The 57,671-nt window shown below is 41.8% G+C and carries 51 protein-coding genes (2 of these 51 running past the window's edge); 25 read left to right on the top strand and 26 right to left on the bottom strand.

The annotated features are described in order from the left end of the window. The 3 genes from DI077_RS19055 to speD form a co-directional block, all read right to left on the bottom strand. A protein-coding gene (locus DI077_RS19055) for a metal-sensitive transcriptional regulator (RefSeq protein ID WP_109022353.1) crosses the window boundary here: on the bottom strand, positions 1 to 46 show its 5' end (the start). 236 nt of this gene lie to the left of the window's left edge; 46 of the gene's 282 nt are visible here — the first part of the coding sequence; it begins with the start codon at positions 44 to 46; its stop codon lies beyond the left edge, outside the window. A gap of 122 nt (positions 47 to 168) precedes the next feature. Next, positions 169 to 1,053 carry an S-adenosylmethionine decarboxylase gene (locus DI077_RS19050; protein ID WP_109022354.1) on the bottom strand — a complete coding sequence of 295 codons (885 nt, stop codon included), beginning with the start codon at positions 1,051 to 1,053 and terminating at the stop codon, positions 169 to 171. 279 nt (positions 1,054 to 1,332) lie between these two features. Further along, positions 1,333 to 1,722 (bottom strand): adenosylmethionine decarboxylase, encoded by a 390-nt coding sequence (gene speD, locus DI077_RS19045; RefSeq protein ID WP_109022356.1) that lies wholly within the window; start codon positions 1,720 to 1,722, stop codon positions 1,333 to 1,335. Positions 1,723 to 1,891: 169 nt separating this feature from the next. Here speD and DI077_RS19040 point away from each other — a divergent pair, with 169 nt between their 5' ends. Together DI077_RS19040 and DI077_RS19035 are read left to right on the top strand one after the other, a co-directional pair. Beyond that, entirely contained in the window at positions 1,892 to 2,329 is a 438-nt protein-coding gene (locus DI077_RS19040; RefSeq protein ID WP_109022357.1) for a hypothetical protein, read from the top strand. A gap of 47 nt (positions 2,330 to 2,376) precedes the next feature. Beyond that, positions 2,377 to 3,063, top strand: coding sequence for a hypothetical protein (locus DI077_RS19035; RefSeq protein WP_109022358.1), 687 nt, complete (start codon positions 2,377 to 2,379; stop codon positions 3,061 to 3,063). On the opposite strand, the gene DI077_RS19030 is transcribed toward DI077_RS19035, so the two are convergent. From DI077_RS19030 to DI077_RS19015, 4 genes are all read right to left on the bottom strand, one after another. Beyond that, on the bottom strand, positions 3,053 to 3,868 hold the full coding sequence (locus DI077_RS19030) for a DMT family transporter (protein ID WP_109022469.1): 816 nt from the start codon (positions 3,866 to 3,868) through the stop codon (positions 3,053 to 3,055). The genes DI077_RS19035 and DI077_RS19030 overlap by 11 nt on opposite strands. 64 nt (positions 3,869 to 3,932) lie before the next feature. Further along, on the bottom strand, positions 3,933 to 4,415 hold the full coding sequence (locus DI077_RS19025) for a DUF2505 family protein (RefSeq protein WP_109022359.1): 483 nt from the start codon (positions 4,413 to 4,415) through the stop codon (positions 3,933 to 3,935). After that, on the bottom strand, positions 4,415 to 5,197 hold the full coding sequence (locus DI077_RS19020) for a ferritin-like domain-containing protein (RefSeq protein ID WP_109022360.1): 783 nt from the start codon (positions 5,195 to 5,197) through the stop codon (positions 4,415 to 4,417). Before DI077_RS19020 ends, DI077_RS19025 begins: the two co-directional genes overlap by 1 nt. 54 nt (positions 5,198 to 5,251) lie before the next feature. Further along, on the bottom strand, positions 5,252 to 5,920 hold the full coding sequence (locus DI077_RS19015; protein WP_109022361.1) for a lysoplasmalogenase: 669 nt from the start codon (positions 5,918 to 5,920) through the stop codon (positions 5,252 to 5,254). 65 nt (positions 5,921 to 5,985) lie between these two features. Here DI077_RS19015 and DI077_RS19010 point away from each other — a divergent pair, with 65 nt between their 5' ends. Both DI077_RS19010 and DI077_RS19005 read left to right on the top strand, forming a co-directional pair. Then, complete coding sequence (locus DI077_RS19010; RefSeq protein ID WP_109022362.1) at positions 5,986 to 6,297, top strand: hypothetical protein; 312 nt, start codon at positions 5,986 to 5,988, stop codon at positions 6,295 to 6,297. 1 nt (position 6,298) lies between these two features. Then, positions 6,299 to 8,143 (top strand): methylmalonyl-CoA mutase family protein, encoded by a 1,845-nt coding sequence (locus tag DI077_RS19005; RefSeq protein WP_109022363.1) that lies wholly within the window; start codon positions 6,299 to 6,301, stop codon positions 8,141 to 8,143. 6 nt (positions 8,144 to 8,149) lie between these two features. Here the strand turns inward: DI077_RS19005 and DI077_RS19000 are convergent, their stop codons facing one another. Next, on the bottom strand, positions 8,150 to 11,302 hold the full coding sequence (locus DI077_RS19000) for a PAS domain S-box protein (RefSeq protein WP_109022364.1): 3,153 nt from the start codon (positions 11,300 to 11,302) through the stop codon (positions 8,150 to 8,152). A 69-nt stretch (positions 11,303 to 11,371) separates the two neighbouring features. Here DI077_RS19000 and scpA point away from each other — a divergent pair, with 69 nt between their 5' ends. Both scpA and meaB read left to right on the top strand, forming a co-directional pair. Beyond that, positions 11,372 to 13,507 (top strand): methylmalonyl-CoA mutase, encoded by a 2,136-nt coding sequence (gene scpA / locus DI077_RS18995; protein WP_109022365.1) that lies wholly within the window; start codon positions 11,372 to 11,374, stop codon positions 13,505 to 13,507. A 49-nt stretch (positions 13,508 to 13,556) separates the two neighbouring features. Continuing rightward, a complete protein-coding gene (meaB, locus tag DI077_RS18990; RefSeq protein WP_217351575.1) occupies positions 13,557 to 14,594 on the top strand; it encodes a methylmalonyl Co-A mutase-associated GTPase MeaB in 1,038 nt (345 codons plus the stop codon). 56 nt (positions 14,595 to 14,650) lie between these two features. Here the strand turns inward: meaB and DI077_RS18985 are convergent, their stop codons facing one another. The 5 genes from DI077_RS18985 to DI077_RS18965 form a co-directional block, all read right to left on the bottom strand. Beyond that, entirely contained in the window at positions 14,651 to 15,661 is a 1,011-nt protein-coding gene (locus tag DI077_RS18985; RefSeq protein WP_109022367.1) for an IPT/TIG domain-containing protein, read from the bottom strand. Between the two features lie 83 nt (positions 15,662 to 15,744). Further along, positions 15,745 to 17,097 (bottom strand): TPM domain-containing protein, encoded by a 1,353-nt coding sequence (locus tag DI077_RS18980; protein WP_109022368.1) that lies wholly within the window; start codon positions 17,095 to 17,097, stop codon positions 15,745 to 15,747. A gap of 209 nt (positions 17,098 to 17,306) precedes the next feature. Continuing rightward, a complete protein-coding gene (locus DI077_RS18975; protein ID WP_109022369.1) occupies positions 17,307 to 17,666 on the bottom strand; it encodes a PilZ domain-containing protein in 360 nt (119 codons plus the stop codon). Between the two features lie 52 nt (positions 17,667 to 17,718). Next, positions 17,719 to 20,919 carry an efflux RND transporter permease subunit gene (locus DI077_RS18970; protein ID WP_109022370.1) on the bottom strand — a complete coding sequence of 1,067 codons (3,201 nt, stop codon included), beginning with the start codon at positions 20,917 to 20,919 and terminating at the stop codon, positions 17,719 to 17,721. A 4-nt stretch (positions 20,920 to 20,923) separates the two neighbouring features. Beyond that, a complete protein-coding gene (locus DI077_RS18965; protein ID WP_109022371.1) occupies positions 20,924 to 22,780 on the bottom strand; it encodes a hypothetical protein in 1,857 nt (618 codons plus the stop codon). A 185-nt stretch (positions 22,781 to 22,965) separates the two neighbouring features. Between DI077_RS18965 and DI077_RS18960 the strand changes: the two genes are divergently transcribed. Genes DI077_RS18960 through DI077_RS18945 form a run of 4 tightly spaced genes read left to right on the top strand, consistent with a single transcriptional unit; the run spans position 22,966 to position 27,088 of the window. Beyond that, positions 22,966 to 23,610, top strand: a complete 645-nt coding sequence (locus tag DI077_RS18960; RefSeq protein ID WP_109022372.1) for a MotA/TolQ/ExbB proton channel family protein — start codon at positions 22,966 to 22,968, stop codon at positions 23,608 to 23,610. 10 nt (positions 23,611 to 23,620) lie between these two features. Beyond that, a complete protein-coding gene (locus DI077_RS18955) occupies positions 23,621 to 24,022 on the top strand; it encodes an ExbD/TolR family protein (RefSeq protein WP_109022373.1) in 402 nt (133 codons plus the stop codon). 1 nt (position 24,023) lies between these two features. Further along, positions 24,024 to 24,671 carry an energy transducer TonB gene (locus tag DI077_RS18950; protein WP_109022374.1) on the top strand — a complete coding sequence of 216 codons (648 nt, stop codon included), beginning with the start codon at positions 24,024 to 24,026 and terminating at the stop codon, positions 24,669 to 24,671. Positions 24,672 to 24,673: 2 nt separating this feature from the next. Beyond that, positions 24,674 to 27,088: a C1 family peptidase gene (locus tag DI077_RS18945; protein WP_109022375.1), complete on the top strand. Its 2,415-nt coding sequence runs from the start codon at positions 24,674 to 24,676 to the stop codon at positions 27,086 to 27,088. Position 27,089: 1 nt separating this feature from the next. Here DI077_RS18945 and DI077_RS18940 read toward each other — a convergent pair whose 3' ends face one another. Then, positions 27,090 to 27,503, bottom strand: coding sequence for an acyl-CoA thioesterase (locus DI077_RS18940; RefSeq protein WP_109022376.1), 414 nt, complete (start codon positions 27,501 to 27,503; stop codon positions 27,090 to 27,092). 99 nt (positions 27,504 to 27,602) lie between these two features. Between DI077_RS18940 and DI077_RS18935 the strand changes: the two genes are divergently transcribed. Continuing rightward, positions 27,603 to 28,220: a TetR/AcrR family transcriptional regulator gene (locus DI077_RS18935; RefSeq protein WP_109022377.1), complete on the top strand. Its 618-nt coding sequence runs from the start codon at positions 27,603 to 27,605 to the stop codon at positions 28,218 to 28,220. Here DI077_RS18935 and DI077_RS18930 read toward each other — a convergent pair. The 5 genes from DI077_RS18930 to DI077_RS18910 all read right to left on the bottom strand — a co-directional run bounded on the left by DI077_RS18930 (position 28,210) and on the right by DI077_RS18910 (position 33,250). Then, positions 28,210 to 28,467 (bottom strand): LA_0364 family Cys-rich lipoprotein, encoded by a 258-nt coding sequence (locus tag DI077_RS18930; RefSeq protein WP_109022378.1) that lies wholly within the window; start codon positions 28,465 to 28,467, stop codon positions 28,210 to 28,212. The two genes, DI077_RS18935 and DI077_RS18930, sit on opposite strands and share 11 nt — an antisense overlap. Then, entirely contained in the window at positions 28,467 to 29,885 is a 1,419-nt protein-coding gene (locus DI077_RS18925) for a UTP--glucose-1-phosphate uridylyltransferase (protein ID WP_167837228.1), read from the bottom strand. The genes DI077_RS18930 and DI077_RS18925 overlap by 1 nt, the downstream gene beginning before the upstream one ends. Positions 29,886 to 29,897: 12 nt before the next feature. Continuing rightward, positions 29,898 to 30,056, bottom strand: a complete 159-nt coding sequence (locus tag DI077_RS18920; RefSeq protein ID WP_242935453.1) for a hypothetical protein — start codon at positions 30,054 to 30,056, stop codon at positions 29,898 to 29,900. A 205-nt stretch (positions 30,057 to 30,261) separates the two neighbouring features. Beyond that, positions 30,262 to 31,713: an OmpP1/FadL family transporter gene (locus DI077_RS18915; RefSeq protein ID WP_109022379.1), complete on the bottom strand. Its 1,452-nt coding sequence runs from the start codon at positions 31,711 to 31,713 to the stop codon at positions 30,262 to 30,264. A 10-nt stretch (positions 31,714 to 31,723) separates the two neighbouring features. Continuing rightward, the gene (locus DI077_RS18910) at positions 31,724 to 33,250 is read right to left on the bottom strand and encodes a hypothetical protein (RefSeq protein WP_135354942.1); all 1,527 of its coding nucleotides are present in this window, start codon (positions 33,248 to 33,250) and stop codon (positions 31,724 to 31,726) included. Positions 33,251 to 33,350: 100 nt separating this feature from the next. Here DI077_RS18910 and DI077_RS18905 point away from each other — a divergent pair, with 100 nt between their 5' ends. From DI077_RS18905 to DI077_RS18895, 3 genes are read left to right on the top strand one after another with little or no spacing between them, the layout of a single operon-like run. Continuing rightward, entirely contained in the window at positions 33,351 to 34,535 is a 1,185-nt protein-coding gene (locus tag DI077_RS18905) for a M48 family metalloprotease (protein WP_109022381.1), read from the top strand. Further along, positions 34,532 to 36,694: a CHASE2 domain-containing protein gene (locus DI077_RS18900; protein WP_109022382.1), complete on the top strand. Its 2,163-nt coding sequence runs from the start codon at positions 34,532 to 34,534 to the stop codon at positions 36,692 to 36,694. Before DI077_RS18905 ends, DI077_RS18900 begins: the two co-directional genes overlap by 4 nt. 47 nt (positions 36,695 to 36,741) lie before the next feature. After that, positions 36,742 to 37,575 carry an esterase/lipase family protein gene (locus tag DI077_RS18895; protein ID WP_109022383.1) on the top strand — a complete coding sequence of 278 codons (834 nt, stop codon included), beginning with the start codon at positions 36,742 to 36,744 and terminating at the stop codon, positions 37,573 to 37,575. Between the two features lie 55 nt (positions 37,576 to 37,630). Here the strand turns inward: DI077_RS18895 and DI077_RS18890 are convergent, their stop codons facing one another. Next, complete coding sequence (locus DI077_RS18890; protein WP_109022384.1) at positions 37,631 to 38,077, bottom strand: four-helix bundle copper-binding protein; 447 nt, start codon at positions 38,075 to 38,077, stop codon at positions 37,631 to 37,633. A gap of 210 nt (positions 38,078 to 38,287) precedes the next feature. Between DI077_RS18890 and DI077_RS18885 the strand changes: the two genes are divergently transcribed. Beyond that, positions 38,288 to 38,461 (top strand): hypothetical protein, encoded by a 174-nt coding sequence (locus DI077_RS18885; RefSeq protein WP_167837229.1) that lies wholly within the window; start codon positions 38,288 to 38,290, stop codon positions 38,459 to 38,461. A gap of 145 nt (positions 38,462 to 38,606) precedes the next feature. On the opposite strand, the gene DI077_RS18880 is transcribed toward DI077_RS18885, so the two are convergent. Beyond that, positions 38,607 to 39,830 (bottom strand): TraB/GumN family protein, encoded by a 1,224-nt coding sequence (locus DI077_RS18880; protein WP_109022386.1) that lies wholly within the window; start codon positions 39,828 to 39,830, stop codon positions 38,607 to 38,609. Between the two features lie 60 nt (positions 39,831 to 39,890). Between DI077_RS18880 and DI077_RS18875 the strand changes: the two genes are divergently transcribed. From DI077_RS18875 to DI077_RS18865, 3 genes are read left to right on the top strand one after another with little or no spacing between them, the layout of a single operon-like run. Beyond that, positions 39,891 to 40,394, top strand: a complete 504-nt coding sequence (locus DI077_RS18875) for a chemotaxis protein CheD (RefSeq protein WP_109022387.1) — start codon at positions 39,891 to 39,893, stop codon at positions 40,392 to 40,394. 7 nt (positions 40,395 to 40,401) lie between these two features. Next, entirely contained in the window at positions 40,402 to 41,256 is an 855-nt protein-coding gene (locus tag DI077_RS18870) for an HDOD domain-containing protein (protein WP_109022388.1), read from the top strand. Positions 41,257 to 41,259: 3 nt separating this feature from the next. Beyond that, positions 41,260 to 41,787, top strand: coding sequence for a shikimate kinase (locus tag DI077_RS18865; RefSeq protein WP_109022389.1), 528 nt, complete (start codon positions 41,260 to 41,262; stop codon positions 41,785 to 41,787). A 9-nt stretch (positions 41,788 to 41,796) separates the two neighbouring features. On the opposite strand, the gene DI077_RS18860 is transcribed toward DI077_RS18865, so the two are convergent. Both DI077_RS18860 and DI077_RS18855 read right to left on the bottom strand, forming a co-directional pair. Further along, a complete protein-coding gene (locus tag DI077_RS18860) occupies positions 41,797 to 44,322 on the bottom strand; it encodes an ATP-binding protein (RefSeq protein ID WP_109022390.1) in 2,526 nt (841 codons plus the stop codon). 12 nt (positions 44,323 to 44,334) lie between these two features. Further along, on the bottom strand, positions 44,335 to 45,273 hold the full coding sequence (locus tag DI077_RS18855; protein WP_109022391.1) for a TPM domain-containing protein: 939 nt from the start codon (positions 45,271 to 45,273) through the stop codon (positions 44,335 to 44,337). Between the two features lie 28 nt (positions 45,274 to 45,301). Here DI077_RS18855 and DI077_RS18850 point away from each other — a divergent pair, with 28 nt between their 5' ends. The 4 genes from DI077_RS18850 to DI077_RS18835 all read left to right on the top strand — a co-directional run bounded on the left by DI077_RS18850 (position 45,302) and on the right by DI077_RS18835 (position 53,916). Then, a complete protein-coding gene (locus DI077_RS18850; RefSeq protein WP_135354943.1) occupies positions 45,302 to 46,480 on the top strand; it encodes a hypothetical protein in 1,179 nt (392 codons plus the stop codon). 184 nt (positions 46,481 to 46,664) lie between these two features. Further along, on the top strand, positions 46,665 to 51,248 hold the full coding sequence (gene gltB / locus DI077_RS18845; protein WP_109022393.1) for a glutamate synthase large subunit: 4,584 nt from the start codon (positions 46,665 to 46,667) through the stop codon (positions 51,246 to 51,248). Beyond that, positions 51,241 to 52,683, top strand: coding sequence for a glutamate synthase subunit beta (locus tag DI077_RS18840; RefSeq protein ID WP_109022394.1), 1,443 nt, complete (start codon positions 51,241 to 51,243; stop codon positions 52,681 to 52,683). Before gltB ends, DI077_RS18840 begins: the two co-directional genes overlap by 8 nt. Positions 52,684 to 52,902: 219 nt before the next feature. After that, positions 52,903 to 53,916, top strand: coding sequence for an LA_0442/LA_0875 N-terminal domain-containing protein (locus DI077_RS18835; RefSeq protein WP_242935465.1), 1,014 nt, complete (start codon positions 52,903 to 52,905; stop codon positions 53,914 to 53,916). 7 nt (positions 53,917 to 53,923) lie between these two features. Here the strand turns inward: DI077_RS18835 and DI077_RS18830 are convergent, their stop codons facing one another. From DI077_RS18830 to DI077_RS18820, 3 genes are read right to left on the bottom strand one after another with little or no spacing between them, the layout of a single operon-like run. After that, positions 53,924 to 54,193, bottom strand: coding sequence for a hypothetical protein (locus tag DI077_RS18830; protein ID WP_109022395.1), 270 nt, complete (start codon positions 54,191 to 54,193; stop codon positions 53,924 to 53,926). Next, complete coding sequence (locus tag DI077_RS18825) at positions 54,183 to 54,722, bottom strand: RNA polymerase sigma factor (RefSeq protein ID WP_109022396.1); 540 nt, start codon at positions 54,720 to 54,722, stop codon at positions 54,183 to 54,185. Before DI077_RS18825 ends, DI077_RS18830 begins: the two co-directional genes overlap by 11 nt. Before the next feature lie 4 nt (positions 54,723 to 54,726). Then, complete coding sequence (locus DI077_RS18820; RefSeq protein WP_109022397.1) at positions 54,727 to 55,179, bottom strand: Spy/CpxP family protein refolding chaperone; 453 nt, start codon at positions 55,177 to 55,179, stop codon at positions 54,727 to 54,729. 270 nt (positions 55,180 to 55,449) lie between these two features. On the opposite strand from DI077_RS18820, the gene DI077_RS18815 reads away from it, so the two are divergent. From DI077_RS18815 to DI077_RS18805, 3 genes are all read left to right on the top strand, one after another. Continuing rightward, on the top strand, positions 55,450 to 56,700 hold the full coding sequence (locus tag DI077_RS18815; RefSeq protein WP_109022398.1) for a C40 family peptidase: 1,251 nt from the start codon (positions 55,450 to 55,452) through the stop codon (positions 56,698 to 56,700). Position 56,701: 1 nt separating this feature from the next. Further along, a complete protein-coding gene (locus DI077_RS18810; protein WP_109022399.1) occupies positions 56,702 to 57,586 on the top strand; it encodes a patatin-like phospholipase family protein in 885 nt (294 codons plus the stop codon). Positions 57,587 to 57,654: 68 nt separating this feature from the next. Next, a protein-coding gene (locus tag DI077_RS18805) for an alpha/beta fold hydrolase (RefSeq protein ID WP_109022400.1) crosses the window boundary here: on the top strand, positions 57,655 to 57,671 show its 5' portion. The gene runs 712 nt beyond the window's last position; 17 of the gene's 729 nt are visible here — the first part of the coding sequence; it begins with the start codon at positions 57,655 to 57,657; the stop codon falls past the right edge of the window.

The following is a 57,671-nucleotide window of genomic DNA, read 5'->3' as shown; positions in this document are numbered from 1 at the left end:
AAAGCCGGTCTTGGATTTTTTTAGAAGATTCTAATTTTTTGTCCATATCTATATCCCTATCCCCCCCTAGGGGATAGGCAAGCAAAAAAGAAACCTTAGGGCATAAAAAAACCCCGAAAGTTTTTGCTTTCGGGGTCCTTTGGTCAAACCTTAGTTTACGACTCTTTCTTAGAAACGGTTACACACGTTGATGCGCATTCCTTTTCCTTCGAAAAACTTGCGAGTGAACTCGGCAGCTACTTTCGGATCGTATCCTTTGCAGGAAAAGATATCGATATAAGCTACGTTTGTATCATTTGCAAAGTGAGCGGAGATACAAGATGTTTCAATCAATTGAAACATGGAGTAACCGGCCACTCTTTCGTCTTCTCCGAAATGAACTACGTGAGTTTCCCCAAATCGTTTCATATCAATGAGCTCACAAAGTTCCACCACGTATCTTTTGATGGCATCTGCATCACGGATCAAAGCACCGCTGCAATCAGTTACATCAAGAGAAGTAAGTAGTCCCCAAGCACCTTCTTGGAACATAGGGAAAACTCTGAGATTGGAGTCTTCGTCAATTTGACGTTGGATGAAGTTCGCAAAATTTCCATTGTATCTTTTACGAATGGATTCTGCAAAATCATCAGCTTGCTTCAATACGGCACCATTTAACATATAGGAGTCGTATGTGACTTCCTCACCGGCTTGGATGTCCCGAAGAGCAATCAATTCGATTTGCCCTTGGAATCCGCAGTTTGGTTCGGAACTATGACGGATGAGATGCACTGCATCCGGACCGTCATCATGAATTGGATTTACGAGAAATAAATTCTCGGAAATGGGAAGTGCGAATACTTCTTGGCCTAGACTAGAAAGTGCAGAGCTTGGTACAACTTTTCCACCAAATACAGCGACTGTTTCGCCTTTTTTGATAGAAGCATTTGTTTGGACAACAGCCTTGCCTGCCTCATCTTCGAATACTTCCAGATCTTTGTGAAGATAGGAAAACCGATTCACAACTTGGTTTCTTGATTTAAGTTTCACTGTGTGAAACCTCCAGTAGCAAATTTGTTAAATTTGAATTCACGCATCCGACGAGGTCGTAGGAAAAAACCCCTAGGTTGGAGGAAGCAGTGAAATCTTGCGCGTTGAAACGCAAATTAGCCCCAGAGAGACCGAGTGAATTGGCCTCCACGAAGGTGTCTGAACTCTTAGATGTTACGAAAGTAACGTCTGCAGAAGTTCCAGAGACGATCTGGTTAGTTTTTTGAGGAAGGGAGCAGAAGAACTCTTTTCCGTAGGCGGATCGCCCTGGAGGTTCCTCTTCGACATTTACCTGGTCTTGCATTACGCTCCGACTGGCTTTACTCGGATTTGTTCAACGGGTAAGTTGAGCAGTCCGCGCTTCATCTCGACCACCGAAATAGATTTCGATGCAAACTTCTCTTTCATGTACAAAAGAGCCTTGTTGTTGTCGATCAGATCACCGCAGGTAAAAACATCGATAGCAGCATATCCGTATTCGGGCCATGTATGTATGGTGAAATGTGATTCACTAATCACAACGCACCCACTAACGCCGTACGGGTTAAATTGGTGGAAAGTGGAGTTCACAACTGTTGCTCCTGAAACTTCTGCTGCTTCTAGCATAATAGTTTCAACGAGTTCGTGGTTGTTGATCATTTCCGGATCGCACTCATAAAGTTCTGCTATTACGTGTTGTCCCAATGCTTTCATCTTTTCTTCGTCTAAAACCTCCTGTGGTATAAATTACGAATGACCTTGACCATAAATTCAGCTTGGCGCAAGGGTAAAGAAAATTTTTTTGTTCTGCACAAAAAATAAATTAATTTTCCCTATCATTATGACTATTCTCTCGGATAATCCCCAACAAAGTTGAAAAAAAATGAAACAATACTCTAAAATTTTTTATCTTGTAGGCTTTCTCTGTATGCCTCTCTTCATCTTACTACTTGTTTACGGTTATGTAAAATTAAACCAAATGACAAGTGAGGAGATCTACTGGGGGCATAATCGTTCTTTTGCGTTCGCGCAAGCCTCCCGGGAAGGAAAAACAATCCTACTTTCCGTTACAAAACACCGCTGCGACGCTCTAAGAGGATTGGAATGCGGAGAAGGAAAATTGGATTTGGCCGGATATGTACTTCTCAACATCAATCCTTCCCATTCCGAATTTCAGAATCTGATCTCGGACGACAGATTTGCAGAATTGAAATCAGGAGAGCTTCCCAGATATTATATTCTCAATACAAACGGAGAAATTCGATTTTCGTCCAAGGAATTGCCCAGTTTGGAAGATATAAGGAAGCTTCGGAAAGAATAAGATTTCAAAATTCTTTCTTTGGATTACACTGAAAAAGGAGGTTTTATATGAAAACTTCATCTAAACTCTTTTTCCTTCTTTTGGTGTTTTGTTTTGTTTCCCTATCCTATTGCAAAACCTCTGCTCTCCGTCTCCCCGACCCCGGATCGGAAGCAGAGGTACAAACTCAGACTGTTTACGGTTTTGCGATCTTCAAAGTCAGAAAAAACCTTATCTCAGAGCACCCTTTTCCGCTTCACGGCAAAGATCTGGTTTTTTCATCCCCCACTAACTTAGTAGATACGAATTTCGCTTTTCCATCCACTGCATTGGATTCCTATCATGTGCTTCTTGGTAAATCGAAACAAAGTTACATACTTTCCGAAATCGGATGGACCGAGGTTTGCGGAAATAACTGTGTTCTTAAGTTTCATGCCAATTTGAACCCAAATGAATCACAATCCGCTTTGCCATTGGAAGGAAAACCGGGAGAGATCCGGTTTTTAGGAGTTTATTACCTCCACCTTTCTCCCCAAGGAAAATTAAAAAACGAATTTCAAGGGAAATTGGAAGAAGGATACTCTCAATTTGCGGATGATTCTCTGGAGAGCTTCAAAGAACATTTGTTTGAAAATCCGCAGGACATCAGTCCCAAATCGGCGGAAATCAAGTTTCTAAAATCATTTATCCGATTGCAAAAAGAAGGTTATTGGAAAGACAAAGCTGAGGAGAAATTGAATTCAATCACGAAGTAGAAGAAGATTGCCTGATCATTTCCATGATGGCGCAAAATAATATGATTCCTCCTGCAAGCCAGATTCTTTCGGGAGGGACTTCTCCCAAAACCAGCCAAGCCGCAAAACTGCCGTACAACGGACTCATGGTTGAAAAAATCCCGGCAGTAGTAACAGGAAGACTTGCAAAGCTACGAATCCACATAGTGTGTGCGAACGCCGTAAAAACACCTGCAAGCAAAACCTGATAGAGTAGATATTTCGGCTCTGAAACCATCTCCCAAAGCCCCGTTGCAAAAGGAAGAAGCAAAAGAGAAGTCGCAACCAATTGTACAAGCAGTAACTGGGAACTGGGGTAATGAGTGTGCATTTGTTTGGTCAGAATGTTTCGAAGAGAATACAAAACGGCGGACACCAAACCCCAAACCACTCCCTGAAAATGATTATCCGCCCAATTGAATTCGGGAACGATAATCGCCAGACCGCAGAACGAAAATAAGGCGAGAAACAAGGAGAATTTATCTATTTTATAACCGAAAAACAAAGGTTCTAAAATCGAAGTGAATACCGGATAAGTAAATAAGGATAACATTCCGACTGCAACCGTAGACACCTGTATGGAATGGAAATAGGTCACCCAGTGAAGACCGAAAAGAATTCCGATTCCAAACACTTTTGCAAAATCGGAAAAACTGGAAAATACAAACCGCTTGCCCCGGATCAAAAGAAAAAGCGCCAAAATCAAAACGGAAAAAGAGGCCCTACCTGTGATAATGGTAGAAGCCGGAAAAGGAAGTAATTTCGCGAAAAGCGTCACGTTTCCCATAATGAAAACGGACAAATTCAATTCGAGGATGTTAGACAGGCGGGAGGAAGAATTCACTACCTCCTTAAGTTTCAACCCCTAAAAATTTGGCTATGGATTTTCGGTCTTTTTCCAAACTATGTTTGTGAATTTCTTCGATCGCCTTCTCTACGATAGGTGAAACAAAGAGCAAACTGGAAAGAACTTCCACATCGTAGCTTCTTTCAGAACCCTCTCCAGCCGTTTGGTAGATACTCTTACCTTTGATGATAAACACGTTGTCTTTGCCGGGAGGGGAAATCTTGAATTCGTGAGTGTTAGTGACGATATCGAAAGTCGACTCCTCCAATAAAGATAAGTCCGTAAGAGCCGCAGAAAGTACCGCAGGCATGGATCCTTCCAAACTCACCTTTCTCTTTTGAGTGATGATGTTCCCTTCTTTTTTTTCTTCGAGTAAAGTTACATTTTTTAAATCCGGAAATTGATCCAAATGTTTGTAACGTTCTTCTCTGGCATGGAGTAATTTTGCGAGTGGTACTGAAAAACTATGAGTAACTTTATATTTCACTATTTCTTTTTTCCTTTCTTTTTAGCGGGTTTGGATTTTTTAGAAGCTGCTTTTTTAACAGGTTTCTTAGCCGATTTTTTAACAGCCTGTTTCACTGACTTTTTAGCCTTGGCCTTAGGAGATGCCTTTTTCGGTTTTGGAGCAGCTTTTTTTGCCTTAGGTGCTTCCGCTTTTTTCTTAAGGCCAGGAGACGGTGATTTGGCAACGGAAGAAGATTTCGGCTTGGCAGTGGGTTTATTTACTTCCGCAAGCAATGCTTCGTCTTCCCAAAAGAATACTTGTTCGCTCGGAGTGGATTGTTCCATTGCACGCGCTTGCGCTTCCAATAGAGAAGTATTGGTTTCGCTGAAATTGGAAAGTTTTTGGAATAACAGATTGATTTTCGGATCTTGAAATTTATTACGAAGAGTTGAATAAAAATTCATCGCATCATCGCCTTCCCTAATGGCAAGTTCGAGGGCCTTTTTCTCATCGTGATTCACTTCCGCAGTTTTGTTCCGATCCAACTTGTCCATTAACTTTTGTATGGTGGAAGAATGAAATTTTTCTATTTCGGAAAGTTGTTTTAAATTCGGCAATTCCTTACCTTCCGCATTTTTATAAACTTCGCGGATGAATTTGATATGTTCATCCCCGTCTAACGCAAGTTGGCTGAAAAGTTCCCGCACGGCACCGTCCGGTAAACTCTCCGAAGTCTTAAGATAGAATTGAAAACACTTAACTTCGTGATCGATTGCAGCGGCTACCGCTTCGATAAATGTAGTTTTTTTTAAAGATTTCATTTGTAAAAATTCCTTAGAGAAAGCGCTTATAGTCTAGCTTAGAGCGATTCAGATTCAAGTACTTTTCGAATCTTTTAAGATCAACTCTTCTACCTTGGCTGATTCATAAAGTAGCGCTTGTGCCAAATAATATGTAATCATGATCAGTATGGAAGCAAGAGTTCTGTCCATAGCTGGATTCAAAAACATGGAATAGGCAATGATGGAATCGGAAACTATAAATGAGATCGCTCCCAAGAGTCCGACTCTGAATGCATGAGTCACTGATTTACGGGCAAGCGCTCTCCAACCCATAAGACAGATCGCGAGTACATACACCGCGACAGGAACGGCGAGTGGTCCCAAATGCGGAAACAAAAGGGAATAAAAGGTAACCCCGTAAGCAAGAAAAGGTAAAAATAGAATCAGCTTCAAAGGAGAACCGAGAGAAAATGCTCCCGAATAAATCAACTGTGCTACAAGAAAAGATCCAAGTCCCGGAACAAAGTATTTGGGATCGGGAAGAGCAAGAAAGGAATCTCCGAAAGAAGAGAACACAAGTGCGACCGCTACCAATTTTCCTCGTAGTTCCAATTCCTTCCAATAACGAAGGAGGGCTACAATCAAAATCAAGATAGGAATGATTTTGGAAGGAAGAAAAAAATAATTCTCTTTTGGGATTGTCAAAATCGCAAGGAGGTGGATGAGGGAATACAAACCAAATAAAACAATTTCTTTTGCCATAATTCTTACTTTACACAGGGACTCGTTTCGTTTTTTATCATAGGAGAACCCGAGTGTTTTATTATATGAAGCAAAATCGTCCTTTGTCCATCCTTTTCTTAATTTCCTTACTTCTATCTTTTTCATCACTCTCCGCGCGTGAAGTTCCAAGCGGAGGAGAAATGCTTTTGGATATTGCTCTCGCAAGACCTTTGGGACTCGCAGGAACTTGTCTTGGGGTTGGTGCCTTCATCATATCATTCCCTTTCTCAGCTTTGTCCGGAACCATCAAACAATCCAGTAAACGACTTGTTCTCTATCCGGCAAAATTCACTTTCACTAGGGGACTAGGCGACTTCCCCGGCTATATGGAACCTTACGAAATCGTAGAGGAATAATTTGGAAGATTTATTATTTTCGGAATTTCCCGGAACGGGAAGTCAAACATGGAAGGACCTGATTTTAAAAGATCTGAAAGGTGCTTCCTATGACAAAGTACAGTGGGAAACAGAAGAAGGCTTTTCCATCGAACCTTATTACAGAGCGGAAGATTTAGAAGCTCTCGACTTACCTACACTCCAACGTAAAGAAAAAGGTTGGCTCATCACAGATCCGATTTACCAAAATCAGTCCATCACTCTTGCCAATGAAGAAGCAAAGTCCTTAGAAAAGAAAGGGGCTGATGCCTTATTATTTTATTCTCATGAAGAAGCGGGGAACCGATTCGGAATTCCACTTCCCGGCCCGGACGATTTGCAAAGATTGTTCTCCGGATTGGATCTGAAAAAGACTCCCGTTATTCTGTCTTTGGCTAATCGTACCCCCGACTTTGCAAAAGAGATCCGTAGTTTTGCAAAAGAAGCCAAACAAATTCTTACAGACTATGATCCGTTAGGTTCTGCACTTCTTTGCGGAGAAATGGGCGGTTCCGAAGAAAAGATAAAATCCAATTTAGCAACTCTTGTTTCTTCCGGTTCGGAAAGATTCATCTGCATTCATTCTTATTACTTGAGAGAATCCGGCAGTACGATCACCCAGGAATTAGCTTATTCCCTGGCTTGGGCCGTCGAATATTTGAATATTCTAATTGAATCAGGGGCAAAACCTTCCGTTGCAGCCGGGTCCGTTTGGTTTTGGACCGGGATTGGATCCGATTATTTTACTGAAATTGCGAAATTTCGATCTTTGCGGGTTCTTTGGGCGAAAATCCTGGATGCATTTGAGCCGGGACTAGGAGAAAAATCTCCTGCACAAATACATGCCAGTACGACTGAGTGGAATTTCACAGCCTATGATCCTTATGTAAATATGTTAAGAGGAACAACTGCAGCGATGTCCGCCGTAATCGGTGGAGCGGATTCGGTTACAGTACATCCATTCGATAAAGTTTACAACGATTCCAACGAGTTCGGAGTAAGGATTGCCCGCAATTCCCAATTGCTTCTCAGACATGAATCCCATCTGGACAAAGTGGATGATCCTTCTTCGGGATCCTATTATTTGGAATCTCTCACTCATAAATTATGCGAAGTTTCCTGGACAGAATTTCAGTCCGTTGAAAAGGATGGAGGATTCTACAAATCTTTGTTAGATGGCAAGATCCAATCGAAGATAGAGTCCTCGGAAAAGAAAAAAAGGGAAGCCGTTTCCAGTCGCAAACAAACTCTATTAGGAACAAACCAGTATCCATTGGCTTCCGAACGCCATTCGGATTTGCAAGATTCCATCGGCAAAAGTAACGACCGCATAAATGCTCCCGTTCAAACAAAGTTCAAACGATTGAATTACTTAAGATTATCTTGGGATTTCGACAGACTCCGATTTGCAACGGATGTTCATTTTGAAAAAACAAAATCGGTTCCGAAAGTATTCCTACTTACGATCGGAAACTTAGGGATGAGAAAAGCACGTGCGGCATTCAGCTCTAATTATATAGGATGTTTGGGTTATACAATCCAGGACAATTTGGGATTTGATTCCATAGAAGAAGGGATTCAAGCCGCCAAAAATTTCAAAGCGGATATGGTCGTACTTTGTTCTTCCGACGAAGAATATATCGAACTTATCCCTGCATTTTGCGAAGGAATGAAAAAAAACCTACCGAATGTTTGGCGGGTTTTGGCGGGTTTTCCGAAAGATCTGATTTCAAAATCGGAGTCGGAAGGTATTGAAGATTTCATTCATCTCAAAAGAAACGTGATAGAGTTTATGGAAAAAGCGCAAAAAAAATTAGGGGTTCTGTAGATCGTTCTACTTTTCCCTTAAGTGTAAATCCATAGGAAGATAAATCCGGAATTCGGTTCTGCCCGGCTCCGAATCTATTTTAATTTCTCCTTTGTGTCTCGCAATCACCCGTTTGACTATATCTAGCCCAAGGCCGCTTCCTTCTCCCGGAGCCTTGGTTGTAAAGAACGGCTCGAAGATTTTTTCCCGATGTTCTTCCGGAATCCCCGGACCGGTATCCATAATCGAAACCACAAGATGATTGTCCGTACAGAAAGTACGGATGACCAAGCTTCCTTTGAAGTTCATCGCCTGAAGTGCGTTAAATATAATATTGGTCCAAACATGAAGTAGGTCATCCGGATAACAATATATGGAAGGAGAGGATTCGAAATTCCGAATCACTTCCACTCCCCTTCTGATTTTATCCTGATAAATCGTTAGTACAGTGTTGATTCCTTCCGTAATATTGCCCGGGATGGGAACTCCTTCCTGATCAAAATGGGAATAATTTTTCAAAGCATAAATGATCTTGGAAGCACGATCCACAGCTACCTGTATCGTCTTACTCATATTAAGCGACTGAATCTGCCTGAATATGATCTCCAAAATCTCCGGGGAATGAGGATGTTGCAGTAATTTAATGTATTTCAAAATCACTTCATGGATTCCCAGATCGATGGCTGAATCCGCGATGGATTCGGCATCTTCTATCGATTTTTCCTTCAAAGCCTGGATTAAAATTTTCTTTTTGTTCCTGGCCTCCAGACCTGAGATAAAATCGGAAGTGTTGTAACTGTCGGAAAGAAGATTCATCATATCGTCTAATGTATCATAGTCGATGACGGAATAAATTTCCTTGAGAGAACGAATCCTTTCCGGAAAACCCATTTGAGCAGTACGAAGGTTTTCATTGCTTGCCTGGATTGCACCGATCGGATTATTGATTTCATGAGCGATACCCGCGATCAAATGTCCCAATGCCGCCATTTTTTCCGATTGAACCAACTGTGCTTGCGCCAGTTGCAATTTCTGCATTGCATCCACCAAGTCCTGTTTTTGTTTTTCAATTAGGTCGTTCTTTCTTAAAATTTCTCCGTTATAAGTTCTAAGTTCATCAATCACTTTATGAAAAGTTAGATCCTGCATGCTGACCGCTGTCCGAACGACTCCTTTATCATAGATGGCGCGGGTCTTTACGCTCACAGGAAACAGGGTTCCGGCTTTTTCACAGGCAAACAAATTAACACTTGTATTCTCCGTAAAACCTTCCTTTAAAATCAAATCCCAGGATTCGCGGGCAAATAAACCGGATATATCAATGGAATCTAGCTCATCTTCCGCATAACCGAACCGACTAAAAAAAGCAGGATTGGCATCCACGATCCTGGAAAAATTAGAATCGGAAATCCAAATGGCTTCGGTCGTGATTTGATAAAATGCCTGAAACCTGGATTCGCTTTCTTTCAGTTCTCTTTCAAAATTCATTCGGGAAGTGATATCGCGGACAACTCCGATCATCCTTCTGGATTGTTTTTCGGATTCGGAGACTTTGACATAACCTTCCATCCAGTGGATTTTTTGCGCCTTATCAACAAAACGATACTGAAGATAAATGGCTCTGTCATTTTCGCTTAATGCCTGCTCAATGATTTCATTAAAGATATTTTTATCTTCGGTATAAACCAAATTCCTGAAACTTTCAAAATTCGGAAGTCTGTCTTTGGGAACAAAGTACAATTCGTAAAGTCTCTCGCTTCCGAGAAAATAATCGTTGGAAATATCCCATTCCCAAATTCCGATTTTTGCGACATCGACTGCAAGCCTAAGTCTTGCTTCCGATTCTTTCAGTTTTTTTTCCTGCAACAGTTTGGATGAAATATCGGAGATAAAAAACACTACCATCTCTATCTCACCGCTTTCTTTTAAAATGGGTGCCCCTGTAACGGAAATGGTTTTTTCACTCCCCCCTTCCCAGCTGATAATTTGAATTATATTTTCAACAGGTTGTTTTGTTTTACAAACAACTGCAAACGGTTGGTTATCTTCCGGGAAAGGATTTCCATCCAGTGTTTTATAACCGAACTTAGGCGAATTGTATCTAGTTACATCTCCTTCCTTTCTTTCCAATCCAAGAATTTTTTCAGAACTTCTATTTGCATAAATAATCCGACCCGTAGGATTGAGTATTGCAATTCCGTCTACGGAGATTGCCATCACCTTATTTAAAAAATCCCTTTCTTCCCTCAACCGACGATCAAATGTAATACGGTCTAATCCGTTCCCGAACAAATCACAATACAAACGAAGAGGGGTAGTGAATTGGCTGGGAGAAAAATTAAACCTATCCGAGTAAAAACATAAAACCTGATTCGAATTTTTAACGGGAACGAAGATCCAATGGATTGCCTGATCGGGAAGTCCAACCTCAATGATCTTGTCCTTTCCCACCAAAACAACTTTATTGTCTGTTATGCGACTGAATATTTCCCGAACAAGAAAACTTTCCAATTGGAATTCCTGCGAATTTTGGTACATCCAATCGGTATAAAAGGAATAATCCGTTTTTTCCATTTCCTCCCAACTGATCGCTGGCAGAGATAAATTTAATATGGAAGCAAATCTCGCTCCCATTCGATTTGCCATTTCCGCAAGACTTGCTTTTAGAGTTTTGGGAACATCTTCATAGGAAGCGAAATTCAATTTTCTGGAAAACGAATTCAGATAGGTTTCAAAAATACTTTGGGTCTCGAAAGCTTCCTTAGCTAATATTTCCTCGGTAATGTCAGTTCCTGCGCCAAGTATGTATTCCAGTTTTCCTTCTTTATCAACCAGATATGCATTGTTCCAAAGGATCATGATCTGATCTTTCGACTTTGTCTGCCAAACATTTTGGAATTGAGGAGGGCCTCCTCCTTTTTCTATGACTTTTTTGAATTCGGACCGGATGAAGGTACGTTCCGATTCCAAGATCAATATGTCCCAGAAAGATTGATTTTCCACTTCTTCAAAGGAATATCCTGTTTTTTCCTGACAGCGCCGGTTAAAGACCTTAATTCGGCCTTCCGTGTCCAGAACCAGTATAAGAGAAGCGACTGTATTTAGGATCGTTTGAGCAAAGCCGGGTTCATTCAGCATGTGAGGTTGGGAGGGAGAAAGAAAACTATAAGTCCGTTCCATTCAGGTTTCAATCGAAAAACTGCTTTCTCTATGGTTTTCTCTCTGTAGGGTTGTTCCATAGAAGATTCTATGCGACCTGATTTTACAAAAATACCCTTTTCCGCTCCCCCCAAGTACTCCTTTCAAAAATCGACTTCCCTATGGCAGACCCCGGAAGGAATCCCGATCCAATCCCGTTATACCAAATCGGATCTGGAGGGCTTGGAACATCTCAATTATGTGGCAGGGCTTCCTCCTTATTTAAGAGGGCCCTATTCCACCATGTATGTGAACAAACCCTGGACGGTTCGCCAGTATGCAGGGTTTTCCACTGCGGAAGAATCCAATGCATTCTACAGAAGAAACTTAGCCGCAGGTCAAAAAGGACTTTCCGTTGCCTTCGACTTGGCGACTCACAGAGGTTACGACTCGGATCACGAACGTGTTGTAGGTGATGTAGGAAAAGCGGGTGTGGCAATCGATTCGGTTCTGGATATGAAAATCCTATTCGATCAGATTCCTTTGGATCAGATGTCCGTTTCCATGACAATGAACGGGGCAGTCATTCCCATTCTCGCCTTCTATATATTAGCCGCCGAAGAACAGGGCGTCACCAAAGACAAGTTATCCGGGACAATTCAGAATGACATCTTGAAAGAATTTATGGTGCGTAATACTTACATTTACCCGCCCAAACATTCCATGAAGATCATTGCAGATATTTTCGGTTATACGTCCCAACATATGCCGAAATTCAATTCGATCTCCATTTCAGGATACCATATGCAGGAAGCAGGTGCAACCGCCGATCTGGAGTTAGCTTATACTTTGGCGGACGGCTGGGAATACATTCGCACAGGAATTGCTTCCGGCTTGACTGTAGATGAATTTGCTCCCAGATTGTCTTTCTTTTGGGCCATAGGAATGAACCACTTTATGGAAATCGCAAAGATGCGGGCAGGCAGACTTCTTTGGGCGAAAATAGTAAATCAATTCAATCCCAAAAACGCAAAATCCATGGCGCTCCGAACTCATTGCCAAACTTCCGGTTGGTCCCTTACGGAACAAGATCCGTTCAATAATGTGGGGCGCACCTGTATCGAGGCGATGGCAGCCGCGCTCGGTCATACACAGTCTCTCCATACAAACGCATTGGATGAAGCGATAGCACTTCCTACCGATTTTTCCGCTCGAATTGCACGTAACACTCAGATCTATCTTCAGGAAGAAACGAATATCAATCGGGTGATCGATCCTTGGGGCGGTTCCTATTATGTGGAAAAACTCACTCATGATCTGGTTCACAAAGCATGGTTTCTGATTGAAGAAGTACAAAAGTTAGGTGGTATGGCGGAAGCGATTGAAACCGGAATTCCTAAAATGAGAATCGAAGAAGCTGCAGCAAGAAAACAAGCACGGATCGATTCCGGAAAAGACGTGATCGTAGGTGTAAACCGGTACCGTTTGGATAAGGAAGCGCCGATTGATATTTTAGATATTGATAATACTGCGGTAAGAGAAGCTCAAATCAATCGTTTGAATCAAATGAAACGGGATAGGGATTCCAGTGCCGTGGAAGCGGCATTGAATGCAATCACCGCATCCGCAGAATCCGGGAAAGGAAATCTACTCGAACTGGCAGTCGACGCTGCCAGAAAACGTGCATCTCTGGGAGAAATTTCTTATGCTATGGAAAAAGTATTCGGAAGGTACAAAGCTGTGATTCGATCCATTTCCGGTGTTTATTCTTCCGAAATTTCGGAAGACAAAGGATTTATAGAAGCTAGGAATTTGGCGGATGAATTTGCCAAATTGGAAGGAAGAAGACCGAGGATCATGGTCGCCAAAATGGGCCAGGACGGTCATGACCGGGGAGCAAAAGTCATCTCTACCAGTTTTGCAGATATGGGGTTTGACGTTGATATAGGGCCTTTATTTCAAACACCTGCCGAGGTCGCCAAACAAGTGGTAGAGAACGACGCCCATATACTCGGTGTTTCTTCTCTTGCCGCCGGGCACAAAACGCTCGTTCCTCAAGTGATCGAAGAGTTGAAAAAGTTAGGTGCAGAAGATGTGCTAGTAGTTGTAGGCGGAGTGATCCCGGCACAAGATTATGATTTCCTGTACAAATCGGGAGCAACTGCGATCTTCGGACCCGGCACAGTGATTTCGGATGCCGCAAAACAAATCTTAACGATTATGCTCAATGAACGGAGAACAGCCTAATCCCCACCCTACAAAAGGAGAGAACCCTTCGGACACCGCGCTGCATGTAATGCCCGGTGTGGAGGGTGCCCCTTCGGTAAATCCTTACATTCTCAAACAAAGAGAACTCACAAAAAAATCGAAATTTTCTCCGGAAGAAATCGCAAAGGGAGTGCTTGCAGGCAATCGCACCCTTCTATCCAAAGCGATCACCCTGGTCGAAAGCAACAGGGAAGATCATAGCGAACTTGCACAATTGGTTTTGGAAAAAATTCTTCCAAGGACGGGAAATTCCATTCGCATAGGAATCACAGGAGTTCCCGGAGTCGGCAAATCTACTTTTATAGAATCCTTCGGCCTCTATCTTTTAGAGCAAGGAAAACGGGTAGCGGTACTTGCCATCGACCCTACTTCTCAAAAAACACATGGAAGCATACTCGGAGATAAGACCAGAATGGAAAATCTTTCCCGGGCAGAAGGTTGTTTTATCAGACCATCCCCTAGCAGTGGTTCGCTGGGAGGAGTTGCAAGAAAAACAAGAGAATCCATGTATCTTTGCGAAGCGGCCGGCTTCGACGTGATTATCATTGAAACTGTGGGAGTCGGACAATCCGAAACACAAGTCCATTCGATGGTTGATTTTTTTCTACTTTTGATGCTTGCGGGTGCGGGAGATGAATTGCAAGGAATCAAACGGGGCATTATGGAAATGGCGGATTTAATTGCTATCAATAAGGCTGACGGGAAAAATGAACCCTATGCCATTCGGGCAAAAGCCGAGTATGAATCCGCATTACATTTATTCCCGCCACCCAAATCAAAATGGTTTCCCAGAGCCATCACCTGTAGTGGATTAGGCGGCAAAGGTACGGATGAAATTTGGAAGTTGGTTTTGGATTATTCCGCAACGACAAAAACAAACGGTTATTTTGAACAAAATAGAAAAGATCAATCCAGGCTTTGGTTTCAGGAAACACTGAAGGAAGCCGTACTCGACAAGTTTTACGGCACACAGGGAATGGAAGAAACCATTCTAATGGCGGAAGAAAGCGTGGTATCCGGCAAATCTTCCCTCTTGAAAGAAATCAAAAAACTGGTGGCAGGCTAAACTAAGAACTGAATAGCCCGCCAAACCCAAGTTAGGAAAGATCTCTCTGACAAAAATTACGGGAATGCTTTGAATATAGATTCCGTTTCATTCTGAGAACCGTTACCAGGATTGAGACAAGTAAATTGCGCGTAAGATGTCTGAAATCCATTGCCATAATAAACCCTTGTGGTAATCCCGTTTGCGGAAGGATATGTACATTTTCCGGTTTTATTTGCAGCGTCCGCACCATTGATCACATCACAGCTTCCCGCAACATTTGCATTTCCGAATCCCAGTGAATCATAACATAGATAAGTTGACCCTACTCCGGCTGTTCCATTGACGCTATTACTGGTTGAGGTAGGAACTACTCCGTCATTACTAGCAATATTCATTTTGAAATTGGAATCGGAGCCGGATATGAATTTCACTTGTAAGTAATATGTTCCCGGCGTAAGATTAAACCTTTTGAACTCCGTATCAATCGCCGTTCCTGTGGCGATCGTTGTCGCACTCGAAGTAGGAGAAGTGTAATAGAAAAAATCCAAATTGGCTGCGGATCCGTACGAATTGAACAGGTGAAGCCCGGACGTTGTTATCGTAAAAGTGAAAAATACGCTTTTATCGTTGGATGCGATTTTCCGATTGAAACTGTTCGGTTGGTTGAGAGCAATCACAGGAGCCGGACGATAACGAATGGTCTTGCTTACTAAACTTACACCAGATTTCTTAACGGACAAAGCAACCGTCGCATTATCAGTAATACCCGCCAATTCAGGCATGGTAAATTCCAACGAAGTGGCACTAAGAATATTGATGTCTGTCGCGTTGGCGGAACCTACGGTCACTGTATAATCGGAAGCAGTACCGATAAAACCTTCTCCCGTAACCGTAGTTTTAGTTCCGGGGAAACCCAATTCTGGGTTTATATCTGCGGAAGGGCCGCTGCCATTTATCACCGTCGACAGAGTTTGGAACAGAAAATAATCGGAAATCGGATCCGAATCATCTTTTCCACTTTTGCAAGAGAACGCCGATACGATCAAAATAAAGAAAAAAAACGAATGAGTAACTTTAAGATTCATTGCCAAACCTCTTTTTGTATTTAGTAATCATCCTAAATATTATAATAAAAAGAAGGTTTGTTATACACGTAGTTGTACGTGATTTAATGGTTGGAACCCGCACCTCCCCGCAGAAAGAACCTTGTAGATCGTATTTGTTTAGGCACGATTCTATTTTTAATATTAGAATATTCGCAATAAATACATTTAAACTTTACCTCTTCTTCCCCTTCCTTGTCATAAGTAGACGAATGTATTGTCTTTGTTTTTTCATAAACGGAACGGATTTTACAATTCGGGCAAGAGGAATATTCTTCATACCGATAATCCGGTTTACGTTGCTTTTCAATCGCATAACATAACTTACATTTAAATATAATGAATCGATAGGAATGGAGACTTTCTTCTTTGCTATCGTTTTGGTCCAAATATTCTTCTCTATCAGTCTCGTCAAAAACAGGATAAAGTTTGGATCCGCATTTTTTACATGGGATCGGCAAATACTGCAACGAATCCTCCCAGAATTTCTTGAACCAATTGAATGTAAAAAAGAAGAGAACTAAACCGAAAAAGCCGGGGACTGCGATAAACTGAGGTAAAAAATCACCGCCCCATTTCGCATAACAGAAACTAGTAATAGAAATGATGATACAAACAAAGGAAAAACCCAGAAAAAGAGAAGCCCAAATTCTAAATCTTGTTTCCCAATAATGGCTTTCCTTATAATGTTTAAGCCAAGGATCTCTTCTTTCCCATAAAAAGAAATAACCGATCATAGCGATCAATATTCCCATATATAAAAAAATGGGGTATCTTTGTTCCCAAATCTCCCTTGATTCGGAACTAGGATCGAGATAAGCCTCAAGTCCTTCCGGAATTTCATCCAATGCAGCTTCCGTCGGCTTCGGAAATTTTTCCGAAGATTCTCCTAAAACTTTTAAGAAAGGAGCGTGATCTGATTTCAATACTCCTGTTATGGAATCAAACAAGCTTTCATAACCTACGGAAAAAGCACCTAACTCAAAATAAGGAATAGCTCTTTCTTCCAAGATGTTTTTACAAATGATGTCGGTTAATTTTTCTTCCAACCCGTAACCGATTTCCATTTCGATTCTTCTTTGATCCAAAACGTGAAGAATTAAAATCCCATTGCCCTTCCTTTTCTTGCCTACGCCCCAAATTCGAAAAAGTTCGATCGCAACTTGTTTAGGAACCAAAGGATCAACGGATGGCAAAATAACGACTGTCATCTCAACGGAAGTTTCCTTTTCCAAATGAGTGATCACTTCGTTTAATTTATGTTTGGTTCCAGAACTTTCAAGAATGCCTGTTTGGTCTAAAATCCGGGAATTTTCATCCGATATAGGGTTGGGCAAGGAATCCGCAAACTCGGGCAAAGATTGGGCTAGCAGGGAAAATGCGGACAAACAGAAAACGAAACCAAACTTTTTGATCATAGACTTCCTAGATGACGGATGATGATGTAAAATCGCCGGCAAAAAGGCGAACAAATCGGAAAAAAATTTATAAATTTCGACAAATCTCTGGATACGAGCGGAGATCTATGATATAGAAAAGGCGGGCAAACCCACGAACCACTCCCCTCCACCCAAATCTAGGGCGGGGGCACCCTTGCACCACCTAACAAAGACTAACCGAACTCTTCTTATCCCCCGAGTCTCGTAATATGTTCCAAAATCAATTTCTTATCATTTTCAAACAGCTGATTGAATTCCAAACCTACTTCATAGAATTCCCCTTCGTTGAATTCCTCCAATCTCACCACTTTTGCCCTGGGATAGAGCACGTAACGGACATCCGGAAATCTAAGTTCCAATTCCAACCTTGCCCCGATAGGCATGGGCTCTTTTGTGCTGAATAGAAGGCCGCCTTCCGAAATATCCTGTGTTTCCCCTTCCCCTCGATCTTTGGGAAGGAACATTTTGTCCGAACCCGATTGGATGACTCGATAAGTGATATGTACCTTTTCGGAAATACGTTTATAAATACGCCTTTCTTGAGACATGGCTCCACCTGACCTCTTTTTTCGAAAGAGGGCAAGCGGAAAAAAACCATTTCTAATCTAAGTCTTTAGCGTTGATCTTATAATCAGGGCGGAATTTGGATTCAAGCCATTCCCGGAACCTGTCAATATAACCGAAGACGGCAGGTACCACAACCAATGTGATCACAGTGGAAAGAATCAGTCCTCCTATGATAGCGATCCCCATGGCGGTTCTGGATTTGGAAGCCTCACCGATTCCCAATGCAATCGGCATGGTTCCCGCAATCATAGCAAGAGAAGTCATAAGAATCGGGCGAAGTCTTTTGACACCCGCATCATAAATGGCATCATTACGAGTCATCCCTTCTTCCCTCATCGCCTGCATGGCATGATCCACAAGCAAGATCGAGTTTTTAGCTACCAGACCCATAAGTAGAATCAAACCGATCATGCTGAATAAATTCAACATCTCACCAGTAAGCGCAAGTGCAAAGAAAGCACCTGATATGGCGGGAGGGATAGCGAACAAAATAGTAATCGGTGTGACAAACGACTCGTATAACGAAGACAATACGAGATAGATGAAAATCAAAGCCATACCAAAGGCAAGTATAATGTTTTGAATCAGCTCTTTGAAATCTTCCGATTGTCCCACGAAAGCAAAACTGATTCCGGGAGGGGGAGGCAATTTGTCTTTTAAAATCTTTGCCGCCGCATCCGAAGCGGAAGCAATCGCGCCACCGGGAGCCAAGTTCGCATTGATCGGAATTACCCTGGACCTGTCTTCCCGTATAATACGCGCAGGCGAAGAACTTTCCTTTGCATTGGCAATGGCTGATAAAGGAATCAAACGGTTTTGGATATTGGGAACCCTTGTTTCCGAAAAATACTTACGCAAATTTCTTTGATCTTCCCGTAATCTGAGTCTTACATCATATTCGATACCATTTTGTAAAAACTTGGCAACTTCACCGCCTTCGATATGATATCTGAGCTCGGCACCCATCACACCTGCGACCACACCCACAGTCTGCATTTTTGCCCGATCGGGGACCACTTGAAATTCGGGTTTTCCCGTTCGATAAGTAGTATCTATGTCCGTCAGATCGGAAATTTTTCCCAATTCTTTCATTACTTTTGCAGAGTAAGTTTCCAGATCATGTAGATTTTCACCCTTTATATTCAAATTAAACGGATACTGCACACCACCGCCTATCGCAGAATAGTCGTTTACCTTGGGGCGAGCGTATTCGTAAGATTTTAAAAATTCACGAATCTGATCTTTTACCTGTGCTGTAGTTCTTTTTCTATATTCGGATGATAACAAAGAAACACCTATCGTCGCGATGTTGGACTCTCCGTCGGTATTTCCCACAACAGTTGCCATCAAATCGATTTCAGGAACCTTTGCCTTCATCTCGGTCTGGATTTGTTCGACTACCTCATAAGTCCCGTTCAGGGATGTACCCGGAGCCATTTCCACATTCACCATAAATTCCCCCTGGTCGTTAGGAGGAAGGAAGGTTTTTTTTACAAACTTCAAAGAGAAAATACTCAAAAACAAAGTAAAAACGGTAAGTAGAATCACTGCCCAAGGACGTTTTAATGCGAACCGCATAACAAATGCATAACCTCGATCCAAAAAGTCTTGGAATTTATCGAACCCCCGCAGAACGAAATTTTTCTTAAGATGATGTGTTTGTTTTCCCGCGAAATAAGCGGATAACATGGGTGCTACGGTCAAACCGTCGAAAAGGGAAATAATCATGGCAAATACCACTGTCAATCCGAACTGTTTGAAAAACTGACCTACGATCCCCGATAGAAATCCGATCGGCAAAAATACGGCAATCACCGTCAAAGAAGTTCCGATCACGGCAAGAGTCACCTCTTCGGTACCTTTTCTTGCCGCGACAATGACACTTTCCCCTTCTTCCAATTTACGAAAGATGTTTTCCCTGACTACGATCGCATCATCTACGAGTAGTCCCACCGCCAAGGAAAGTGCCAAAAGAGTCATTACGTTCATCGTAAATCCCATCACATACATGATGATAAACGCACCTAGCATGGAATTCGGTAACGCCATACCGGTAATGATTGTGGAACGGACATTCCCGAGGAAGAGATACACCACAAGCACTGCAAGTAGAATCCCTAGAACAATCGCTATGGTTACGTCCTCAATATTGGCACGGATCCATCTGGAACCGTCTCGGATCAGAATGACTTGAGGATTTCCTTTTTGACCTTTTAATCTTTCGTTGATGGTTGCTACTTTGGCAACGATTCCATCGGCAACTGCTACCGTGTTAGCTCCCGATTGTTTATAAACATCCAGAAACAGGGCTTTTTTCTGAACCCTTTCTTTTTCAGGAGGATCGTATTTGAATAATAATTTTCCAATGATACTCGGTTCTTCATGCTCTTTCACACCGACTGGAGCGTAGAGAAACCCAAGAGTCTGTTTGTCCTCCAATGTGTCTGTCACTCTACCCAGATCTTTTACAAGTACTCCGCGGCCGAACTCTCCTCCGAAGGAAACAACTGTGTTTTCAATTTGGCTGAGAGACTCGTATTTGCCTACGGTTCTATATGAAGTTTCCGTTGCACCGGATTCGAATTTTCCGGCAGGAATATTAATCCCTGAGTTTTGGATTTGGTTCCCGATGGCAACTGCCGGGATTTGATAGGAATTCAATTTGTTTCGGTCAAGTTCGATATGAATTTCTCTTCTCGCACCACCGATGATTCTTACCGCACCGATATTATTTACCTGTTCCAATTTGGTTTTGATTTGTTCTTTCGCCAAATCATACAACTCACCTTCCGGGAGGTCGGCAAACAAAGATATACGCATGATGGGTTGATCCGCAGGATCGAACCTTTGCACCAAAGGTTCTTTCGATGCATCCGGAAAATTGGGTCTTGCCCTGGCAGTTTTATCCCGAACCTGTTGTTCCGCATATTTGATGTCAGTTGTTAGGCTGAACTCGGCGAATACCATGGATACACCTTCCTGGTTGCGGGAAGTGATTCTTTTCAAACCGGAAATAGAACTTAATTCTTCTTCCAAGGGTTTTGAGATGGAGGTTTCAATTTCTTCCGGACCGGCGCCGGGATAAACTGTTGATACGACTACGAAGGGAATATTGATATCGGGAAACAAATCCACGCCGATTCGTTTTAACGCAATATAACCTGTAAAAACCATAAGGATTACAAGGGATGAAATAAAGATGGGTCTTTTTATGGAAAAGGCAGCTATGCTCATACGTTTACTTTGTCACTTCCGGTTTGAGGATACGAAACTCCTGTAAGCAGGCGATTCCACTCCCCTCTCTGTATGTTTTTATTAATGTGGATTCAGCGATCAAGATTTTAGATCTTGATTCAAACTTTTCTTCTACGAAAGCATCAGGACAAGTATCACTTAATAAAAGAACGGAATCGAATTTTGACCAGTCCTTCCACTTTCTAGGATGATCATTTCTCACTGCACCTTTTTCATAAGTTTTGAGCTTCATAGCCAAATCAAAGTCCGAAGCAAGAACCCTTCCCTTTGTTTCATATTTTTCTTTGTCATGAAATGCATTGATCAAAATGTATTTTTTGACCGGATCCAATTGGTTAGCGATTTCTCGGGCAGGCTGAAAATCGGCAACATTAGTTCCACGGTAACAAAACGGTTTGGTTTGAAAGAACCGGTCGGAAAGTAGTCCTTGATTATAAAACAAATTCCAACCCACAAGCCCCAGAACAACTGCTATGCTAAGATATCCTGCCGCCAGATAAGGTTTTGATTCCGTGGATTGCACAAAACGCAAAGACCAAGCGGTGGTAAAAAATCCGATCGCAGGAATGAATTGTAGAACATGGCGCGGTTGTTTGTTTCCCGTGGTAAGTTCTAAAATCAAAAGCTCCAAAAAGATCGCTACAGTTGCACCAAACAAAGGATCTTTGATCTTATCTTTCCAATTCTTGGATTTGTTTGCGAAAAAATAAAGAATGGAAACAGAAGAAACCAAAAACAAAATCCGAAATCCCCAAACAAAATCGAAAATCCCTGGCACTCTCGGATCAATGCCTGGCTCCGTCCAAAGAGTCAGAAAAAAACTACGGGTATAATGGTTTATGATCATTTGCGCATCTATCAATGCGCTGACCCTGTCCGGATTGCAAAAAAGCCATAAGAATGCCGGGAAAATAGCGTATGTCCACAAAACGACAGTTGTGCGAGGAAAAACAGTAACGGCTTTGTTTCGGTTGCGAAACAGAAAAAGGGATAAGTCTACGAATAAAACAAGACTTATATAGTACATAAACATCTTAAACGGTCTTTGATTCAAATTGATATCACTTACTACCCGAAGTACAGGCAGAGATAAAATCATAAGAACCACAAAAACCAAATACGCCAAACGAAAGCCCTTCGCATAATCCTTGTAGAGATATACAATCACATCTTTGTATTTGGATGGATTGCGCAAAAATTCATATGCGAAACATGCCATAAAAAACAAGATTCCGTAAGGATACTTTGTAAAATAAAAACCAAACAGAGAGAATGCGATCAGATATTTGGTAGAAGTTCTGATTTCCCCTTTGTTATCTTCCTCATAGAGCCTATAGAGAGCATAGGCAGACCAAAGCAGAAAAAACATGGATTGGGTTTCCAACATGGAAGTGAGGGAATAAGCAGGCACTTCTTGCGTTTGCAAAGTCAGTACAAAACTAAAAAAAGACAAAACACTCCCCCAAAACCAGGACCGTGTTACCTGAGTCAAAATATAGAATAACGTTGGATAAACGAGTATGAGAAAGAAAAGTCCGTTGAAGGAATCCCTATAAGTAACAGGCCAGTCCGTAGGAAAATAAAGAGAAGCAAATGTGACTATGGAACGGAGAGGAGGCCAGGTAGGAGATTCCAAAAAAGGAAAAAATCCCTTAAACCAAGAACCGTCCCTAAAATCCACATACTGATCTAGAACTGTGGCAAGCCTGATGTTTTCATCCCAAGACAAAAAATCATGATTCGGGCAAACAACCAAAAACATCTGCCAAGCACGCACGGAATAATAATAAACCAGTATGATTCCAAGAATTAAGAAAGGTATCCCAAGAATTCGTTTCATTTTCCTCTCACATTTTCAAAAAGCCGAGTTAAAGCGGCCCAGTGTATGGGTCAGAGTGCTTATTTCGCTCAGGAAAAACAGTTTTTTCCGATACTGAACAATAATAGAATTCGATCACTTTTATCAGAATTTTTCACTTTAATTGCTACCGAATCTCAAAATCCTGTCAGAAAGAAGAGGGATACATGCAGGATTTCGTAGATATCGGTGAAAAATTTATCTTTGTGGTGATGTTATTCGCAAGCATCCTGGCCGTTGCCGTATTTGTAGAACGATTGATCATTTTTCGCAAAAACCTTACCAAAGAAGCAGTCTCGTTTTTAGAACATCTAATCCCACTTTTGCGCCACAAAGACCACAAAGGCACGGAAAAACTTCTTCATGATCAAAAAGAGGAAACCGCGTACACACGTTTCACTCAATTTTCTCTGGAAAGAGAAAAGGAAAATCCAAAAGGTTTATTCGAACTGATGGATGCCAAAATCTTAAAAGAAAGACTTCATCTGGAAGAGAGACTTCCGATCTTAAACACTCTTGGAAACAATACCCCTTTCATTGGACTACTGGGAACAGTACTCGGAGTCATCAAAGCATTCTACGGACTGGGAACTCTCGGAAACTCGGGAGCGGAAGTGGTAATGCGCAGTATTTCCACCGCCCTACTTGCTACTGCGGCGGGACTTGCAGTTGCCATTCCTGTCGTTATGGCAAATAATTATTTTTCCAGAAAGATCAAAGTGATCACTGGAAATTTGGAAATCCTTTCCAAAGAATTTCATGCCAATCTAGTCACAGGCAAATCAAGTCATTCTTCACATACTCACCATTAGGAGATAGTTTATGGCAGGCAATTCCGGCGGAAACGACGAAGAAATAGGATCGATTAACATCACACCGATGGTGGATGTGATCCTCGTACTCCTTGTGATTTTCATGGTGACAGCCAACTTTCTGAAAAAAGAGTCGATTAACATCAATTTACCGAAAGTAGCTGCTGCAGATCCCAATGTTGCCGAATCCACTCAAGTCGCTCTGACCAAAGACGGCAAAATTCTTTTGGAAGGCAAAGACACTACCATCCCTTCCTTAGTGAAACATTTGGAGAGAGAGGCGAAAATCAGACCCAATATGAGGCTCACTCTTTCCGCGGACGAAAGGCTTCCTTACGGGAAAATCACAGAAACTATGGGGTTGATTCGTAAAGCAGGTGTTACGCGAATCGCACTCTCCGTAAAAAAATAAAATGAAAGATAGATGGAAACAATTTAAATCCTGGGTTCATGAATTCGGACTCTTTAAATTTTCCATCCTATTCTCATTGGTTTTACATGGTTCCGTTTATTTGATTTATTTTATCGCTACTTTGCCAAGCGACTCGGACTACGAAGAAGTCAGCAAACTAGACGAAGTCGATGTGGATTGGGAAGAAATTCCTCCCGAACTACTGGGAGGGGAATCAAGCCCAGCCCCTGTAGAAAAAACCGACTGGGTCGAAGGGTCCAATAAAGACCAAAACGCAGAAGCACCGGATGATACTGATATCAATCCCAACCAACTTTCCGGGGACGGAACGGACAAAGACGGATTTTTATTTTCTTATAACGGGGATCGTCCGCCTACTCCTATCATAGATTTTGATCTAAAAAGTTTCTTTCCAGAAGCGGCGAAAGCCGCAAATATAAACACAAAGACAGTGGTTGTTATGGTCCAAGTAGATGAAACCGGCCAGTTGCAAGGGGCCAAAATCGCCTCCGGAAGAGCAGGATACGGGTTTGACGAAGCCGCCCTCAAAATAATTCGAATGGCTCGTTTTGTTCCGGGTTACAATAATGGCAAACCGACTAAAATGTCTCATAGATTGCCAATACTCTTTGATTTGGAAGAAGATTGATCATGGAAAAAAGAAGGATCGCTCTCCTCAGTATTTTCGGGCTGGTCGCACTCTCCGCAGCCGGCTTTTATTCCCGCCCTGTTACGGGCAATAGTGAAACAAAATCCCTTCGTTTTCCCTCAGGACTGATTCCGGATCCTTACGAATTGTACGAAAGTCTTCCCAGCTATCGGGCATTAGATGAAGATAAAATTCCGAAAGAAACGAATCTTTCCGATTCCTTTCCTCCTCCCGGTGATCAGGGAAATCAAAAAAGCAGTGTAGGATTTGCAGTCGGTTTCGGACTCATTTCTTACTTTGAAGCGGAAAAAAACAAGAGAGGAAACATATCTTCTATAAATCCTATCTCCAAAGAAGGCCAGTCGGTATTCTATTCTCCGGCATATATTTACAACCAATTGAACGGTGGAAAAGATTCGGGAGCATCCTTACTGGAAGGATTGATACTCGCCCAGAGCAGAGGCTCCGTTCCGTTAAAAGAGATGAATTACACTCCTTCCCAGTTTCGATCCAAACCGGGCGCCAATCAGATTGAGCTTGGGAGAGAAACGAGATTTGCCCGCATTTTCAAAATCGATTCCAACGAATTATTCCATTTAAAACATTCCATTTCCAAACGAAACCCGGTCGTGATCAGTTTTCTTACTTATGAGAACTTTTTGGAGGCCCACGGCTCAGCCGTTTATCAAACTACTTCGGGGGAACTACTCGGAGCACAGTCCTTGGTTTTGATAGGATATGATGATGATAAAAAAGCATTTCGGGCTTGGAACTCTTGGGGAAGAGAATGGGGAGATTCCGGATACCTTTGGGTTTCCTATTCCCTCATCCAAAGGTTGACTCGGGCTGCTTATACGGCAACTCCCGCAACAGACTCCAAATTATATTCGGAAAAACAAGTATTGGCAATCCTGGATGAAATTCCTTCCACAGGAAGAGACCTTCGTCCACCAAACGAAATTTATGTGACCAGAGGAGAATTCAAGGACAAAATCCGGGTCACCTGGTCAAAAGATCCCAAAGCGATCGGTTATGAAATATACAGAAAGAGAAAAGGCGAATCTAGATTTCAAAATGTAGGTTTGTCCAGACAAACTCAGTTTGATGATTTCGGAGCACAGACAAATCTTGCATACACATATCGGGTAGCAAGTCTTGACGAACATAGAATTTCTCTTCCGTCTCACGACTCAAATGAAGGTTACTCGACTTCCGACCCCAAAACGAACGAAATCGTTCCTATCACGAATCTCACTGCAAGTATCGGAAAATATTACGACCGGATCACTTTGGAGTGGGATAGCCATCTAACAGCAGATCAATACTCTATCTATAAATGGAACCCTTCCACTAAAATTTTCCGTTTTTTGGGAAAATCGGATAAACCTAGTTATGTGGATTACAAAGCGTCCAAAAACGGAGACGCGGAATTGTACCGAGTGTTCCCTCATAGAAAAAATCTAATCGGGGAAGGAAGCAAATACGTTTCCGGATTTTTAGATCCTGGTAAAAACATAAAACTGATTCCAAGTCAAGTATCCGCTTCCAAAGGATTGTATTCCAATAAAGTTGTTATTGAATGGGACGGTTCCACCAATGCAACCGAGTATGTGGTATTTAGAAGAAAGAATGTGGATGATGAATGGTCCAAAATCGGTAGAACCGCTAAAACCAATTTCACAGACGAAAATCCCCCCCTCACTGAAAATGATTACGCCGTCTCCGCAGTTTTCGATAATCATTACTTAAGCGCCCCATCGGACTATGACACAGGTTATGCGACTTCACTTTCGAAACGCGCTGAGATTTCACCGACTCCTCAAATTATCAATATTTCGGAGACTCCTGCAAAATCTTCCGTCTCCATCTCTTGGAAAAAACAATCCAATGTAGAAAAGTATTCCGTTCTAGTTCGTAAAAAAGAAGAAAAAGATTGGAATTTGGTATCGAATCCGGAAGGCAATGCGGACCAAACCGTCATTTCTAATTTGGAAAAAAACGAATTCTACTTTGTAAGCATTCGTGCGAAAGAATCGGATAAAGAAGAAAGCCTTGCTTCCACTCCCGTTGTGATCGTTCTCAGCGAAGTGGTAAAGGATATAAAGAAAGTACGAACCTTCGGAGAATCCACCATTACCAAGTTTGTCGGCCCTTGGACCGCTATGTATTGGGACGGAAAGTCAAATGTTAAACCTGTAAAATTGGAAATCATATCGGATGATTCCCTGGAAGAGTATACTCTTAAGTGGAACGATAAAGAATTTTACCGGGGAAAGTTTGCAATCGATTCCCATATTCTGGAAGAAAAAGGGAAATGGAAAATCAATCTTTCCCCTTCTGCCGATTCTCTATCGGCAGAATTCAAAGAGAAAAGTTTACTTCCGGAAAAAGGCCACCTATCTTTCGTTAGAGAATAGATCAGGAATATTTTTCAACAAACCGGTCGGGAAGTTTCCAAGGCCTGTTTGTATTGAAATTGAAAAAGATAGTATGAAATACGGCCTGACAGACAACTTCCCCGTCTGAAACCCTTCTCATGGTTTGAAATACTTTTCCTCTCGTTTTGGAAACATCACCGAAAGTAGTTTCAATCCTGATCTTATCCGGATGAGTGAGAGGTTTATTATAGCTGAGTTCGGCCTTGTACATTACAGGCCCTACTTTTTCTTCTCTCATTTTAGAAAGGGAAAATCCTTCCTCTTCCAAGGCCTGCATCCTGGCTTCATCAAAGTAAAACTGATACACACCGTTATTCACATGTCCGTTAGAATCCATATCGCTCCAGAGCACCGGGAGCTCCGAAACAAAGGGGGAATTTAAAGTTTGGCTCATAATTTGACTCTTTGACAGACCAGTCTGTCTGTCAATAAAAAAGCAGACAGATTTGTCTGTTCCACTTGACTTTTCAAAAGAAATAGTAGATTTATAATTATGATTGTTCAGGAAAGGAGTGAAATACGCAAAATTCCTCCCAAACAAAGGATTCTAAAAACTGCGATCCAACTCTTCTATCATCAGGGTTATGCAAACACAGGGATCAACCAAATCATCAAAGAATCAGGCACTGCCAAAGCCAGTTTTTATGATCATTTTCCCTCCAAAGAGGATTTAGGAAAAAGAGTGATCCACCACTACTCCGTAGAAGTGCAGGTCTGGTTGAAAAACATTCTGACAAAAAGCAAAGACCCTCTTTCGTTTGTGGATGAACTTTCCAAAGCAGTTCAGATACAAATCAAATCCAAAGATGCGATCTACCAAGGTTGCCCTATCGCTTTGTTTTCCAGCCAATTCCCACTGGAACATTCCGGCTTTCAATACGAGTTTCAGTCTTCCGTAGAACGCTGGGAAAAAATGTTTTTTAATTTTTTTACGAAATTAAAAGAAGAAAACAAAATCCCTTCCGGTTTCCAATCTTTGGAAGTCACAAGGGATCTAATCAACCTTTATGAAGGAGGGCTTATGAGCTGGAGAATTTCGCAAAACAATGCTTATATTACCCGAATGGAGATTTCCATGAGAGAAAGAATCCTCTCCGAGCTTAAAAAATAGTTCCGCTGTCGCAATTCTTCCTGCATTTTTTTTCCAAACCGAGACAAGTCCCGACAAGAATACTCAGATCCTGATTGGAATACTGTCCTGAGTCCGCTCCAAATCTGTAAAAAAGATCATTTTGTAAAAAACAAGTTCCTTCTATCGTAGAACATTTGTTTCTTTCATAACAAGCGGATCTGGGAGAAAAAGGTGCCCCGCATTGAATCAGAGCAAAAGAAAACAGGAAAATGAGAAGATAACGCATCACAAAACGACCGTTTCATTTTCTAAACGGGATTTTTTCAATGAAGATAATTTTTGTTTTTTCCCGGAAAGATTTTCGATCCTTACTTTGCCTATGATTTCGACAAATTGATCGAATTCGACTTCACCCTTTACTGTCAATTCTTCGCAAAACATCATGGAAGGATAGACTTTGAACAAAGAATCGAAAGGACCTAATTTTTTATAATAAGCATCATCCAGGCTGACTAACACCTCTCCCAACCCTTTCTCTTTACGAAGAGGAGCCATAGTCAAAGAATAATCTTTGTTTAAAACATATGCATCCGAACGGCGAACCAGATAATCTTCCGTTTTTTTCACAGGAGCAAATCTGTCTCTTGGAATGATGATTCCTTTGAATTTCGGAAAATTACCAACGGCGGAACCCATTGCAGTTTCCAATTGGATCACATCTTTTCCTTCGACTTGTTTCGGATTTACAATGAGAGAGAGGGAAAAATCACCTTCGGAAAATCTTTTTTTGAGAGAACGCAAGTTGATCCAAAGATTGTTTGTGGAAAATGTTCTGAACTTCCCAAGACCGCCAAACTCATGTTCATTTTCTTTCGGAACCTGAGCCGTTTCCAAAAGTTCGTATTTTAAGAATTTTCCATTTACAACTTTTCTGTAAATGGCTCCTCCCTTTTTATCCGCCAGTGTTTTAGGAGTCATCTCCATGGCAAAATCAATGCCTTCTTTCAAAAGATAAGAGACAATATGAGGATCGACCGTTGCGCCCAGATTGTCTCCGTTGGATAAAAATGCGATCTCATAACCTTTGGAAAGTAGTTCATCCAAGATGCCAGTTTCCACTAAGGTAAAATAAATATCTCCGTGTCCGGGAGGACACCACTCTTCTATTTCATGGGAAAGGGAAACAGGGGTCAGATCTCCCGCGGCAAGTCTAGGTACTTTATGTTGCAAAAAAGAACTGGTCAGACTTTGTTTGAAGCCGATTTGTTTCAATTCCTTTTGGCTGTCCGTTTGGGTATTATAAGAATCCATCAAAAGAAGTGGAATTTCAATATTGCATAAACTTCTGATATATTCCACTTGTGCGGCGATTACCGCTAAAAAAGATTTACCGTCTTTGATCGGAATTAACGACTTCGCTTTCTCCAATCCCATGGATGTTCCGAGTCCACCGTTTAACTTGATCACTACGAGTTTGGACAAAGTGTTCGGATCGGATGGATATGATTTTTGAATCTCTAAAAAATCAATTTCATCCTTTTTCGGATCCAGATCGCCTACTTCATTCCAGGTAACGATTCCGTTTTCTCCTTTTCGGACCAAATCCACTTTCTGTAAAAAATCGGAAACAAAGGCTTCGCTCAAACCTTCCTTCAACATTTTTTCACGAATCAAAGTTTCGGATGTTTCTTTAGGAATCGGCATAATTTCTCCTGATTAATTTCCGTTCCATTCACCTAATTGCAATCGGTACGGTTCTTCCGAATGGTTCGGTTCCCAGAGAAATATCACTTGGACTTCTCTGCCCTCTTTTCTGGGAACGGGAACATTCTCCTGTCTATCATACTTTGGCATAAATACTGAAAAATTGTACATCCAAACTTTTCTTGCATCTTTGCGCTTTTCGGTTTGGATTCCTTTTTTTAAAGGATCTTGTTTTAAAATTTCCCGAAAAGGGAGGGGGTATAGTTTTTCCCAAGCGATAACTAATTCCTGGGAAGCGCGCGTGTAAGAAGGCGGAGAGGACTCTGCAAAAAGAGAACCCCCTCCCAATAAAAGAATGAAAACGAAGGGAAAAAATCTAGTTCCTGGAACTGACCATGATGTAAACAGAATGCGCACTATATTCAAAAGATTGAGAAAGCGAGCTGGGGTCAATTCGGGAATTTCCGGAACCGACTTCCCGGATGAAGGTAAGTGATATGGAGGATTTTGCATTGACCCAGGAAAAGCCCAAACTGAGTCCCCGGTTTCTGGAATATTCGTTCCTAGTATTGGTGCCGGATCTAGGGTATTTATAAACCAAACTGTTTTCTCCTGACGAAGCGGAGAGTTGGTTGTTGTAGAGATTTTGCAGATAAAGATCTACTGCGGATTCCGTCCAGGATATCGGTTTTGTATTCGGCTCGTTGGTAAAAACACCTGCAAGCACCGAAAAAGTATCCATCAAATAATACTCCATACCTGCAGCATAATTTATTGTGGAAACACGAGTTAGTTCTCTCACTTCCGTATCATTCAAAGTGTACGTAAATTTGTTTCCCGATCTGCTAATTTCATCTTGGGAACGATTGGTTCTGTATCCGGAAGTATAAATGACATCGAAGGAAGCAAGGAAGCGGGAAGTAGGGAAAAAAGCGGCCCCCCACCTAATCTCTGTTGTTTGAGGAATCGAGCTGACCAGTTTCGGTTTTTGGGTCACTACTCCGGCTTCAATGGAAGAAAATCCGGATTGGGTTCCTTCCAAAAAATCGACAGCGGAAGTCCCTGCGCTCCGGGTGGAATCGGTATAAACTTCATTGTAAAGACGATTTCCACCGGTCACAAATATTTTACGCATACTCATTCCCAAAGACACCTTTTGGTGAGGTTGGTATTGAATTCCCAAAATCGGCATAAGACCTGTAGTTTGCCGATTGTCAACGTAACTTCGCATAACATATGATAAATTTGAGTATTGTTGGAACTGAGTTCTTGAAATCTCCTTCGTATCATTCATGTAATAGAGAGTAGCTCCGATCGACAATCTGTCCGTGATCAGATAGGCGAAACTCGGACCCACAAGCAGTTGAGAATATTTTTCCTTCACATAATTTCTAGTTTGATTGATCGAAGGAGAAACCAAAGGGTAATTCACCTGGTCCGCTCTATCATAAGCGTAATTATAAGTATTTACAATGGAAAACCCGAACTTCCATTTATCAAAGTTTTTTAGAATACCGACAAAATTGGGATCGAATCCTTGGTGGGTTTGGTTGTACATCTGACCGGGCGTATCAATATTGATATAACTTCTTTTTACATTTTTAAAGTTACTTGCCGATAACGAAAAACCGTCGTTATGTGCAAAAGCCATCCCTGCGGGATTGTAGTAAGCACCTGAGGGATCATCGGAAAGAGCGGTAAACGCACCACCGAGGCCCGCAGCGCGCTCCCCGTAAAACCCTTGTATATTGTTAAACGGTTCCGAAGCGGACAAAGAAGCAAGACCAGCTAAAAGAGTAAAACCAAATGCATATAATATTTTTTTCATAAATTTCCTGTTAAGGTGCAACAGCTACCGTCATGTTCGGCAGTAGTTCATAATAATAATTGTAATCTTCGTCATAATAGACAACCCGCCAGACCTTCAGACCTTTCTGGACATCATCTGCGACTCCGAAATAATCAATTGCCATTTCATCCGGATCATCCCATGGATTGGTCGCGTTCGTATCCTCATCCCAATACAGTCCGTAACCCAGAATGGAATCTTCGTTATCATTGGGATCGTCCCCTGTAGGAACTAATGCAAATTCATCATATTCGGTATAAGTATTGTAGGTAGGATAAGGGGAAGTACCTTGACCGATACCGCCCGCCCAAGAAGTGCCCAAAGTAACACTCACAGCTCCGTCAAAGCTTGCTTCTTGTCCGTATCCGTACTTCGCAGCCAGATCATCGTCTAACTCTCCGTAGGAATCATAATCCGATGTGTTCAAATCATTGATTTCGAGATAAAGAATATTGCCTTGAGGATCATAAAGTTCGATAATCTTGTATTTTGAATTATCTGTTTTATCCACCCGTTCGGTGATGACAGACCCACCTTCATTGTCCGTTTTTCCGGTGATGGTGTTCGTAATTTTTTTACCTTTATTGTCTTCTTCCGAAGTGTATTTGAGTGAGATGCAATTGCCTGCATTTGATTCCGTATCTGTGGAACATTCTTCCATGATCAGTTTTGCAGTGCTTTTGGTTTTGCCTCCGTTTCCTAAAGAACTCACTTGCGTAGTTTTCAGTACGGTTTTATCCTTTTTACCTTCGGCGGAAGAATAAGAAATGGATGCGGACACTTCCAAAGTAAGGTTAAAAAATTTTACTGTCTTTTGGATGGAAGAGGATACCAACGATTTGTCCGCTTTCCAACGCATGGATTTTTGATAGATTTTGTTTTTAGGACAAGTTTGTGCAACTGTGATCGTGTCATTGAAAGAAAACGACATTTCCTTATCGAAATCAGGATCAGTGGAATCGCGATACACTACTGCAGGAGATGGTACGGACTGTCCGACGGAAGGAAGAACCCCAGTTTGTTGGAGGCGGGCAACTTCGCTTTTTGCATCATCTTCCGACATTCCCAATCGGGTCATACCCAATACAAACTCATCCTCCGCCGCCTGCGTTACGGAAATGGAAGCGGTACCTCCCGGTAAACAAACACCCGGGTTCGCTTTTGCTTTCTCATACACACCGGATAAAAGAAACAAATCACGTTTTGATTCTTGTAGAATTTGACCTATGGTTGCTGTTCCTTCCTGTAAGATGGCAAGTCCGGTTTCATTGTTATTGATAATGGAAGCTGCATCCACAGCACGAACAGAACCGGATGTGGTACTTGACTTGCGAATGGAACGGGGAACTGCCACCGCGAGATTGGAAGGTAGTTCGGAATTGATTACCGAAGAGAGCTGGTTTCGGATGAGCAACCTAGCAAGTAAGTTTTGAACGCTATTGCTGGTATCCTTAGCGGGCTTGCAGGAGAAAAAACTTGCAATGAGTACAATAGAAACACAGTAGTATGCTTTCATTTAAGCAAGCATGATTATTTATGAAATAAATTGTCAACCGGATTAGCAAAATGCAAAAAAGAGTTTTCAAACAAAACGAAATCACTTTGGATATGCGTTAATGCAACGGACTTATTTGATTTTATTTTTGCTGGTTTGTTCTTTCTTTAACAGTTTTGCCAAAGGAATCCTCTATGTGCAAAGTCCTAAAGCAAAATTACTGACTTCTCCCCAACTAACAGCTGATGGGTTACCACTTTCCATGGGAGAAAGTCTAACACAAACGAGTGAGCAAGGTTTGTTCGTACAAGTACGCAATAATGACAAAACCGGTTGGGTTTCAAAATTATTCGTTTCCCCTCTTCCCCCCAGCGAAAAAATCAAATTGGGAGCTGCTTCCAATTCTTCGGAATCCGTTCTCGCCAGACAAAGAGCTTCCGATTTTACAAAGACCGCAGCAGCAAGAGGACTTTCCGAAACGGAAAAACTCAGAGTGAGAGGCGGAGCTGAACTTTATGATTTTGAATCTTTACGTTGGCTGGAATCCCTTCGCCTGGAAACCAACGTTGTTACAAAACGCACGGATACTTCTTTTTCCCGATCCGTTTCCTCAGATACCGAACAAGAAGTTAAAGTGGGAAGAGCGCTTGCAGCAAGATTGATTCAAAAATACAATCTGGTCAAAGAAGAAGAACTTACGAAATATATAAACCGGGTTGGAACAAGGATTGCAAATAACTCTTCCAGAGGAGATTTAAACTTTCGCTTCGGGATTTTGGATTCCAATGAAATCAACGCATTTGCCTGTCCCGGTGGATTTATTTTTCTTACCAAAGGAAGTCTTCATCAAATTGCATCCGAAGCCGAACTTGCAGGAGTTTTATCGCACGAGATAGGACATGTAGTGTTATTTCATAACGGAAGTTTTGAAAAGATGAATGTATTTTTAGAAATCGTCACAGGTATGTTAGGACCCTCGGGAGGAGAAGTCATCAGTGCAGCTACTTCGGCAACATTGGATGAACTGGAAAAACAATTTTTCGAAACGGGAAGAGATATTTCCTTCGAATGGGAAGCGGACGAAGCGGGAGTGATACTTGCGGCGCAATCAGGATATCCTGCCAACGGTTTGGGGGACTATCTCGGCCGGCTTACCAAAGCTCCGAACGCAAAACAACTAACGCATACTCACCCCGATACGGCAACCAGAGTTACCAAACTTGCAAAAATAGAATCTACCGCATCCAATAAAGATGCGCCTGCCGTAAAAGAGGAATGGAGCCAATACAAAAAACTGATTCCATGAAAAATCAAAAATTCTTTTTGCCATTTCTTTTAAGTGTAATCGTACCTATATTTGTTTTACTGATTTTCGCATTCTTGGGTGTCAGTGAAGTTTGGAACAGAAAGATCTCCGATAGCTTTTTTCTTTTGCTTCCTTCGCATAATTCCTTCTCCAAAGATGTTGTAATCGTCGATATCGACGAGCAGAGTCTCGCGCAATATGCGGACAATCCCGACTTGGGTCGTTGGCCTTGGAAAAGAACGGTTTATCCCATTTTATTTTCCTATATCCAAATGGGTGCCCCCAAACTCATATTAGTCGACATATTATTTACGGAAAGCTCGGAAGATGATTCCAGCCTTGCCGAAGCAAACAGATCCTTCTCCAATATATCCCATGCGGTGAATTTCAGAACGGATATAGGCGCACAAGTAGACGAGAAAAAGGAAAAAAACCGAAAGTTCGAAATCCCTCTTCCAAAAGATTCCCCCTTCCCTACATTCAATACAGTTTCTTTCCCAAACGGAGAAATAGGAGAGACAACTCCCTTCGTCCATGCAGTCAATATCATCCCTGATAGCGACGGAACTCTCAGAAGATTCGCTCCTTTCTTAAAATGGGGAGATTCCCACTACCCTACAATCGCCTATCAAGGATTTGTCGGTTCAGGAACAGCCAAACCCTACTTGGAAAAGAATTTTTTGACTCTTTCCAAAAACGACAAAACCTTTCGTTTCCCTTTGGGAAAATCGGGATTGATTCGGTCTTATTTTTATTCGGAAAAACAAATCAGGGAAATTCCAAGGTATTCTGCAGGAGGAGTCTTACAATCACAAACGATGATCCAAACGGGTCAGGCCGAATCGGAAGCGGATCTGATTGTTCCACCCGGTTTTTTTACGGATAAAATAGTACTCATTGGAACGTCTGCGGCGGCAACCCATGATGATGTAGTGACTCCTTTCGGATTATTTCCCGGTGTGATCGCACAAGCAGTGTTCATTTCCAATATGATAGAAAATCACACACTGTATGAGATCCCGGAAATTTGGGGAGGACTTTTTGCAGTTGTACTTCTAACGATAGGAACTTATGTATTATTTTTTGCGACCCATCATTGGTTACGAATTGCCTTTCCCGTTTTTGCTACCGCAGTATTCCTAGTTTCATTTTACGTTTGTTATAGATTCAACATGGTTCTCCCTCCTTCCCATTTCGTTACCTCCTTTCCGGTTTCTTATTTGTTAGGTTATGCATATCTGACTTATATAGAAGGGAAAGACAAAAGAAAGTACAATAGTATCTTACGGAACTTAGTCGACCCAAGTGTTGTCTCACACGCTTTGGAAGATCTTGAATCTCTTAAAAAAGGGGGGGAATGGGAAATCACCGCTTTCTTTTCAGATGTCGCAGGATTCTCATCCATCAGCGAAGAACTTTCCCCGAGCGAACTTGCACGTTTACTCAACGAATATCTTTCCGCGATGACTGAGATTTTAAAATCGAATTCCGGAACTTTGGATAAATATATAGGTGATGCAATCGTCGGAATTTTCGGAGCCCCTTTGAAAAATGCACTCCACCCCGAACTTGCCTGCAAAGCATCCCTTACTATGATTCAAAAATTAGCAGAGCTAAAAGCCTCCTGGGTGGAAAAGAATGATTACACCGAATCGGCAAGAAAAATGAAAATACGAATCGGTTTGAACTGCGGACCAGCTAAGGTCGGTTTTATGGGAACCGAAAGTTTAGCATCCTATACCATGATGGGAGATACGGTAAACCTTGCTTCCCGATTGGAAGCGGCCGCAAAAGATTACGGGGCGGATATATTGGTTTCGGAAACCATCGAAGCCGCATGCAGAGACCATTTCCAATTCCGGTTTTTGGATCGGATTCGAGTCAAAGGAAAAGATCAACCTGTTCAAATTTATTCCCTTCTTAATACAAAAGAAAAAGAAACCAAAGACGAAGCGAAGGGTGAAATCACATACCGAAGAGCCTTTGATTTTTATACCGGGCAAAAATGGAAGGAAGCGATTCAAGAATTCGAAAAAGCACAGGAATTTTTCGGAAAAAAGGATGCTGCCTGCCAATTGCTTATCAAGAGATGTGAAGTTCTTTTCCAAGAACCTCCGGGTGAAAATTGGGATGGGGTTTTTTCCAGAACTACTAAATAATATTCGATTTTCATAGACAAATCTCCCCCAAGGATAATTCTCATAGTATGTTTCAATTTCTGGACGCACTAGAAAAAATTTGGGCAAAAATTCTCTACTTCCTACCCGGCCATTCCCAACCAGAAGATTGCCAAGGGAAAGACATACTCATTATACCCGGTCATATGGCCGGAAAAGATTTCTATAGAAGACTCAAAGCCGATTTGGACAATCTGGGATTTCATGTGGCGATCCTCTCCACTTTGCGTAATCCCGTTTCCGTTGAAGAAGCTGTCCTTCACCTCTCCAAACAAATCCTAACTGCACCTAACGAAGCCACTGTGATCGCTCATAATACGGGAGGTTTGCTCTGTTTGGTATTACCGGATGAATCCAGAAGAAAAGTCAAAAGACTGATTACTTTAGGTACACCCTTCCACGGATCTCATTCCTTCAGTGACTCCCGTTTTTCCTATTGGGGATTCGAATCCGATTGGGTGAAAAAGAATTATAAAAACGCACTCTTTTTTCCTTTATTCCAACCTCTCTCTGCCATCGAAGACTTTAGTTTTTCTCCGCAAGAAAGTACTGAGTTTGGTCAAGGAAGGGATTTGTGGTTTGATATACCGGGTAACTACAATTTGGTGAGACGACATGAAAACCTAAGAACCATTCGTGAGTTTTTAGGAACTCCGAAAGACCCTCAGATGCAAGCGGTAGCAAAAGCAAGTCCTGTTCATGCAGTGCCTAAAAAGATAGAAGTGGATTTTTCAAAATTTGATCCTGCAAATCGCAAGAAGGCAAAAGCTGCAGCAAAGAAAAAAGAAAGTCCTAAGCCCAAAACAAAACCTGCTGCTAAAAAACCTAGCCCCAAAAAAGCTGCAAAGAAAAAGAAACGATAGAATTCAGCTCATGTCATTCCAAACGGAATGACATGATGTTTCGTTTATAACCTGTTTATACTTTTGCCATTTCTTTGGCACAAGCTACGCAGCTTTCATAACAATCCTTACAAACAGCATGGTGTTCCGCATGTTTTTTGCAATCTTTCGCACAAGCTTCGCAAATTTCCACACAGAGAGATGCCATCTTTTTAGTGAAAGGAGAGTTGTTGCTGGCAAGAGAAATAAATGCTTCACAGGCTGCGATTGTTTCTCTTGTAGATTTCGCGCAATCACCCAGACTTTTGTCACCTTTTGCAAGTTCGGTGATACAGTGCCCCAGACAAACCTCCGCGGCAAGTTTGCAATGGATTGCAGACATTAAAACCTTTGCATACTTGGATTTTCCCGTGGAAGCGGGCATAGTCATATCGTGTTTATGATCTTCCGCGAAAAGACTGTTCACTAAGCCTGCTGTCGCCAGCATAGCAGCTGAATTGGTTACAAATTGTTTACGGTTCATATATAATTCCTTTATTAAATTTTAAAACATAGAGAGGGTAAAAGAAAATGGAAATCCATTTTCTTTTTGGGATTTTAAATTAATAGTCGAACCGAATCTAAAAAATGGTTTGTAGAAGAAAGATATCGGATTTGCCGTTTGGAGAAATTGCCGGGAAGAAAGGAGAACAATAGGTGAAAAGGCCTATCGGTTTGATAGAAGGAGAAAAAGGTGTTGGACTCTTGGGTCTCCGACTTTTCCAAAGAAAAGGAAGCTTCCGCAGTGCGCAATTCCTGGAAAGCTAGAGGGCAATCACACGTTTCTTTGGAATCTTTTTTCTCACTATCGGAATTTGTTTGGTGGCATTTCGGCAGATGGGAAGTCGATTCCACCGTATTTTTATAAAATGCAAAATCCCCCGGACATAGATCAAGCACCGCCGATTTGCATCCCAAAAACAAAAGGAATGCAAAACATAAAACAAAGGCAAGCGGCTTGGAACGATCTTTTCTCATCCGGATATTAGACCGATACAATCGGTCTCTTAACTCTAAAATAAACCTTTTAGTCCTTTCCAAGCAACAATAAAAGTTCCGACTGTGGAACCGATTTGAGGCAGAAAGAACACCAGAAAAATCCGAATCACACGGTTTCTCCAAAATCCGGAAAATGATTCGGAATCGGTTGTGATTTTTTCAAAATCTTCCACAAGCGGTTTTCTTAAATAAGACTCCGCCAATGCTGCGACCCAGCCTGCTTTGAAAATGGGTAAAAAGGTTCCGATGGGTGCTGTGATAAACGCAAGGAAGACGGAAATAGGATGAGCGAGTGCAATGATCGCACCAAGGGCTGCAAGCCCACCTTTTATAATTACCAATTTGGAAACCAGATCCACACCGGCACCGGCTCCTTGAGACCATGTGGTATAAGCGATCAATACACCGAAAAACACGGGATATGCGATGAGACTCGCAATATCCTGCCATTTTCTTTTGGGAATTTCTTCCAAAGGGACAAGATCATTTATTTTACGAATATGATTTAAAATTCCCTGCAAATGCCCTGCTCCGACAACAGCCACAACTTTCTTTACGCCGGATTCGGTTGCCGCTCTTCTGATTTTTTCGGCAAGATACATATCCCTTTCATCGATGATTACGTGTTTGACCGACTCATATCTTTTGGGAATCTGAGAAAAAAGATCCTTTAGAATATCGTCCCCTTTCATCTCTTCTATTTTTTCCGTCGTTACTTCCTCACGAACGAAAAGAGAAGTGATGAGAGCACTGAACAAATACATCTTTGAAAAAAAAGAAACATTCCCCCAAGACCGTTTTAAAGTCGTTTGAATGTCTCTATCCACCGGGACAATTGTAACATCCGTTCTGCGGCCTAACTCGATCGCCTTACGCATTTCGTCGCCCGGTTTCACATCCCCACCCATCTTCTTTTGAAAGGAGGACAAAATCAAACTGGACATGAGAAGCCACATTTTTCTCTCTTTGAATACTTTAAAGATATCCAATTTTTTCAAATAATCGGGATCTTCGACAGATTTCATTCTGGATTCGCATAACTCGATGCAGATGGAATCCGGCTTTACTTTTCCGATTAGGTTTTCAACCGTTTTGACACTGACTTCGGAAACATGGGCGGTTCCCAGAATATGGACTTCCGTCTTCCCGAAATATTCTAATTTGTAGGGTTCGGTTGTCTTAAAACTCGGTTTTCTTGTTGTTTTTGTCTTTGTAATTGATTTTTTGATTGAAGGCATTGTATAGGATTTCTATCCTTTAAACCTAAGTAGCGGTTCCATTCTCCAAAAACAAGAAGAATGTTGGTAAAATCTAAAATCATAAATGTAGGGATCGCCGATATCAAGGTCGGAAAAGGTACGGATATCCTTCGTACGACTCTCGGATCCTGTATCGGAATTGTTCTTTATGACCCGGAACAAAAAATCGGGGCCATATCCCATATCATGCTCGCCAAAGACCCTACTGGCAAAGATTCCCAAAAATCTCCCCATAAATACGGCGAAACAGCTTTACCTGAACTGATCAAGATGATGCAGGAGGCAGGCTCTTCCATAGGCCAATTCAATTGCCGGATGTTTGGCGGAGCATCTATGTTCAAAGGAATCAATTCCAATTTTTTACAAAACATAGGTGAGCAAAATATAGCAATTGTCAAAAAATTTATGGAAGAAAAGAAAATCCCAATTATAGTGGAAGACATTGCAGGAAACGAAGGTAGGACCATCAGCTTGTATACGGAAGATGGTAGAATTTTGTTAAAAAAAGCGGGTATGGAAAAGTACCTGTATAAGGTGCGATAATCAGACCATGTTAAAGGAAAAAGTAGACGAAGTACTAAAAGACGTAAACAAACTTCCTGCGATTTCATCCGTAGTATCGAAGGTTTTGGAAAAGTTGCAAAACCCTGATGTGAATATCAACGATCTTGCTTCTGAAATTTCCAAAGACCCGGCGATCACCGCTTCCGTAATTAAAATCTCAAATTCAGCATACTACAGGGCCTCCAAACCCATCCGCACAGTTTCCGAAGCACTTATGACTTTGGGAACAAAGACTGTCAAAGAAATTGTCCTGCTAACAGCGGCTAAAGGTATTCTTTCCCAGGATTTAAACAGTTATCAATTGGAAGCTGCCCAACTTTGGAGTGCTTCCCTTCTTGTTGCGGAAATGTCCAGCCGGATCGTACAAAGCAAAAAGCTACCGATCGACAAAGACTTGGCATTTACCTCCGGCCTATTGTGTAGCGTGGGTAAGATTGTACTTTCCCAATTCTTTCAACCGGTTCTATTTCAATTGAAAAATGAGCTGAAGGAAAACAAAGAACCTTTCCCTACTCTCGAGAAGAAATACTTCGGTTATACTCATATGGAAGTTTCGGAAAATCTACTGAAGAAGTGGAATTTCCCGCCGGAACTAGTCGATGTGGTTGCCAACTATCTCAATCCGGAAAATTCAAAAGTCAATCAGCTACTAACGAGCGTTGTTCATATCGCAAGTATCATCATTATAGTGTCCGGAATAGGAATCGATATCGGAGGCGAATCGGTTCCCATCTCTCCTTTGGCACTTAGTCTAACAGGGATTACAGATGCCGATATTGAAAACTATTTTTTGCATATCCCGGATCTACAGGCAGGCCTTGCCGATCTTCTGAACGTTTAAACGATGAATATTATTTTCATCGGCCCGAGAGGTGCCGGAAAATCCAAAGTTTCCCGTGCACTTTCCAAACGAATCGACTATCCGATAGTTTCAACAGATTCCATCATCGTATACGAAAACGGTGGAATGCCCATTCCCAAGTACATTGAAAACAATAGCTGGAAAAGTTTCAGAGATCTGGAATATTCCATTCTGAAAAAACTGGAAAGTGCGGATGGAATCATATTGGACTCCGGCGGGGGAATTCTTTTCGATTTGGATGCGGATGGCAATGAAATTTTAAGCGAAAGAAAACTATTCATTCTGAAAAAACTGGGAAGAATCATACTCTTAGAAAGGGATTTTAAAGAACTTTTGGAAAAGGTGGAAGGCGACAAAACAAGACCCGATCTAGCTAAAAACAAAGCCTATTCCGAAATTCTGAAAAAACGATTACCGGTTTATGAAAATGCGGCAAATTATAAATTGAATATGAGTAATCTTTCCAAAGAAGAAGCTGTGGACCGAATCACAGATTGGTTGGGGATCTAGATTTTAAATTTAAGACAAGTACTGCGACAATATCTGTTTCAGAGCGCTTCTATCTATCGGTTTGGTTAGAAAATCGTTCATACCCGAACTCAAACATTTTTCCTTTTCACCTTTTACAGCACCCGCAGTAAGAGCAATAATGGTCGCAGATAGATTCCTTTCTTTTTCAAATTCACGGATTTCCTTCGTCGCCGTATAACCGTCCATTTGCGGCATCTGAATGTCCATCAGGATGATTTTAGGCAAAGAACGTTTGTACTCCGCTACCGCTTCTGTTCCGTTTTTTGCCTCCAGAATTTTTGCATCGGGAATAAGTCTGGATACGAGAACTTTCGTCAGCTGCATATTCACGGAATTGTCTTCCACAATCATTAACAACGGTGGTTCCGTTGATGAGTTATCCTCGTTAGAAGTGGTTGCGGAAGTTTGTGTGGTTTCTTGTATTCCCCATCTGGCTTTCGATTGAGAAGCAAAAGGCAAAAACAAACTGAAACTGAAAGTACTTCCCAGACCGGGGGTACTTTCCAAATGAAGGGAAGCCCCCATTTGATTTAAGATCTTTTCCGAAATCACAAGTCCAAGCCCTGTGCCTCCGTACTTTTTGGTAGTGGAAGCATCTCCTTGACTGAATGCCTGGAATAATCTGGACTGATTCTCTCTTGAAATTCCTATCCCGGTATCTTTGATGGAAAATGCAAATTCATTGATAGGCGGATGATCTCCTTCAATGCGTTTCAAATTAAATTCAATTTCTCCGCGGCTTGTAAATTTAATGGCGTTGCTGAATAAATTGAGTAGTACTTGTTTCAAACGAATCGGATCGACTAATACAAAGATCGGTTCTTTCGGAAGATGAATGGTCATCTGAATTCCTTTCGCCTTCGCCTGTAAGGCGAGTATGGAAATGGAAGAAGTAATCAAATCGAGAAGATCGGTCTCCACTTCATACAACTCCAGTTTTCCCGCCTCGATTTTCGAAAAATCCAGAATGTCTGAGATCACATCCATAAGGGAACGCGCGGAAGTAGATACATTCTCCATATAGGATTTTTGAACTTCATTGAGAGGAGTTTGCATCATTAGATCCGCAAAACCGATCACTCCGTTTAAAGGAGTTCTAATTTCATGAGACATGTTTGCCAAAAATTCGGTTTTAGCGCTGCTTGCAAATTCCGCCTGTTCCTTTGCTTGTTTTAATTCAAGTTCCGCCTGCTTCCGTTCCGTAATATTTTCGGTATACATCACCATCCCACCGATACTACCATTAGGTGTAGTCCAAGGACGTACTTCCCATTTCAACCATTGAATGCTTCCGTCCAAACGATAAAAAGGGTCTTCATCGCGTCGATCCGTAATTCCTGCCAAACAACGTTTATGTATTTCCTTCCATTCGTCCGATATCTCCGGAAATATTTCATAATGGGAGAAGCCGATGATATCACGATCCACCAAACCGTAATCTACTTTCCATCGTTCGGAACATGCGATATAACGCATTTGGTTGTCCATCATCGCCACTGCCGCCGGTGCATATTGAACAAATGCGGTTAATTTTGCTTCCGATTCCTTTATGGCCTCTTCCGAATTCTTCCGATCGGTTATATCCAACATATATCCGCTCCAAATGACCGATTCATTGGATTTGGTGGTACTCGGTAAAGAAGACAGTTGAATCCATTTGAGTTTTCCTGATGGGGTGATCATCCGAAGTTCCACATCGAATTGAGTACTCTTTCTACCGATCCGAAAAACACCTGATCTTAGTTTGGCTCTGTCGTGAGGATGGACCATATTGAAAAACAATTTGAAATCGTTTTGCATTTGAGGAGCATCCATTTCGAAAAAATCGAAACATCTGGGACTTAGGTATAAAAACTCGCTTTTTCCGTTTTTATGCATAATATAATCGTACAAAACGAACGGTATGGTCTTAGCCATTCTTTCAAACCGTTCCGTACTTTGTTTATATGCTTCTTCCGCAAATTTTCTGATATTCTGAGAGCGTCTAGCTTCAATTAGTTGTCCAATCGTAAGTAACAACGGTTCTAAAAACTTTGCTATAGACTCTTCGTAACCGCCTTTTTTATTTGCGATACATACAAGAGCGGTGATTTTTCCCAAATGCCGGATAGGAAGGCCTAAAAAAGAATGAGGAGGAGAAAATCCGGGGATCGGTTTTGATTTTTCCGTGAATGTCTGATTAAAAAGAATCGGCTCTCCCGTAAATAGTGCGTGTTCGAATAGGGTTTCCAAATTTGAAAATTCGAAATTATTGATTTTATCGGAGTTTTCGATCGCGCCTTTTTCCGTTTGATTCCAGGAAATATCGGAGATGGATTGAGCTTTGAGATAAGGTTCGCCAGCAGCATTGAACAATACTTCTCCGATCAGACCGAATTCACTTTCCGTCAAAAGCAAAAGATCTTTCAATAATTGTTGAAATGCATCTTGGTGATCACTGGAGATAAAAGTAGACTGTGCCCGGGTTATGGCATCAAGTAGTGCTAAGTATCTTTTTTCGTAATCAGTTTGCATACAACTCCTTACTTACCAACTACCACTGGAACCACCGCCACCGAAACTTCCTCCACCTCCGCTGAACCCTCCTCCCGAAGAGCTACTACTTCCACCGGAACTCCAACTTCCGCCACCTTCACTGTAATGGACATTCCGGGATACCTTGTCGGAAAATCGTTTGATTATCGAGAATCGATTTCTTGTTAGACGGACAAAGGGGAACCCAATCAGATAAATGAAGTTGCAAACCGCCCACCCCCAAAATCCGTAGAACATGGTAGGCAGCCATTGAAAAAAAATCAAAAGAAAAAAGAACAATCCCACACCTTTAATGTCTTCATGAAAGGCACCGATAAAGGCAAAAGTAAAGATGACGCCCACAAATGGAATTCCAAAGATATATAAAAAGAATCCCCCTTCCTCACCGATACCTCGGAATTTTCTAAACTTATCCCATAATGTAGGCTCTGGCGGAACTTCCCCTGTTTCCAAGATCCGAATGATTTCGAATGAGCCTTTCTCCAAACCTTCTTCGTAATTTCCATCCTTGAAAAAAGGAATCATAGTATTTTTAATCACACGATTGCAATAAATATCCGTTAGGGTTCCTTCCAAACCGTATCCGACTTCAATCCTGACTTTTCTATCATCCAAAGAAAGGAGAATCAAAACTCCGTTGTCTTTTCCCTTTTCACCTAATTTCCATTCTTCGGCGACCTTGATGCTATATTCTTCCAAATTTTCGCCCTCTAATGAACGTATGGCGAGAATTGCAATCTGATTGGTAAACTGTCTTTCATGATCGGCAAGAATACTTTCCATTTTTTCCTGAAAAACTGAGGAAAAAATACCCGGTTCCACCGTAACCCTTCCCGCTAAATTAGGAATCTCTTTCGCCAAAACCGAAGAAAAGAAAAGGGCAAATAATAGGCTGAATCGAATTGGCATGGGAAATAGCATAGTTGACATTTTTCTAAGAATAAAGTTCTTTTTATCAATGGAAGTGAAGTTTTTACAGGATGTTATCATAATCAGTGATCAAGATACTTATCAATATATTTACTTAGCGGGAGCGGTATTTTGGATCGTTGCCTGTTTTTCCGGATTATTTGCATTTCGTTCTCTTGATAAAAAACCGAGTATCGCACTGACTCTATTTACTTTCGTTAGTTTCTTTCCCTTCAGTTATTTATGCTACGATTCGTACAAATCCCCAAACTCTATCTTTCATTATGCGGCAAAAATAGATGCGAAAGAGAACACTGTTTCCTTTGGAGATTCACGAGAAATAAAAGATGTAACGATTCCCTTTTCCGATTGGAAATCTTATACCGTAACTTCCGAAACTGTCTCAGATAAAAACTCGGTTCGTTACAAAGATACAATCAACCTAGAACATAAGAACGGATTTTATCTTCCTTTGACAACAGTCAGCGTAACGAAAAGTGAAGGTTTTTCCAGATACGCTGAATTGAACCGGGAGCTGAGGCGTTTTTCAAAAATCTTCCCTTTACCGATCCACACTGTGTATGGAAAAAAGCACCCCGGTGTTTTTTTAAAAATCAACGAGTCGAAAAACCCGGAATCTTCACTTCCTATGTATGTGCCGGAAAGAAAACCACATTTACCCGAAATACAATTGCCACTTCGTTGGAATTACATTGTGTCTCCTCTTGCTTGGGGGTTTTTCTTTTTGTTCTTAAGCTTTGGTCATCTGGGAGTTCTTACTACATACGTAAGTTATTATCATCAAAAATCCGTTTGGTTGGGGTTAAGTATTCTTTTCATCACTTACCCGATTGCATTTTGGATTGGGAATGCGAATATCTTTGGAAAAAAAGATATGATGATGGTGTTGGAAGAAACAGGATCATCATACAAACTGTATTCGATTCGCAAAGGACAACCTCCCGGTCTGGAATCGGAAGTGATCAAAGATTCCGGAGTGATTGCAAAACTTGATCTTCCTTCCAAAACGATGGGTTTTCTAAAATCAGAAATTTATCAAAAAGCTTTGGAGCTAGCGGAGAAAAAAGACAAAGGAGACCTAAGTGGCACCTTTTCCGATCTGGGAAAGATCATAGGCGAAGGTTGGAAACAACAGAATTGGTATCTAAGCGATCTGCCACTTGAGTACACAACTGCCTTATATTTTCGCTTTTTTGCCTCAAAATAAAAATTCAAAAAATGCGTACCACGTGATCATATTTTCTATTATATATGCATAATGATTAACATAGATACATTTCAAAGATTTTGAAATTGCGTAAAAGTCTCACAATATGCTACTTTTAAAAGGATTGGACGCTTAACCCTTTTTCAAAAACAAGGTACATTACTTGCTTTAGGATAGGATACTCATGCACACAGAAAGAAATCCATTTACACTCCCTCCTCTAGGACCACAAGCGCAAGGCATGTACGACCCCGCTCTGGACAAAGATTCCTGCGGCGTCGGCTTTATCGCCAACTACAAAGGAGTACGCTCACGAGATATCGTGGACAAGGGAATCCGTCTTATGTGCAACCTAGAGCACAGAGGCGCCGAGGGGGCCGATCCTAAAACGGGTGACGGTGCCGGGATCATGATCAACATCCCCGATGCCTTTTTTAGAAAGGTACTTCCTTTCAAATTACCTAAAGAAGGTGATTATGCAGTAGGAGTTTTATTTTTACCCCAGAATAAAGATGTGCGGGAAGCTCTCGAAAACGTAATCGAAAAGATCATCGTTGACGAAGGTGAGGAATTTTTAGGTTTTCGCGAAGTTCCGATTAACACAAATTACGCGGGGATAGTCGCATTAAAAACACTTCCCGTGTTCAAACAGGTTTTCTTTGCCAAAAAATCGAAAAAAATCAAAACAAGCGACGAGTTCGAGAGAAAAGTATTCTTAATCAGAAGACTCATCGACAGAAGGATTCGCGCAGAATACAAACTGGATCGTTCCCAATACTATGTTCCCAGCTTCTCTTCCAAAACAATCGTTTATAAAGGAATGTTACTCGGGGATCAGGTTAAAAAGTTCTACGACGATCTGAAAGATCCCGATCTGAAATCCGCTTTCTGTCTGACTCATACCCGTTTCTCGACTAACACATTCCCTACTTGGGACTTGGCACACCCTTACAGGCTGATTGCCCATAACGGAGAGATCAATACTCTTCGCGGCAACATGAACTGGATGGCAGCGAGACAAATGGTAATGGAATCCCCTATTTACGGGGAAGAATTGAAACGAATGCTTCCTATCGTTATGGAAGGTCAGTCCGATACCGCTACATTCGATACTGTACTCGAACTTCTTGTGATGGGAGGAAGAAGCCTTCCTCACGCAGTCATGATGATGATTCCGGAAGCCTGGTCCAAAAACAAAGCAATGGATGCCGACAAACGTGCGTTTTACGAATACCACGCTACGATTATGGAACCTTGGGACGGACCGGCTGCAATCGCATTTACGGACGGAAGAATCATAGGCGCCACTCTGGATAGAAACGGTTTGCGTCCCGCACGTTTTATCGTTACAAAAGACGATGAAGTCATCATGTCTTCCGAGGCGGGAGTATTGAACCTTCCTCCGGAACAAATTCTCAAACAAGATAGACTTCGCCCGGGAAGAATGCTCCTTATCGACATGGAGAAAGGTCAAATCCTGGACGATGAAGAAATCAAAAAACAAATCTCCACTCAAAAACCATATAAAAAATGGGTAGATGAGAATATGATTCGTCTGCATTCTCTTCCTGATCCGGAGAACGTAAAACAGCCGCAACACGAAACCATATTGGAACGCCAAAGAGCCTTCGGTTATACACATGAAGACGTATTTACCATAGTAAAACCGATGGGAGTAGCGGGTGAAGAACCTACGGGTTCCATGGGTGTGGACTCTGCACTTGCCGTTCTCAGTGAAAAATCACAACCTCTTTTCCGTTACTTCAAACAGAACTTTGCTCAAGTAACAAACCCTCCGATCGATCCGATCCGGGAAGAACTTGTGATGGAGCTCACTACCTACATCGGGCCGGAAGGAAACCTTCTGGACGAACAGCCGGAACATGCCCATAGACTTGAGCTTGAACATCCGATTCTTACCAATGAGGACTTTGAAAAGATCAAACAGATCAGCGAAGGTCATTTCAAATCCAAAACTTTCGAGATATTATTCGATCCTTCCAAAAAGCACGATATGAGAAACTCTCTCGATCGGGTTTGCAAGGATGCTGCGAAAGCAGTTCGTGAATCCGGTGTCAATCTGATCATCCTGACTGACCATGGGGTGAATGAGAAAAGAACCGCGATTCCTTCTCTTTTGGCAGTCGCAGGGCTTCATCACTTTTTAATCCGTGAAGGACTCAGAACCAAAGTAGGAATCGTTTTGGAATCCGGAGAGCCGAGAGAAGTTGCCCACTTCGCCTTGTTATGCGGCTTTGGTGCAAACGCAATCAACCCTTACTTGGCTTTCGAAACTCTGTCGGACTTAAACCAACAAGGGTTGTTGCCGGAAGTCTCCGATTACAAAACCGCCAAAAAGAATTATATCAAATCCATCGGGAAGGGACTTTTCAAAGTATTCTCCAAAATGGGAATCTCCACATTGCAGTCGTATTGCGGAGCGCAGATCTTTGAAGCGATCGGTCTTGATTCGGAGCTAGTGAACGGATATTTTGCGGGAACTCCAACCAGAATCGAAGGGCTTTCTTTGGAAATGTTGGAAGAAGAAACTGTCAGAAGACACAGACAAGCTTATGATTCCACTTACTTTCCAAACAACCTGGAGCCGGGTGGAGTTCATTATTTCCGCAAAAACGGAGATACTCATCTCTATACTCCTACTACGGTTCATAAATTGCAAAAAGCAACCAGAGACAATGATTACAAAACTTTCAAAGAGTTTTCAAGCCTTATCGACAACCAAAACGAAAAGGCGATCACTCTCAGAAGTTTGTTCAATCTGGATTTTGAAAATTCAAATGAAATTCCTCTGGAAGAAGTGGAATCCGTAAAATCCATTCTCAAAAGATTCCAAACGGGAGCCATGAGCCACGGATCCATTTCCTGGGAAGCGCATACTACTCTTGCCATTGCCATGAACCGAATCGGTGCAAAATCCAATACGGGTGAAGGCGGAGAAGATCCGATCCGATTCAAAACTCTCCCGAACGGAGACTCGATGCGGTCTGCGATCAAACAGGTCGCCTCAGCTCGGTTTGGTGTTACAATGGAATATCTTACTAACTCGGATGATATCCAAATCAAATTGGCACAGGGCGCAAAACCGGGTGAAGGCGGACAGCTACCCGGTCACAAGGTGGACAAATACATAGGCGGACTTCGTTATGCGACTCCGGGTGTAACTTTGATCTCTCCTCCTCCTCACCATGATATTTATTCCATCGAAGATTTGAAACAATTGATCTTTGATTTGAAAAACTCGAACCCGAGAGCCAGAGTTTCGGTAAAACTGGTATCGGAAACGGGAGTGGGTACTGTTGCTGCAGGAGTTGCAAAAGCGAAAGCGGATCATATCCTGATTGCAGGTCACGAAGGTGGAACGGGAGCTAGTCCTATTTCTTCCATTCATCATGCAGGAACTCCTTGGGAATTGGGACTTTCCGAAACCCACCAAACTCTCGTTGCGAACGGACTCAGAGATAGAGTGTATCTGGCAGTGGACGGCAAATTACTTACCGGAAAAGACGTCGTAGTTGGTGCGTTACTCGGTGCGGAAGAATTCGGATTTTCCACCTCGGCACTTGTGGCAGTGGGTTGTATCATGATGCGTAAATGCCATCTCAATACCTGCCCTGTGGGAGTCGCAACTCAAGATGAATTTTTAAGAAGTAAATTCACAGGCAAACCCGAGTATGTTGTGAATTTCATGAACTTTGTCGCGGAAGAAGTGAGAGAGATCATGGCAAAACTCGGATTCAGAACTTTTGAAGAAATGATCGGCCAAGTGGAAAAGATCAAATTCAAAAGACCTCAACACCATTGGAAGGCACGTGGTCTTGATTTTACGAAAGTTCTGCATAGACCTACTCCGATTTTCCCGACAGGTCTTTTCAGATCCAAAGAACAAAACCATCATTTGGATGAACAAATCGATAACGAATTGATTCGCCAGGCAAGAGCGGCGGTGGATCACAAACAACCTGTAGAAATCAAATCGGATATCGTAAACTTAAACAGATCGGTCGGAACCATGTTATCCCATGAAGTGACCAAAAAATACGGAGTGGACGGACTTCCCGAAGATACTATTAAAATCAATTTCACCGGAACCGCAGGACAAGCGTTTGCTGCCTTCGTTACGAAAGGAATCACTTTGAAATTGACCGGCGAAGGAAACGACTATGTAGGAAAAGGACTTTGCGGGGGGAAATTAATCTTCGAAACACCGAAGACAGCTCCTTACAAGGCGGAAGAAAACATAGTCATCGGTAACACATGTTTTTACGGAGCAACAAGTGGTGAAGCTTTCGTGAATGGAATTGCAGGAGAAAGATTTGCAGTTCGTAACTCGGGGGCGGTCGTCGTTGTAGAAGGAACCGGGGACCATGGCTGCGAATACATGACCGGCGGAAGAGTGATCGTTCTAGGAAGTATCGGCCGCAACTTTGCCGCAGGAATGTCGGGTGGAATCGCCTATCTTTGGAATCCCGACGGCAAGATAGAAGCTCAGATCAATAAAGAGATGGTAGACTTGGATCCTTTAACAGACGCTAAAGAGATCGAAGAAGTGAAAAACCTGATCCTAAAACATAAAAATTATACGGGTTCGGAAAGAGCTTCTTTGATACTTAGCAACTGGGACAAAGAAATATCACGTTTTGTAAAAATCATTCCAAGAGATTATAAGAAAGCTCTGGAAAAAATGGCTGAAGAAGCGAAAGCAGGTTCGGCGAACGGACAAAAAGAAGGGGTGGGCGCACGTGGGTAAACCGACTGGATTTTTAGAATATAAAAAAGATTATCTTCAAAAGATAGCTCCAAGCGAAAGAATCAAAAACTACAAAGAATTTGAGAAACCTTTCCCGGAAGAAAAGGTAAAAGAGCAAGGCGCAAGATGTATGGATTGCGGAATTCCTTTTTGCCATGGCGAAACAGGATGCCCTGTAGACAACCTCATCCCAGAGTTCAACGATTTCATTTACAGAGGTCGTTGGAAAGAGGCTTGGGAAAATCTTTCCAAGACAAACAATTTTCCGGAGTTTACGGGCAGACTTTGCCCGGCTCCTTGCGAATCTGCCTGCACATTGGGAATTATAGAACCTCCCGTATCCATCAAGTCGATCGAAAGAACGATTATCGATCGGGCATGGGAAGAAGGTTGGGTCATCCCGCAACCTTCCGTACACAAAACAGGTAAAAAAATAGCAGTGGTCGGATCAGGACCGGCAGGACTTGCCGCAGCACAGCAGTTAGCTAGAGCCGGACATTCCGTAACTTTATTCGAAAAGAACGATAGAATCGGCGGCCTACTCCGTTACGGAATCCCCGATTTCAAAATGGAAAAATGGCATATCGACAAACGAATGAAACAAATGGAAGCAGAGGGAGTTGTTTTCAAAACAAATGTAAATGTAGGTAAGGACATCACCACCAAAGAATTACAAGATGATTTTGATGCAATCGTCCTTGCTTGCGGTTCAGAAGTTCCCCGCGACTTACCTCTTCCCGGTAGAGAGCTCAAAGGAGTTCATTTCGCTATGGACTTCCTTGCTAAGAATAATAAAAAAGTTGCCGGAGACGATTTGGAAATCATTTCCGCTAAAGACAAAAATGTAATCGTAATCGGCGGTGGAGATACAGGTTCGGATTGCGTAGGAACTTCCAACAGACACGGTGCAAAATCAATCACACAAATAGAACTATTCCCCGAACCTCCGAAAGACAGAGATCCTTCCACTCCTTGGCCTTTGTATCCGAAAATGTTAAGAACATCGTCTTCTCACGAAGAAGGTGCGGTTCGTAAATGGGCGATTTCCACTTTGGGCTTCAAAGGAAATGAAAAAGGAGAAGTCACTTCTATCTACGGACAGGAAATCAAGGAAGAAGCCGGAAAATTCATTCCGATCCCCGGAACCGAATTCGAATGGCCCGCAGAATTAGTGTTACTTGCTATGGGATTTGTAAATCCTGTAAAAGAAGGTTTATTGCAAGATTTGCAAAACCAAGGTTTGGAGTTAGATGCCAGAGGAAATGTGAAAGCGGAATTCGGAACAAAACCCGGGTCTTTTGCTACGACCATTCCTAAAGTATTTGCTTGCGGGGATGTAAGAAGAGGCCAATCTTTGATTGTTTGGGCGATTTCCGAAGGCAGAAAATGTGCGGAACAAGTGAACCAATTTCTTAAACAAGAGGCAGAGGTTTAAATCTCTACCTTTTCCCATTCATCTGGGACCGCATTTAGAGCAAACTTTCTCGTAACATGGGTAGGAAGATTTTTGCAAGTTCGTGACAACTTGATCGTGACTTGTAAAAAACTTCTTGCCTTGCTCCCAAATAAGGTGAATGATTGGAAGAAATAGTTTAAGTAAGGCTAGTCCGACCAAGATAATAGTTACGTAATACTGAATCATACCGAGAGTCACTTGAAATCAATCCTCAACTATAAACAAACTTCCACAATCATTTTCCTAACGGCATTTACCGTTCTATCCCTCTCTGCGGAAAATATCCTTTTGAAAAAAGGGGGGGTCATCAAAGGGAAAGTGGTAGAACAAGATCAAAACAAGATCAAGGTCAAAAAAGAAGACGGAAGTATTGCCACCGTTTCCAAAGCAGATATTCTCAAAGTAGTTTATAAAGAACACCTGGCTGAAGGCGAAGAAGAAAAATTAAGAAAAGCCGAAGAAGCAAAAGCACTCGCCAACGCAGAAAAAGAACGCCTTAAAAAAGAAAAAGAAGAGGCGGAACGTCTCAAAAAAGAACTTGCTGACAAAGAAAAATCGGACAAGGACTTAGCGGCTCAAAACGCAAAAGAAGAAGCAGAACGCAAAAAGAAAGCGGAAGAACAAGCGAAGCTGGACGCGGCAAACCGCAAAGATCTGACTCGTGGAGGAGCTGTGTGGAGATCCGCACTACTTCCTGGCTGGGGTCAATGGAAACAAGGGAGAAAGATTCCTGCCATTCTTTATCCTTCTCTCATAGCAGTAGGTCTGTTTTTTACATACGATAGAAATCGGATTTTTCTCAACGCCAAAAACGATTACAACAACCTGGACAATCCTTATACGGAAGCAGGTTATCTTCGAGCAGCATTCGGTGGAAACACAGTCTCTACAACTCCTGCCGATCCTCTTTCGGCTTATACTGCAAACGAAGTCAGCCCCTTCAAAGGGCAAAGAGAGTCTGTGGAAAAACATTATAGAGAAGTACAATACATTGGTGGTGCAACCGCACTTCTTTATATTTGGAATATTTTTGATGCATTTATCTTTCACCCGAAACAGAACATAGCGGATGCAGACGGACTTCCGGAGAAAAAAGGCAACCAGCTTTTCTTGCGAACAACTATGGATCGTTTGGATGCAGTACCTTATTCTTCCGTATTGGAAAGAAGATACGAAACCAAAACCAATCTAGGTTACGAAATACAATTCTAAATAAGATTTATTCTTCTTGGCCGAGGTAGGCCAGGTAACCAGTATCCCATTCATCTACCAACATGCTTACATGATGTGGTAAATCGTTGGAGACCGGTAAATGTTCATTGAAGATGAGAGCATTTGTCAGTAAGAATAAAATCGAAACAGTACCTACTGCGGTTCGGATTTGTCTTTTTTCTTTTTTAAAACGATTTGTGACTTGGGTTGTGACTCTTTTTTCCAAAGAGCGATCGTTCGCCAATTCTTCCCAACGTTTTACTTTTTTACGCTCCATAAGGCACCTCCCCCATCAGGTTTTCCCGAATCCAAGTTTTTGCCCGAAACAAACGGGACTTAACCGTTCCCTGTTTGACTGACATTTCCTTTGCTATCTCTTCCATAGACATGCCTTCCAGATAAAGAGACAGCGCTTTTCTGTAAACAAGAGGAACACTATCCAACATAGAAGAAATGAAAGATGAAGTCTCGATCTTTTCCGTTTGTGCTTCGATTAATTCCATATAAAATTCGCTATTCAAGTATTTCTTCGCCTTCTCTTCTTCCCGAATACGTTTTGCATTCATTCGATTGGATTCATTTTTTGCGATCGTATAAATCCAGGTGGAGAGTTTGGCTTCTCCCTTAAATTGATTTTTTTTCAATGCTTTGAAAACGCGGAAATAAACTTCTTGCAGGACATCTTCCGTGCTTTCATCAAAACGATCGATGAGAGTCTCACCGATCGTTTTTAAAACTAGTAACTTTGTTTCTGTTACGATCGTTTCGAAACTTTGTTCCGAAAGATCGTTTGACTGAAAATTCAAGTTTTTACTCTTCGTCTGGTCTGTATTTCTTAGCGAATTCAGTGATCAGATCAGCAAGCTTCGCTCTTTGTTCCGGTTTTAAAACCGCATGAAATTCGATCAATTTGGTTTGAAAGAATTTTCTCATCTCCAAATGCTGTGCCTCACGATCCGTATGCAATTTATCCAAAACCTTTGTATCGATCTTTTCATTTCGGATCTGAGAAGTGATTTCAGCGATCCAAGTATCGTGTTTCGGTTTGTTGATTTTGTGTTTGGCAATCAATTCAGCTTTGATAGAATCCAATTTTGCTTTTTGAGTATCATCCAGATCCAATTTGGAAGTAAGTTTATTTGCAACCCACTCCACTCTTTTCTCAAAACTTTTGAATTTGCCACAGTTTGTCAAAAGACCCAAGCTAACACCTGCAATGAGAATTGCGATGAAAGGTTTTTTTAAATTTTTGATGGTTATCATTTGCGGATTTTTTCTCCTTCTTTGCGACATACGACCCGGGCCGGACGGTATCGGTTCCCTGATTCATTTTTTTTTCAGATTCGAATCGAAAATTCGGACATTTTTACCGGATTTTACGAATGACCACGATTCTTTTTCAGATACTTTTTATTAGACTATCCTATTTCTTTTTTAGACGATCCGTTTTACCAGGATACATTTCATTTGATCTTTCTTTACAACTGCCGAAACTAAAGAGAAGAATATGGAACTAAAAAAACCGGAGATTTCATGCCAATTTTTACGCAAAGACGGAGAATAGTTTTTTTTCTTATTTCGGTTCTATTACTTTCGAAAACGAATATTTATTCGGAAGATTTTTCCGGTCTGTTAAAAGACGATTTTAACAAACAACAAACATTACTCATCCGCAATGAAGTCAGAAAGAAGTTAGGTGATCGTTCCAATTCCCCCGAAATAAAGGCCCTTACTTCCAAAATTCTACCTTGGGCGGTGATGGAGAATTTAAGTCCTGCCGAGTTTGCAAATGCGTTGGTACGTATGGTGGGGAGCGAGGAAGCGGGCATCGCTTTCGAATCAAATGAAGATCTTCTCCCTTTGATTTCCGGTTTCAAATCGGATGAAGAGTTTCTTTATACTTCGAAATTTTTCAGGGAAGTCGAAGAGGCGGAGTTGCCTGCCGAGTTTCGGGACAGACTGGTATTCGAAAGTCAGAAAAAAAAATGGGACGGATTTACATTAGTTTTGGCGGGAAGACTTTTGATTTTATCCAGAAGAGAAAAGTTGGATACCGATGTTTATTTAAAAAATCTAAGCGCCAAAATTCCACCTAAGTCAAGTCAGTTGTCAGATGAAACACTAAATTCCTTGATCCTTAGTTTGAGTGAAAATTTTTCCTCGAAAGAAACTATATACCGCCTCCCCTCTTTGCAAAAAGATTTACTGAGTTTACGAAAATTGACAGGCAAAAAACTCACCAAACAGATGCAAGTATCCGCCAAAAACATAGATCCCGGACTTTTGTCACTAGGCCAATTGGAGATCAGAGAAAGACCCAAACTCAATTTGAATGCGGAAGATCTTGGAATTACAAACACTCCGGAAGAAAAAGATTGGCGTTATCTTTCCTCGGGTAATTTGGAAACAGTGGTATCCGATTGGATCGGTACGCGTTATCAATACGGCGGATCTTCCAAATCAGGAACGGATTGTTCCGGTTTTACAAGATCCGTGCTTACCGATGAACGGTTGGGAGTTCCGGGAAAACTACTTCCCAGATCGGCAAGCGACCAAGCACGAATCGGGGATTCGGTCAATCGTTCCGATTTGAAAGCAGGAGATTTGGTATTTTTCTCAGCATCACCTAACCAGAATAAAATCACTCATGTAGGACTATCTATGGGGAAGGGCGAATTTTCACATGCATCTTCCAGTCGTGGGGTGATTGTACAAAGTCTGAATGAAAAATGGTGGACGGATAGATACACCGGAGCAAGACGAATTTTTTTAAAGGTAAAATAAGATGTCGGATAAAAAAGCATTGATTCTTTCCGGTGGAGGAGCACGAGGCTCTTACCAAGCAGGAGTTTGGCGGTATTTGGAAGAAGTCGGTTGGAAGCCGGATATCATTTGCGGTACATCAGTGGGTGCAATCAACGCTTGCGCCATCGGCTCGGGAATGAATAGCAAACTACTAACGGACCTTTGGTTGAATTTGGATAAAGAAAAGGTGATGCGTTACTCTTGGAAAAATACTGCCAAAGAACTATTCAAGAAAAAATATGCCCCTCTCGCAGACACGGCGCCTTTGCGAAAATTGATAGAAGAAGAACTGGATCTTTCCGCGCTAAACGATTCAGAGATGAAAGTAGTAATCTCCGCAGTCAATATACTCACCTCCGAACTTAGATTTTTTGAAAATCCCGAAATCAAAATCGAACACATACTTGCTTCCAGCGCCATTCCGTTATTTTTCCCTTGGCAAATGGTAGACGGAGAACCGCATTGGGACGGAGGAATCATGGCAAATACTCCGATCTTGCCTGCAATCACACGAGGAGCCACTGAAATCATAGTCGTACTGCTCTCTCCTGTAGGCGGATCACAAACGATGGAAGCTCCGGGAACCAAAGACGAGGCATTGGAAAGACTGTACGAATTGTACTTACTCGGCTCTTACCGAAATATAGAACAAGGGATCGAGTATCAAAAAGAAGTTACCAAACAAATGTCTCCTATCGAAGCATTTTTACTGAGCTTCAGAAACCGTTTGGGTGATACCAAGATACGTGTGATCGCCCCCAAAGAATTATTGGGATTGGGAAGTTTTTTAAATTTTACCCGGGAACAAGCGGAATTGCTGACGGAGAAAGGGTATAAGGACGCAAAGGAACATTTTACAATTTAGATTTCACTTTATATTGTTTACGCACGGAATGTAACCGAATTATAATTCGTTCATTAAGGCGAAAACTCATGCAACAGGATACACA

Source organism: Leptospira kobayashii (assembly GCF_003114835.2).
GTDB classification, from domain to species: domain Bacteria; phylum Spirochaetota; class Leptospiria; order Leptospirales; family Leptospiraceae; genus Leptospira_A; species Leptospira_A kobayashii.
This window is presented reverse-complemented; position numbering and strand designations above follow the sequence as displayed.

Bases quoted from the DNA above. Each gene is read 5' to 3' on its own strand.
- speD (WP_109022356.1), bottom strand. From the start codon at position 1,722: ATGAAAGCATTGGGACAACACGTAATAGCAGAACTTTATGAGTGCGAT.
- DI077_RS19040 (WP_109022357.1), top strand. From the start codon at position 1,892: ATGAAACAATACTCTAAAATTTTTTATCTTGTAGGCTTTCTCTGTATG.
- DI077_RS19035 (WP_109022358.1), top strand. From the start codon at position 2,377: ATGAAAACTTCATCTAAACTCTTTTTCCTTCTTTTGGTGTTTTGTTTT.
- DI077_RS19030 (WP_109022469.1), bottom strand. From the start codon at position 3,868: ATGGGAAACGTGACGCTTTTCGCGAAATTACTTCCTTTTCCGGCTTCT.
- DI077_RS19020 (WP_109022360.1), bottom strand. From the start codon at position 5,197: ATGAAATCTTTAAAAAAAACTACATTTATCGAAGCGGTAGCCGCTGCA.
- DI077_RS19015 (WP_109022361.1), bottom strand. From the start codon at position 5,920: ATGGCAAAAGAAATTGTTTTATTTGGTTTGTATTCCCTCATCCACCTC.
- DI077_RS19010 (WP_109022362.1), top strand. From the start codon at position 5,986: ATGAAGCAAAATCGTCCTTTGTCCATCCTTTTCTTAATTTCCTTACTT.
- DI077_RS19000 (WP_109022364.1), bottom strand. From the start codon at position 11,302: ATGGAACGGACTTATAGTTTTCTTTCTCCCTCCCAACCTCACATGCTG.
- scpA (WP_109022365.1), top strand. From the start codon at position 11,372: ATGCGACCTGATTTTACAAAAATACCCTTTTCCGCTCCCCCCAAGTAC.
- meaB (WP_217351575.1), top strand. From the start codon at position 13,557: ATGCCCGGTGTGGAGGGTGCCCCTTCGGTAAATCCTTACATTCTCAAA.
- DI077_RS18985 (WP_109022367.1), bottom strand. From the start codon at position 15,661: ATGAATCTTAAAGTTACTCATTCGTTTTTTTTCTTTATTTTGATCGTA.
- DI077_RS18980 (WP_109022368.1), bottom strand. From the start codon at position 17,097: ATGATCAAAAAGTTTGGTTTCGTTTTCTGTTTGTCCGCATTTTCCCTG.
- DI077_RS18975 (WP_109022369.1), bottom strand. From the start codon at position 17,666: ATGTCTCAAGAAAGGCGTATTTATAAACGTATTTCCGAAAAGGTACAT.
- DI077_RS18970 (WP_109022370.1), bottom strand. From the start codon at position 20,919: ATGAGCATAGCTGCCTTTTCCATAAAAAGACCCATCTTTATTTCATCC.
- DI077_RS18965 (WP_109022371.1), bottom strand. From the start codon at position 22,780: ATGAAACGAATTCTTGGGATACCTTTCTTAATTCTTGGAATCATACTG.
- DI077_RS18960 (WP_109022372.1), top strand. From the start codon at position 22,966: ATGCAGGATTTCGTAGATATCGGTGAAAAATTTATCTTTGTGGTGATG.
- DI077_RS18955 (WP_109022373.1), top strand. From the start codon at position 23,621: ATGGCAGGCAATTCCGGCGGAAACGACGAAGAAATAGGATCGATTAAC.
- DI077_RS18950 (WP_109022374.1), top strand. From the start codon at position 24,024: ATGAAAGATAGATGGAAACAATTTAAATCCTGGGTTCATGAATTCGGA.
- DI077_RS18945 (WP_109022375.1), top strand. From the start codon at position 24,674: ATGGAAAAAAGAAGGATCGCTCTCCTCAGTATTTTCGGGCTGGTCGCA.
- DI077_RS18940 (WP_109022376.1), bottom strand. From the start codon at position 27,503: ATGAGCCAAACTTTAAATTCCCCCTTTGTTTCGGAGCTCCCGGTGCTC.
- DI077_RS18935 (WP_109022377.1), top strand. From the start codon at position 27,603: ATGATTGTTCAGGAAAGGAGTGAAATACGCAAAATTCCTCCCAAACAA.
- DI077_RS18930 (WP_109022378.1), bottom strand. From the start codon at position 28,467: ATGCGTTATCTTCTCATTTTCCTGTTTTCTTTTGCTCTGATTCAATGC.
- DI077_RS18925 (WP_167837228.1), bottom strand. From the start codon at position 29,885: ATGCCGATTCCTAAAGAAACATCCGAAACTTTGATTCGTGAAAAAATG.
- DI077_RS18920 (WP_242935453.1), bottom strand. From the start codon at position 30,056: ATGTACAATTTTTCAGTATTTATGCCAAAGTATGATAGACAGGAGAAT.
- DI077_RS18915 (WP_109022379.1), bottom strand. From the start codon at position 31,713: ATGAAAAAAATATTATATGCATTTGGTTTTACTCTTTTAGCTGGTCTT.
- DI077_RS18910 (WP_135354942.1), bottom strand. From the start codon at position 33,250: ATGAAAGCATACTACTGTGTTTCTATTGTACTCATTGCAAGTTTTTTC.
- DI077_RS18905 (WP_109022381.1), top strand. From the start codon at position 33,351: ATGCAACGGACTTATTTGATTTTATTTTTGCTGGTTTGTTCTTTCTTT.
- DI077_RS18900 (WP_109022382.1), top strand. From the start codon at position 34,532: ATGAAAAATCAAAAATTCTTTTTGCCATTTCTTTTAAGTGTAATCGTA.
- DI077_RS18895 (WP_109022383.1), top strand. From the start codon at position 36,742: ATGTTTCAATTTCTGGACGCACTAGAAAAAATTTGGGCAAAAATTCTC.
- DI077_RS18890 (WP_109022384.1), bottom strand. From the start codon at position 38,077: ATGAACCGTAAACAATTTGTAACCAATTCAGCTGCTATGCTGGCGACA.
- DI077_RS18880 (WP_109022386.1), bottom strand. From the start codon at position 39,830: ATGCCTTCAATCAAAAAATCAATTACAAAGACAAAAACAACAAGAAAA.
- DI077_RS18875 (WP_109022387.1), top strand. From the start codon at position 39,891: ATGTTGGTAAAATCTAAAATCATAAATGTAGGGATCGCCGATATCAAG.
- DI077_RS18870 (WP_109022388.1), top strand. From the start codon at position 40,402: ATGTTAAAGGAAAAAGTAGACGAAGTACTAAAAGACGTAAACAAACTT.
- DI077_RS18865 (WP_109022389.1), top strand. From the start codon at position 41,260: ATGAATATTATTTTCATCGGCCCGAGAGGTGCCGGAAAATCCAAAGTT.
- DI077_RS18860 (WP_109022390.1), bottom strand. From the start codon at position 44,322: ATGCAAACTGATTACGAAAAAAGATACTTAGCACTACTTGATGCCATA.
- DI077_RS18855 (WP_109022391.1), bottom strand. From the start codon at position 45,273: ATGTCAACTATGCTATTTCCCATGCCAATTCGATTCAGCCTATTATTT.
- DI077_RS18850 (WP_135354943.1), top strand. From the start codon at position 45,302: ATGGAAGTGAAGTTTTTACAGGATGTTATCATAATCAGTGATCAAGAT.
- gltB (WP_109022393.1), top strand. From the start codon at position 46,665: ATGCACACAGAAAGAAATCCATTTACACTCCCTCCTCTAGGACCACAA.
- DI077_RS18830 (WP_109022395.1), bottom strand. From the start codon at position 54,193: ATGGAGCGTAAAAAAGTAAAACGTTGGGAAGAATTGGCGAACGATCGC.
- DI077_RS18820 (WP_109022397.1), bottom strand. From the start codon at position 55,179: ATGATAACCATCAAAAATTTAAAAAAACCTTTCATCGCAATTCTCATT.
- DI077_RS18815 (WP_109022398.1), top strand. From the start codon at position 55,450: ATGCCAATTTTTACGCAAAGACGGAGAATAGTTTTTTTTCTTATTTCG.
- DI077_RS18810 (WP_109022399.1), top strand. From the start codon at position 56,702: ATGTCGGATAAAAAAGCATTGATTCTTTCCGGTGGAGGAGCACGAGGC.